Annotated in this window: 55 protein-coding genes (2 of these 55 only partly in view); 36 read left to right on the top strand and 19 right to left on the bottom strand. The window is 70.4% G+C overall.

Features of this window, described 5'->3' with window-relative positions; translation table 11 throughout:
- A protein-coding gene (locus ACFWSK_RS06320; RefSeq protein WP_383782581.1) for a cupin domain-containing protein crosses the window boundary here: on the bottom strand, nt 1 shows a 1-nt sliver of it. It extends 416 nt beyond the left edge of the window; a 1-nt sliver of its 417-nt coding sequence is all that appears in the window; its start codon straddles the left edge of the window (only 1 of its three bases is visible, at nt 1); its stop codon lies off the left edge, out of view.
- A 53-nt stretch (nt 2-54) separates the two neighbouring features.
- Between ACFWSK_RS06320 and ACFWSK_RS06315 the strand changes: the two genes are divergently transcribed.
- From ACFWSK_RS06315 to ACFWSK_RS06305, 3 genes are read left to right on the top strand one after another with little or no spacing between them, the layout of a single operon-like run.
- Nucleotides 55-1,044, top strand: coding sequence for a GlxA family transcriptional regulator (locus ACFWSK_RS06315; RefSeq protein ID WP_383782579.1), 990 nt, complete (start codon nt 55-57; stop codon nt 1,042-1,044).
- A 45-nt stretch (nt 1,045-1,089) separates the two neighbouring features.
- On the top strand, nt 1,090-1,536 hold the full coding sequence (locus ACFWSK_RS06310) for a YchJ family protein (RefSeq protein ID WP_383782577.1): 447 nt from the start codon (nt 1,090-1,092) through the stop codon (nt 1,534-1,536).
- 43 nt (nt 1,537-1,579) lie between these two features.
- The gene (locus ACFWSK_RS06305; protein WP_383782575.1) at nt 1,580-2,167 is read left to right on the top strand and encodes a GNAT family N-acetyltransferase; all 588 of its coding nucleotides are present in this window, start codon (nt 1,580-1,582) and stop codon (nt 2,165-2,167) included.
- Nucleotides 2,168-2,172: 5 nt separating this feature from the next.
- Here the strand turns inward: ACFWSK_RS06305 and ACFWSK_RS06300 are convergent, their stop codons facing one another.
- From ACFWSK_RS06300 to ACFWSK_RS06270, 7 genes are all read right to left on the bottom strand, one after another.
- A complete protein-coding gene (locus tag ACFWSK_RS06300; RefSeq protein ID WP_383782573.1) occupies nt 2,173-4,266 on the bottom strand; it encodes an MDR family MFS transporter in 2,094 nt (697 codons plus the stop codon).
- Nucleotides 4,267-4,321: 55 nt separating this feature from the next.
- Complete coding sequence (locus ACFWSK_RS06295) at nt 4,322-5,146, bottom strand: hypothetical protein (RefSeq protein WP_383782571.1); 825 nt, start codon at nt 5,144-5,146, stop codon at nt 4,322-4,324.
- A gap of 81 nt (nt 5,147-5,227) precedes the next feature.
- Nucleotides 5,228-6,442: an acyl-CoA dehydrogenase family protein gene (locus ACFWSK_RS06290; protein WP_383782569.1), complete on the bottom strand. Its 1,215-nt coding sequence runs from the start codon at nt 6,440-6,442 to the stop codon at nt 5,228-5,230.
- A gap of 4 nt (nt 6,443-6,446) precedes the next feature.
- The gene (locus ACFWSK_RS06285; RefSeq protein WP_383782567.1) at nt 6,447-6,920 is read right to left on the bottom strand and encodes an SCP2 sterol-binding domain-containing protein; all 474 of its coding nucleotides are present in this window, start codon (nt 6,918-6,920) and stop codon (nt 6,447-6,449) included.
- Nucleotides 6,921-7,015: 95 nt separating this feature from the next.
- Nucleotides 7,016-7,279, bottom strand: a complete 264-nt coding sequence (locus ACFWSK_RS06280; RefSeq protein WP_383782565.1) for a hypothetical protein — start codon at nt 7,277-7,279, stop codon at nt 7,016-7,018.
- A 276-nt stretch (nt 7,280-7,555) separates the two neighbouring features.
- Entirely contained in the window at nt 7,556-8,500 is a 945-nt protein-coding gene (locus tag ACFWSK_RS06275) for a superoxide dismutase (protein ID WP_383782563.1), read from the bottom strand.
- 353 nt (nt 8,501-8,853) lie between these two features.
- On the bottom strand, nt 8,854-10,068 hold the full coding sequence (locus ACFWSK_RS06270) for a helix-turn-helix domain-containing protein (protein WP_383782561.1): 1,215 nt from the start codon (nt 10,066-10,068) through the stop codon (nt 8,854-8,856).
- 880 nt (nt 10,069-10,948) lie between these two features.
- Between ACFWSK_RS06270 and ACFWSK_RS06265 the strand changes: the two genes are divergently transcribed.
- The 17 genes from ACFWSK_RS06265 (at nt 10,949) to ACFWSK_RS06185 (ending at nt 28,445) form a co-directional block, all read left to right on the top strand.
- Nucleotides 10,949-11,584, top strand: coding sequence for a hypothetical protein (locus ACFWSK_RS06265; protein WP_383782559.1), 636 nt, complete (start codon nt 10,949-10,951; stop codon nt 11,582-11,584).
- 288 nt (nt 11,585-11,872) lie between these two features.
- Nucleotides 11,873-13,363, top strand: a complete 1,491-nt coding sequence (locus tag ACFWSK_RS06260) for a DUF6801 domain-containing protein (RefSeq protein ID WP_383782557.1) — start codon at nt 11,873-11,875, stop codon at nt 13,361-13,363.
- Between the two features lie 71 nt (nt 13,364-13,434).
- Nucleotides 13,435-14,388: a hypothetical protein gene (locus ACFWSK_RS06255; RefSeq protein WP_383782555.1), complete on the top strand. Its 954-nt coding sequence runs from the start codon at nt 13,435-13,437 to the stop codon at nt 14,386-14,388.
- 709 nt (nt 14,389-15,097) lie between these two features.
- Nucleotides 15,098-16,081 (top strand): ABC transporter ATP-binding protein, encoded by a 984-nt coding sequence (locus ACFWSK_RS06250; RefSeq protein WP_383782553.1) that lies wholly within the window; start codon nt 15,098-15,100, stop codon nt 16,079-16,081.
- A complete protein-coding gene (locus tag ACFWSK_RS06245) occupies nt 16,078-16,923 on the top strand; it encodes an MlaE family ABC transporter permease (protein ID WP_383782551.1) in 846 nt (281 codons plus the stop codon). Before ACFWSK_RS06250 ends, ACFWSK_RS06245 begins: the two co-directional genes overlap by 4 nt.
- A 3-nt stretch (nt 16,924-16,926) precedes the next feature.
- On the top strand, nt 16,927-17,730 hold the full coding sequence (locus ACFWSK_RS06240) for an MlaE family ABC transporter permease (protein ID WP_383782549.1): 804 nt from the start codon (nt 16,927-16,929) through the stop codon (nt 17,728-17,730).
- Complete coding sequence (locus ACFWSK_RS06235) at nt 17,730-19,052, top strand: MCE family protein (protein WP_383782547.1); 1,323 nt, start codon at nt 17,730-17,732, stop codon at nt 19,050-19,052. Before ACFWSK_RS06240 ends, ACFWSK_RS06235 begins: the two co-directional genes overlap by 1 nt.
- Nucleotides 19,049-20,080, top strand: coding sequence for an MCE family protein (locus ACFWSK_RS06230; RefSeq protein ID WP_383782545.1), 1,032 nt, complete (start codon nt 19,049-19,051; stop codon nt 20,078-20,080). The genes ACFWSK_RS06235 and ACFWSK_RS06230 overlap by 4 nt, the downstream gene beginning before the upstream one ends.
- Nucleotides 20,077-21,093, top strand: a complete 1,017-nt coding sequence (locus ACFWSK_RS06225; protein ID WP_383782543.1) for an MCE family protein — start codon at nt 20,077-20,079, stop codon at nt 21,091-21,093. The genes ACFWSK_RS06230 and ACFWSK_RS06225 overlap by 4 nt, the downstream gene beginning before the upstream one ends.
- A 1-nt stretch (nt 21,094) precedes the next feature.
- Entirely contained in the window at nt 21,095-22,216 is a 1,122-nt protein-coding gene (locus ACFWSK_RS06220; protein ID WP_383782541.1) for an MCE family protein, read from the top strand.
- Nucleotides 22,213-23,367, top strand: coding sequence for an MCE family protein (locus ACFWSK_RS06215; protein WP_383782539.1), 1,155 nt, complete (start codon nt 22,213-22,215; stop codon nt 23,365-23,367). The genes ACFWSK_RS06220 and ACFWSK_RS06215 overlap by 4 nt, the downstream gene beginning before the upstream one ends.
- Complete coding sequence (locus tag ACFWSK_RS06210; protein ID WP_383782537.1) at nt 23,364-24,617, top strand: MCE family protein; 1,254 nt, start codon at nt 23,364-23,366, stop codon at nt 24,615-24,617. Before ACFWSK_RS06215 ends, ACFWSK_RS06210 begins: the two co-directional genes overlap by 4 nt.
- Nucleotides 24,614-25,135 carry a hypothetical protein gene (locus tag ACFWSK_RS06205; RefSeq protein WP_383782535.1) on the top strand — a complete coding sequence of 174 codons (522 nt, stop codon included), beginning with the start codon at nt 24,614-24,616 and terminating at the stop codon, nt 25,133-25,135. Before ACFWSK_RS06210 ends, ACFWSK_RS06205 begins: the two co-directional genes overlap by 4 nt.
- Nucleotides 25,132-25,761: a hypothetical protein gene (locus ACFWSK_RS06200; protein ID WP_383782533.1), complete on the top strand. Its 630-nt coding sequence runs from the start codon at nt 25,132-25,134 to the stop codon at nt 25,759-25,761. The genes ACFWSK_RS06205 and ACFWSK_RS06200 overlap by 4 nt, the downstream gene beginning before the upstream one ends.
- A 75-nt stretch (nt 25,762-25,836) precedes the next feature.
- Complete coding sequence (locus ACFWSK_RS06195) at nt 25,837-26,367, top strand: nuclear transport factor 2 family protein (RefSeq protein WP_383782531.1); 531 nt, start codon at nt 25,837-25,839, stop codon at nt 26,365-26,367.
- Between the two features lie 40 nt (nt 26,368-26,407).
- Nucleotides 26,408-27,169, top strand: a complete 762-nt coding sequence (locus ACFWSK_RS06190) for a hypothetical protein (protein ID WP_383782529.1) — start codon at nt 26,408-26,410, stop codon at nt 27,167-27,169.
- Nucleotides 27,170-27,191: 22 nt separating this feature from the next.
- On the top strand, nt 27,192-28,445 hold the full coding sequence (locus ACFWSK_RS06185) for a lytic transglycosylase domain-containing protein (RefSeq protein WP_383782527.1): 1,254 nt from the start codon (nt 27,192-27,194) through the stop codon (nt 28,443-28,445).
- On the opposite strand, the gene ACFWSK_RS06180 is transcribed toward ACFWSK_RS06185, so the two are convergent.
- On the bottom strand, nt 28,434-29,495 hold the full coding sequence (locus ACFWSK_RS06180) for an ATP-dependent DNA ligase (RefSeq protein ID WP_383782525.1): 1,062 nt from the start codon (nt 29,493-29,495) through the stop codon (nt 28,434-28,436). The genes ACFWSK_RS06185 and ACFWSK_RS06180 overlap by 12 nt on opposite strands.
- A gap of 89 nt (nt 29,496-29,584) precedes the next feature.
- Here ACFWSK_RS06180 and ligD point away from each other — a divergent pair, with 89 nt between their 5' ends.
- Complete coding sequence (gene ligD, locus ACFWSK_RS06175; RefSeq protein ID WP_383782615.1) at nt 29,585-30,598, top strand: non-homologous end-joining DNA ligase; 1,014 nt, start codon at nt 29,585-29,587, stop codon at nt 30,596-30,598.
- A complete protein-coding gene (locus tag ACFWSK_RS06170; protein WP_383782523.1) occupies nt 30,595-31,653 on the top strand; it encodes an ABC transporter permease in 1,059 nt (352 codons plus the stop codon). The genes ligD and ACFWSK_RS06170 overlap by 4 nt, the downstream gene beginning before the upstream one ends.
- 14 nt (nt 31,654-31,667) lie before the next feature.
- Here the strand turns inward: ACFWSK_RS06170 and ACFWSK_RS06165 are convergent, their stop codons facing one another.
- Nucleotides 31,668-33,899 carry an OmpL47-type beta-barrel domain-containing protein gene (locus ACFWSK_RS06165; RefSeq protein WP_383782521.1) on the bottom strand — a complete coding sequence of 744 codons (2,232 nt, stop codon included), beginning with the start codon at nt 33,897-33,899 and terminating at the stop codon, nt 31,668-31,670.
- The gene (locus ACFWSK_RS06160) at nt 33,896-36,382 is read right to left on the bottom strand and encodes a ThuA domain-containing protein (protein WP_383782519.1); all 2,487 of its coding nucleotides are present in this window, start codon (nt 36,380-36,382) and stop codon (nt 33,896-33,898) included. The genes ACFWSK_RS06165 and ACFWSK_RS06160 overlap by 4 nt, the downstream gene beginning before the upstream one ends.
- Before the next feature lie 216 nt (nt 36,383-36,598).
- On the opposite strand from ACFWSK_RS06160, the gene ACFWSK_RS06155 reads away from it, so the two are divergent.
- Nucleotides 36,599-37,627: a multicopper oxidase domain-containing protein gene (locus ACFWSK_RS06155; RefSeq protein ID WP_383782515.1), complete on the top strand. Its 1,029-nt coding sequence runs from the start codon at nt 36,599-36,601 to the stop codon at nt 37,625-37,627.
- 7 nt (nt 37,628-37,634) lie between these two features.
- Here ACFWSK_RS06155 and ACFWSK_RS06150 read toward each other — a convergent pair whose 3' ends face one another.
- Both ACFWSK_RS06150 and ACFWSK_RS06145 read right to left on the bottom strand, forming a co-directional pair.
- Nucleotides 37,635-39,818: a DEAD/DEAH box helicase gene (locus tag ACFWSK_RS06150; protein WP_383782513.1), complete on the bottom strand. Its 2,184-nt coding sequence runs from the start codon at nt 39,816-39,818 to the stop codon at nt 37,635-37,637.
- 95 nt (nt 39,819-39,913) lie between these two features.
- A complete protein-coding gene (locus tag ACFWSK_RS06145; RefSeq protein ID WP_383782511.1) occupies nt 39,914-40,696 on the bottom strand; it encodes an IclR family transcriptional regulator in 783 nt (260 codons plus the stop codon).
- Between the two features lie 193 nt (nt 40,697-40,889).
- On the opposite strand from ACFWSK_RS06145, the gene ACFWSK_RS06140 reads away from it, so the two are divergent.
- The 9 genes from ACFWSK_RS06140 (at nt 40,890) to ACFWSK_RS06100 (ending at nt 48,090) form a co-directional block, all read left to right on the top strand.
- On the top strand, nt 40,890-41,000 hold the full coding sequence (locus tag ACFWSK_RS06140) for a putative leader peptide (RefSeq protein WP_383782509.1): 111 nt from the start codon (nt 40,890-40,892) through the stop codon (nt 40,998-41,000).
- A gap of 232 nt (nt 41,001-41,232) precedes the next feature.
- Nucleotides 41,233-42,255 carry an ABC transporter substrate-binding protein gene (locus ACFWSK_RS06135; RefSeq protein ID WP_383782507.1) on the top strand — a complete coding sequence of 341 codons (1,023 nt, stop codon included), beginning with the start codon at nt 41,233-41,235 and terminating at the stop codon, nt 42,253-42,255.
- A 19-nt stretch (nt 42,256-42,274) separates the two neighbouring features.
- On the top strand, nt 42,275-43,291 hold the full coding sequence (locus tag ACFWSK_RS06130; protein WP_383782505.1) for an NrtA/SsuA/CpmA family ABC transporter substrate-binding protein: 1,017 nt from the start codon (nt 42,275-42,277) through the stop codon (nt 43,289-43,291).
- Nucleotides 43,288-44,115: an ABC transporter permease gene (locus ACFWSK_RS06125; protein WP_383782503.1), complete on the top strand. Its 828-nt coding sequence runs from the start codon at nt 43,288-43,290 to the stop codon at nt 44,113-44,115. The genes ACFWSK_RS06130 and ACFWSK_RS06125 overlap by 4 nt, the downstream gene beginning before the upstream one ends.
- On the top strand, nt 44,112-44,873 hold the full coding sequence (locus tag ACFWSK_RS06120) for an ABC transporter ATP-binding protein (protein WP_383782501.1): 762 nt from the start codon (nt 44,112-44,114) through the stop codon (nt 44,871-44,873). The genes ACFWSK_RS06125 and ACFWSK_RS06120 overlap by 4 nt, the downstream gene beginning before the upstream one ends.
- On the top strand, nt 44,874-45,752 hold the full coding sequence (locus tag ACFWSK_RS06115; protein WP_383782499.1) for an ABC transporter substrate-binding protein: 879 nt from the start codon (nt 44,874-44,876) through the stop codon (nt 45,750-45,752).
- Between the two features lie 4 nt (nt 45,753-45,756).
- On the top strand, nt 45,757-46,830 hold the full coding sequence (locus ACFWSK_RS06110; RefSeq protein WP_383782497.1) for an LLM class flavin-dependent oxidoreductase: 1,074 nt from the start codon (nt 45,757-45,759) through the stop codon (nt 46,828-46,830).
- 139 nt (nt 46,831-46,969) lie between these two features.
- A complete protein-coding gene (locus ACFWSK_RS06105) occupies nt 46,970-47,764 on the top strand; it encodes a VOC family protein (RefSeq protein ID WP_383782495.1) in 795 nt (264 codons plus the stop codon).
- A gap of 71 nt (nt 47,765-47,835) precedes the next feature.
- The gene (locus ACFWSK_RS06100) at nt 47,836-48,090 is read left to right on the top strand and encodes a WhiB family transcriptional regulator (protein WP_383782493.1); all 255 of its coding nucleotides are present in this window, start codon (nt 47,836-47,838) and stop codon (nt 48,088-48,090) included.
- A gap of 24 nt (nt 48,091-48,114) precedes the next feature.
- Here ACFWSK_RS06100 and ACFWSK_RS06095 read toward each other — a convergent pair whose 3' ends face one another.
- The 4 genes from ACFWSK_RS06095 to ACFWSK_RS06080 form a co-directional block, all read right to left on the bottom strand.
- Entirely contained in the window at nt 48,115-49,017 is a 903-nt protein-coding gene (locus tag ACFWSK_RS06095; protein ID WP_383782613.1) for a chitosanase, read from the bottom strand.
- A gap of 262 nt (nt 49,018-49,279) precedes the next feature.
- A complete protein-coding gene (locus ACFWSK_RS06090) occupies nt 49,280-50,254 on the bottom strand; it encodes an acyl-ACP desaturase (protein WP_383782491.1) in 975 nt (324 codons plus the stop codon).
- A 117-nt stretch (nt 50,255-50,371) separates the two neighbouring features.
- Nucleotides 50,372-51,148 carry a dimethylargininase gene (gene ddaH, locus ACFWSK_RS06085; protein ID WP_383782489.1) on the bottom strand — a complete coding sequence of 259 codons (777 nt, stop codon included), beginning with the start codon at nt 51,146-51,148 and terminating at the stop codon, nt 50,372-50,374.
- Between the two features lie 119 nt (nt 51,149-51,267).
- Nucleotides 51,268-51,684: an SsgA family sporulation/cell division regulator gene (locus tag ACFWSK_RS06080; RefSeq protein ID WP_383782487.1), complete on the bottom strand. Its 417-nt coding sequence runs from the start codon at nt 51,682-51,684 to the stop codon at nt 51,268-51,270.
- 180 nt (nt 51,685-51,864) lie between these two features.
- On the opposite strand from ACFWSK_RS06080, the gene ACFWSK_RS06075 reads away from it, so the two are divergent.
- Entirely contained in the window at nt 51,865-53,004 is a 1,140-nt protein-coding gene (locus tag ACFWSK_RS06075) for an oxidoreductase (RefSeq protein WP_383782485.1), read from the top strand.
- A gap of 29 nt (nt 53,005-53,033) precedes the next feature.
- Here the strand turns inward: ACFWSK_RS06075 and ACFWSK_RS06070 are convergent, their stop codons facing one another.
- Nucleotides 53,034-53,321 (bottom strand): YciI family protein, encoded by a 288-nt coding sequence (locus ACFWSK_RS06070; protein WP_383782483.1) that lies wholly within the window; start codon nt 53,319-53,321, stop codon nt 53,034-53,036.
- Nucleotides 53,322-53,352: 31 nt separating this feature from the next.
- On the opposite strand from ACFWSK_RS06070, the gene ACFWSK_RS06065 reads away from it, so the two are divergent.
- Nucleotides 53,353-54,030, top strand: a complete 678-nt coding sequence (locus ACFWSK_RS06065) for an endonuclease V (protein WP_383782481.1) — start codon at nt 53,353-53,355, stop codon at nt 54,028-54,030.
- 49 nt (nt 54,031-54,079) lie between these two features.
- Entirely contained in the window at nt 54,080-54,223 is a 144-nt protein-coding gene (gene mmpA / locus ACFWSK_RS06060; RefSeq protein ID WP_383782479.1) for a morphogenic membrane protein MmpA, read from the top strand.
- Between the two features lie 10 nt (nt 54,224-54,233).
- On the opposite strand, the gene ACFWSK_RS06055 is transcribed toward mmpA, so the two are convergent.
- Nucleotides 54,234-55,424, bottom strand: a complete 1,191-nt coding sequence (locus ACFWSK_RS06055; protein ID WP_383782477.1) for a saccharopine dehydrogenase family protein — start codon at nt 55,422-55,424, stop codon at nt 54,234-54,236.
- A 202-nt stretch (nt 55,425-55,626) separates the two neighbouring features.
- Between ACFWSK_RS06055 and ACFWSK_RS06050 the strand changes: the two genes are divergently transcribed.
- Nucleotides 55,627-56,211: the 5' portion of a CaiB/BaiF CoA transferase family protein gene (locus ACFWSK_RS06050; protein WP_383782475.1), read on the top strand. 570 nt of this gene lie beyond the right edge of the window; only the first 585 of its 1,155 coding nucleotides appear in the window; the start codon lies at nt 55,627-55,629; its stop codon lies beyond the right edge, outside the window.

Genomic DNA, 56,211 nt, shown 5'->3' with positions numbered 1-56,211 from the left:
TGTCCGCCATCCTCGGGCTTGGCCCCGCCGTCCGGGGAGTGCTAGGAATCGCACATGACGCAAGAATCCTCGCACGGTACGCCGCACCGTTCGCCGCATCGCGTCGCCATGATCGTCTCGGCCGGCTCCAACCCCTTCGAGCTGGGCGTGGCCACCGAGCTCTTCGGACTGCGACGCCCCGAACTGCCCGTCCCCTGGTACGCGTTCGAGCTCTGTGCCGCCACCCCTTCCGTACCCATGCACGCGGGCTTCTTCCAGCTCTCCGGAGTCGCCGGTCTCGACGCGGTCGACCGGGCCGACACCGTCATCGTGCCGAACCGCCCCGACCCCGAAGCCGCAGCCGACCCGGCCGTCCTCGACGCCGTCCGGCGCGCCGCCGCCCGGGGCGCCCGGCTGGTCAGCTTCTGCACCGGCACGTTCACACTCGCCGCGGCGGGCGTTCTGGACGGCCGGCGGGCCACCACCCACTGGCGCTGGGCCGACGCCTTCACCGCGCGCTTTCCGCGGGTGCACCTCGACCCCGGAGTCCTGTTCGTCGACGACGGCCGGGTCATCACCGCCGCCGGCAGCGCCGCCGCACTCGACACGGCCCTCCACATCGTCCGCAGCGACCACGGCGCGGAGATCGCCGCCGCCGTCAGCCGGCGCCTCGTCTTCCCCACGCAGCGCGACGGCGGCCAGCGCCAGTTCGTCGAGCACCCGCTGCCGGACACGGCCGACACCTCGCTCGGCCCGCTCCTGGCATGGGCACAGCAGCACCTCGGCACCGGCCTGAGCGTGACCGGACTCGCCGCCAGGGCCGCCGTCAGCCCCGCCACGCTCCACCGCCGCTTCCGCGCCCAGCTCGGCACCACCCCGCTCGGCTGGCTCACCGAACAGCGGGTCACCCTCGCCCGCCGCCTCATCGAGCGCGGCGAGGAACGACTCGACGTGGTCGCCAGGACCAGCGGTCTCGGCACGGCGACGAACCTGCGCTCCCAGCTCCGCCGCCGCACCGGCCTCACCCCCAGCGAGTACCGCAGCCGCTTCGGCCCTGCCCGCTGAGCGACCGCCCCCGCACGCCGCAATCCCGCAGGTCACAATGGAGGCATGTCACGACGCACCTCCCGCCCCCGCCGCTCCGCCGGAACCGGAGCCCCCGCACCGCGGATCACCCCGGAGTCCCCGTGCCCGTGCGGCCTGCCCGCGACGTACGCGACCTGCTGCGGACGCCTGCACGCCGGCGGCAACGCCCTGACCTGCGAGGCGCTGATGCGCTCGCGGTACACCGCCTTCGTCGTCCAGGACGCGGCGTACCTGCTCCGTACCTGGCACCCCGACACCCGGCCGCCCACCGTCGACTTCGACCCCGGCCTGCGCTGGGTGCGCCTGGAGATCCTGGAGACGACGGAGGGCAGCCCCTTCCACGCGACGGGCACGGTCACGTTCCGCGCCCACTACACGGACGACGGCCGCCCCGACTCCCTCCACGAGCAGAGCCGCTTCGTCCGCATCGAGGGCGACTGGGTCTACGCGGCTGCCGTCTTCGTCGAGTGAAAACCGGTGTCCCCGGCCACCCCTCGGACCGTACGATCCGCGCATGAGCGAGGACACGGCAGAGCCGGACACCGTACGCGAGCCCTGCTGGCGCGGCCGCGACATCGCGTTCACCCCGGTGGAGACCGACGACGCCGAACTGATCCGGCGCTGGCGCTTCGATCCGGTGACCGCCCATGAGACCGGAGTCTGGCCGGGTTCGCTGTACGAACTCCGCGAGCGTATCGAGCGCTATCACGACGACAGCAGCCGCGACGACTTCCTCGTCCTCCTCCCGGACGGCACTCCCATCGGGCACGCCGCCCTCACCGACCAGCAACTGGCCGAGGGATCCGCGGAGGCGTATCTGGTTCTGGCCCCCGAACACCGGGCCAAGGGCCACGGCGCCGACGCCCTCGACGCCCTGCTGGACCTCGCCTTCGGCGAACTGCCCCTCCAGCGCGTCGAGGCACAGACCCACACCGACAACGCCGCGGCCCTCCGCGTCCTCGCCGGATCGGGCTTCGTCCACGAGGGCGTACGCCGCTCCGCCTGCCTGCACCGCGGGCGCCGCTACGACATCTCGCTGCTGTCCCTGCTCCGCCCCGAATGGGAGGCACAGGACCGCCCCAGGTCCTGGGACCACGCCTGACCCGGTCAGGCCGGGGCGCCCACCCGCGTCGATCCCCGTACCGGGGCCGCGGGTGACAGTTCCTGGGCCAGATCCTCGGCGAGCAGCCGCTTGGCGATCACGTCGACGGCCGCCCGCAGCTGACCGTCGTCCGGCCGGGCGCCGTCCTCGGCGAGGCGCTCGTTGAGCCAGCCCGCCCAGGCGTCGGAGATCGTGGTGGCCTCCCGTCCGCCCGCGGCCGTGTGGGCGAATAGACGGCCGTCCCCGGTGAGATAGCCCTCCTCGATCATCCGGTCGAAGACCGGCACCAGGACCTCGGGCGGGATGCGGTGCCGGGTCGCGATCAGGCCGAGCCCCGCATGGCCGACCATCCTCGTGAACAGGTCGACCTGCATCACCGCCCAGGCCCCCGCCATGTCGAGCCGGGTGTCCGAGTCCGCGACGATCCGTCTCGCCGTGTCCGGTCCGGCGCTGTGCAGGATCTTGGCCACGGAGAATTCGAGCACCCTCGCGGAGTCTCCGGCGCTGGGCTGGGCGAAACCCTCACCCATGTCCGTCGAACCGGCCCGTGCGGAGTCCCGGAGCTTCACCTGCTTCAGGAAGAGCGCCACGACGAACCCGATCAGGGCCACCGGCACGGTCCACAGGAAGACCGTGTGCAGCGTGTCCGCGTATGCCTGCGCGAGGGGCGCGGACTGCTCGGGGGGCAGGGCATGCACGGCCTGGGGGTTCTGCGAGGCCGTCATCAGGACCGCGGGATCACCGCCGGCCCGCGCCGCCTGCGCCACGCCTTCGGCGAGGTTCGGCCGCAGCGCGTTGGCGTAGATCGTGCCGAACACCGCCGTACCGAAGGCACTGCCGAGTGTGCGGAAGAACGTCACGCCCGACGTCGCCGTGCCCAGGTCGGAGTAGTCGACGGTGTTCTGCACGGCGATCGTCAGCACCTGCATGGCCAGCCCGATGCCGAGTCCCAGCACCAGCATGTACACCGACTCCAGCCAGACACCGGTGTCCGGACCCATCCCGGAGAGCAGATACATCCCCAGCGCGATGACCAGGGTGCCCACGATGGGGAACACCCGGTAGTGGCCCGTCTTGCTCACCACGTTGCCGCTGAAGATGGAGGCGATCAGCAGGCCCACGATCATCGGCAGCGTGCGCACCCCCGACAGCGTGGCCGAGTCCCCGTCCACGTACTGGAGATACGTCGGGAGGAAGATCATGGAGCCGAGCATCGCGAAGCCCACGATGAAACTCAGGATCGAGCAGACCGTGAACACCGGGTTCAGGAACAGCCGCATCGGCAGCATCGGTTCCTTCGCGCGCCCCTCCACCACGCAGAAGAGCGCGAGCGCGACGAGGCCGACGACGAACAGACCGATGATGACCGGCGATCCCCACGCGTACTCGTTGCCGCCCCAGCTCGTCGCCAGGATCAGACCGCTGGCGCCGACCGCGACCAGCGCGATGCCGAGGTAGTCGATGACCGGCCGTCCGGCCGCCCTCACCGACGGAATGTTGCGCGCCGCCGCGATGACCACGACGATCGCGATCGGCACATTGATGTAGAACGCCCAGCGCCAGGTCAGATGGTCGGTGAACAGCCCGCCCAGCAGCGGCCCGATGACCGTCGAGATCCCGAAGACGGCGCCGATCGCGCCCTGGTACTTGCCGCGTTCGCGCAACGGGATCACATCGGCGATCAGTGCCATCGACGTGACCATGAGTCCGCCCGCGCCGATGCCCTGCATGCCCCGCCAGATGATCAGGAGCAGCATGTCCGAGGCGAGGCCGCACAGGAACGAACCGGTGATGAAGACGATCGCCGAGACCTGGAAGACCAGCTTGCGCCCGAAGAGGTCACCGAACTTGCCGACCAGGACCGTCGCCACGGTCTCGGCCAGCAGATACGCGGTGACCACCCACGACATGTGGGAGGCGCCCCCCAGGTCCGAGACGATCGTGGGCAGCGCGGTCCCCACGATCGTCTGGTCCAGCGCGGCCAGCAGCATGCCCAGCACGATGGTCGCGAACACGACGTTGCGGCGGCGCGGATCCAGCACGGGCGGCGGCGCGGCGGCACTCTGCGCGGCGGGGACGGTCTCGCTGGCAGTGGTCACGCTTGCACCCTCACACCCGCCCCGGGGCGTCGCATGCGGGGAAGGACCGGACGGGTCAGGCCAGCAGACCGCGTACGGAGGTCTTCATCCGGGCGACGAACGCCTCCCTGACCTCTTCGGGAACCCGGTCCAGCGAGAGGTACGGATTGAGGTCCTCCAGCTCGACGAGCAGCAGCTCGCCCTCCGGGGTCCGGCAGGCGTCGACCCGCTGTATTCCGTGCGCGAGGCTGTTCCACCGGATGAAGGTCCGCGCGAACTCCAGGTCCGCGGGGCTCGGACCGTACGGCTCCAGTACCCAGCGCCGTTCGGTGTCCGGCGCGTACAGGGCGTACTGGAAGTCGTCGTCGATGAAGTAGAAGGACACCTCGTAGCGGAAGTCGATCCTCGGCTGTACGAGGAGCGTGCCGTCCGATCCCTCCGGCAGTACGGGGGCCGGGATGAAGCGCAGTCCGACGGAGTCCGCCCCCGTCTTCGGCTTCACGGCGTACTCCGCCGCTTCCGGCAGGAGCCCCAGATCCGCGGCCCGGTCCACGGTCGGGATCACCGGAAGGCCGGCCCGGCTCATGTCCACGAGGTACTGCTTGCCCGCCATGTCCCCGCGGCCGTCCAAGGGGTTGTAGACGGGGACCTTCAGCTCGCGCGCCCGGGCACGGAACGCGTCGTACGCCTCCTGGTAGTGCAGTACGGGGCCGCTGTTGCGTACGACCACGGCGTCGTAGCCGTCCAGCATGGCGGCGGCGTCCCGGGGGTGACAGACCACGACGTCGAACTCCTCCCGCATCCGCCGGCTCAGGAAGATGTCCTCGTCGCAGTAGCGCCGGCCGCGCGCCTCGTAGGTGTAGTCGGTGACGTAGAGGACGGAGGGGCGTGCGGTGGACAAGGCGTTCTCCCTGGGAGGTGGGGGCGGACAGGAGGGCGCCGCCGCTGCCCGCCATTGTCCAGCCAGGGGGACCGGCACCGTTCAGCGGATGTGACGTCCGGAGATCGCCCGCGCGATGACGAGCCGCTGGATTTCGCTGGTCCCCTCGAAGATCGTGTAGATCTTGGCGTCGCGGTACATCCGCTCCACGGGATGCTCACGGCTGTATCCCGCGCCCCCGAGGACCTGGACGGCCTTCTCCGTGGCCGCCACGGCCAGCTCACCGGCGCGGAGCTTGGACATGGAGCCCTGGCCGGCGTCGAAGGAGCGGTCGTTGCGGGCCATCCAGGCGGCCTGCCAGATCAGCAGGCGTACGGCCTCGATCTCGGTCCGGATGTCGGCCAGGGCGAACGCGATCGACTGGTTCTCGATGATCGGCCGGCCGAAGACCTCACGCTGCCCCGCGTACTCCAGCGCGTACTCGTACGCGGCCCGCGCGATGCCGAGCGCCTGCGCGCCGACGGTGGGGCGGCTGACCTCGAAGGTGGCCATCGCCGCCTGGCCCTTGGTGTTCGTGCCCTCGCGGGCCCTTGCCAGCCGGGCGTCCAGCTTCTCCTTGCCGCCGAGCAGGCAGTGGCCGGGTATCCGGACGTCGTCCAGGAAGACATCCGCGGTGTGCGAGGCGCGCAGCCCGAGCTTCTTGACCGTGCGGCCCGCAGTGAGGCCCTTGGTGCGCGGCGGCACGACGAACGCGGCCTGGCCGCGGGCGCCGAGTGCCGGATCGACCGAGGCCACCACCACGTGGATCTCCGCGATGCCGCCGTTGGTGATCCACGCCTTCTGTCCGGAGAGCACCCACTCGTCGCGGGCCGCGTCGTAGCGGGCCCTGGTCGCCATCGCCGAGACGTCCGAGCCCGCCTGGGGCTCCGAGACGCAGAACGCCGCGACCTTGGGGCCGGCCTCGTCCCCGAAACACTGGGGCACCCACTCGGCGAGCTGGCCGGGAGTGCCGGAGGCGAAGATTCCGGCGACGGCGAGGGAGGTGCCGAAGAGCGCCATGCCGATCCCGGCGTCGCCCCAGAAGAGCTCCTCGTTGGCGATCTGGAGGGAGAGCCCGCTCGGGTCGCCGTACATGTCGGCGAGCGATTCGAATCCGTACAGGCCGATGCGCGCCGCCTCCTGGATGACAGGCCAGGGGGTCTCTTCCCGCTCGTCCCACTCGGCGGCCGCGGGGCGGACCACCTGGGCGGCGAAGCCGTGCACCCAGTTGCGCAGATCCTGCTGCTCCTCGGTGAGCGCGAGGGAGAAGTAGCTCACCGGCTCAGCCCTTCGGGATGTCGAAGTAGCGGGTCAGGCCCGAGGCCAGACCGACGTCACCGGCCACCTTCAGCTTGCGCAGCATGAACATCGTGACGGGACTGCCGTTGCCGGAGACGAGCTTGAGGAATTCGGTGTCGGCCATCACCAGCGTGGTGCGGGGTTCGGCCTCCGAGCGGCCCTCGCGGACGGAGCACCGGCCCCCGGCGATCGAGGTCTCGAAGACCTCGTCGCTCTCGCCGGTGATCTTCCAGCGGATCAGGGCCTGGAGCTGCCCTGCGGCCTCGGGGCGGAACTGCTGCTTCATCCTGCCGAACACCTCGCGGAGCACCCGGGCGCGGAACTCCCCGTGCATGACCTCGCTGAGCTGTTGGGCGGACAGCCCCTTGACGATGCGCGCGAACTCCTGGGGGGACACGGCCGCGAAGTCGAGTCCGGCCAGTTCTGCGGTGATGTCGCCGCTGCTCTTGTCGGCCACGCCAGTTCCTTACTCTCAAGTAAACTTACTTTTGAGTAAGGTAAGGGTCCCGCAGTCGCTCCGCAAGCACGGGGACATGGGGGCCGAGGCGGCGGTCACCAGATGGAATCGGCACTCACCATCAGGCGGGGGTGGTACGCCGCGAGGGCCTTGTTGGCCCGTGCCAGCTCGGCGAGGGCCTGCTCACGGTCGGCCTGGTCCTCGATGCCGAGGCGGGGTCCGCGGAACCTTCGGACCTCGCGGGCGGCGCACTCGGCGTCGAACTCCGCCTGGAGGATGTGCGGCGGAGTGCAGGCGCCGATCAGTGCCGCGACCCTGTCGGGGATCGGTACGGGGACGAGTAGGTGCGAGGCGGTCATGTGGGGTTCCCTCTCGGATGGTTGGCTAGGAGGCGGTGCGGCGCGGCCACCGGATGGGCGGCCGACTCCTCCATGTGTACGGGACGCGGTTCCGGGTTTCTCGTTGAGAACGTCTCCGTGTCGCAACCGTCTGGGACTGACCGTCTATTTCGCCTTACCTGCAAGTAAGTTGACTTGGTGTGAAGGTCGTGCTTCAGCCGGAACGCACACGTCGGGGCGCACGGTCCCGGCGGGCGCGTGACGCGCCGCCGGTCCCGTCTGCGGGCGCTCGGCGCTTCAGAGGGGGACAGCGACGCCATTGAAGGTCGTCTCGGGGGTCTGGGGGGTAGTGAAGCGGGCGTTGACGAGGTAGAGGCGGTCGCCGTAGCGGGCGGCCGTGGTGGGCACGTCGAACCGGGGGTCGGTGATCGTCCGGCGCAGACGGGCGGTCCTGGCCCCAGCGTCGAGGTCGAACACGCTGATGAGGTTCAGCCGGTTCTGCACGACGTACAGAGTGCGGCCGATACGGACGAGACCGTCGCCGTTGACGACGGTGTCCGCGCCGCTCAGCGCGATCCGGGTGGCGTGACCGGTGGTGAGGTTGACGTGATGGAGCTCGCCCGGCGTGCTCTTCACCAGGATGAGCCCCCGGCCGTCGGGGGTGGTCACGATGCCGTTGGCGTTGTTGGCGTCGGGCGTCTGCACCCAGTCGCCGGTGAGCGGCAGGCGCCTGACCCCTCCGCCGCGGCCGCGCGGGACTCCGTGGAGCACGGCGTCGCGCGAATCGGTGAACCAGGCCCGGTCGCCGAGGAATGCGACGTCGTTGATGAAGTGGCCCGTCGGGGCGGACAGCTGGTGGGTGGCTACCAGTGAGCCGGTGCGGGCGTCGATCGTCCGAGCCGTGCCCCCGCCGCCTCCGGCGACGTACAACAGGCCGTCACGGTCCAGCTTCAGGCCGATGGCGGCACTGCCGGCGGCGCCCTCATGGATGATCCCGCCCGTGCCGGTGCGCAGATCCGTACGGTGGATGGCGCCGTTGGCGCGCGAGCCCATGTAGGCGTACGGCCGGCGGCCGATGGTGATCCCCTCGGGAAGGAAACCGTCGGGGAGGGGGAATTCGGTGGGCCACGCGGCGGCCGGAGCGGCGCTCACCGCCTCCGCGCCGGTGGCCGTGGCGAGCGCGGCTACGAAGGCACCGCCGAGAACGGAACGCCGGGACGGCATCGGGTGGTTGCGTGTCATGGTTCCGGTGTCTCCATGAGGTAGGGGGTGGGGCCGTGCGCGCTCTGTACCTCACGAACCGGCGAACTCGGTGTCCGCCCGGCCTCGTTCGACTTCCAAGCGTCGAAACGAGCCGTCGCCCGGCGGAGTTCCCCTTCACCCCCCGTTCACCGAGCCGCCTCCGGACACGTAAGCGTCACGGCCCCGTCATGAGGGGCGCGCGGAAGGGGCGGAGCCGCCCCCTCGACGCCAAGGGCGCGTACACCGGCAGCCCCGCACCGCGTGGGCGTGATCGCGGCACGCACGGACCACACGGCCGGGCGATCGTTCGAGGGGCACCCGCCGTTGATCCGCGGGCCACGGACGAGAGGTCCCTAGAGGGCCGATTCCGCACTGCGGGCGCGCAACTGCAGCGCCCGCAGCACCGCCTCGGTGGCGAACCTGCTCTCGGGATCGACCAGCTGCTCACCGAAGATCGATTCCAGATTGCGCATGCGATAGCGGACCGTCTGGGGATGGACATCCAGGAGCTCGCCCATCTGGGCGGCGGTGCCGCGGGTATCGAGCCAGATGCGGAGCGTCTCGACCAGCCGTTCCCGCCGAGTGGCGCTGATCCCGGCGACGGGTGCGAGCTCACGCTCGGCGAGCTGGTCCAGGAGAGCTGGGTCGGAGAGCAGCCACAGGGTCGTGAGGTGGTCCTCGCAGTGCACGAAGGGCGCGTCGTCGATCACGCCCGAGTCGACGAGTTCGAGCACCCGGCGTGCCCAGCGGATCGAATCCGAGGCGAGGGCGGTCGGGACCGTCAGGCCGATCGCCGCACGCGTGGTGGGGAGGGACTGTTCGAGCATGAGTCTTCGGGCGTCGTCGAGCGGGCCCGGGATCAGTAAGTGCGGCTGCGGGTCGCTGAGATCGGCCAGGATGTCGCGGTCCGCGCTGAACCGGTCGAGCCCGGCGGGGGCGCGGACGGCGACCAGGGTGACCTGTTCGGGCAGGACCCATCCCGTCTGCTCGCAGAGTTCGGCGATGGCGCTACGGGGGACGGGGCTGCCGGCGAGTATCAGGTGCAGGAGACGGCGGCGCATCGCCTCGCTCTGCTCGCCGGACTGCGACTGCACTTCGAGAAAACCCTCGCGGGAAAGCGCTTCCAGTTCGTCGATGTACGCGAACACCGCGTCGGCGAAACTGAGCATGAGCATCGGCGAGAACTTATAACTGCGGCCGACTTTCTTCGCCCGCCGCAACGCCACGCGGGCGCCCAGTCGATAGGCGCCCTGAAGCGTGTCCATCGTGCGGCCCTCGTACGCTTCGAAACGGCCGAAGCGGCGGCACATGTCGTCCCGGAGGGTCGTCGAGGTGGACGGCTCCGCGACCAGGTCGACGAAGGAGGCGAGGCTCTGCTCCACGCCGACGCGAATGGCCTGGCCGTTGGGGCCGTTGAGCAGACGGGCGTATTCCGGGTAGGCGCGGGTGACTTCGACCCCGATCTCCTTGATCAGGCTCGGCAGTTCGGGCCGCATGATCGCGGCGAACTCCTGGGGGAGTGGCCCCAGCGGATCCCCCGTGTCCGACGGTGAAATTGCTCGCGGCATGACGTGTCCCCTTGCTCTCCGGCGCCCGGTGGGGGTGAGGCGGTGGGGGGAAAGCGCTCCCACGGACCGACAGGTGCGTACCAAGTTCGCGATGAAGATAGACCAAGTCAACGAGTGTGCCCACCACTTGCACAAGATCGAAGTGCATAGGCCACACACTGTGGCCTTGTCATGGGGTTCCTGTGCAGGTGAGGCGGGATTACTCACTTCCGGACAATGTTTTCAGCCGCGTGCTCCTCCCGGGAGTAAGGCTGAACGCGGGTGTCCGCCGTGGTGGCGCGCCCGGCGTGACCTGTCTCGAAGTGCTCGGGCCGGCGCGTCGGAGTATCGCGGGCGCGTGAATGCGGTGGCGCGTCAACCGGGCCGGTGAACCGACGATTGACCAATTCATCCGGTGGGATCGGATTCCGGGACGGAATGCGCGGTTCAGCAGAAGATTGTTCGTGCCCGGGCGGGGCGGCGGTTGTCCCGATGTACATCGTGGTGACACGGGCGTTGGCCGCGCCTGGGGTGTGGCCGGTCGTGCCGGTGGTGCGTTTTCGTGCGACAGGGCGTGGACACCGCCGCCCGGCACACAGTCCGGAGCCCGGCCGGTGCCGTGGGCCATCGCGATATTGCGCACCAAGTGACAACTACGCCGGGGGAATTAGTAAGTCAAGGACGAGAAATGAACTGGGCGAGAGTAATTTCGACGAGCAGGATTGTGCTCAAAGTTTCCCGCGAGTAACGTCACGGCCTGTCACAGAGTGTATGTGGCTGGAATGAGCAGCACGGCCCCCGCAACACGGTTCATAGCCGCACGTCCCGCCCCTGGTGCGGGCTCTCGTGCGATCCCCGCAACAGTGCACCCCACCCGCATTGTCGAATCGGAGGAACTACTGTGCGCAACACCCTCAAGAAGTTCGCGATGGCAACCGGCGCCGCCACGGCCGCTGTCGCCCTCGCCGCACCCGCCGCCATCGCCGGTGTCGCTGCCCCCCAGTGGACAGTCGGCCCCACCTCGCCCGCGTCGTTCTCGGCCACTGCCGGCACGGTCACACTCAACCTCAACGGCATCCCGATGACGTGTACGTCGTCCGCGGCGGGCGGCAACATGGCATCCGCCGCCGGCACCACGAACGTGCAGGTCGGCACCATCGCTCCGCTGACCTGGAGCGGGTGCACCAGCCCGTTCGGCCCCGTGTCGCCGACCGCCAACACCACCATCCCGTGGAAGCTGATGGCGAACACCTACAGCGCCGGTGTCACGAACGGGTACATCTCCGGGGTGAAGGCCAACCTGACGGTGCTCACCTGCACCTTCACCGTGGAGGGCCGGGTCGCCGCCACGTACACCAACTCCACCGGACGGCTGGCTGTCAGCAACAACAGCACGTACAAGCTGACGGTCACGGCCGCCAGCGCGGGCTGTGCGGGCATCGCGGCGGTCGGTAACAACCCGACGTACACCGCCAGTTACCTGGCGGTCACGCCGGCCGGCGGCACGGTCAAGCCGACCATCGTGTACACCCCCTGACCCAGACCGCCACCGGTCCCGGGTGATCAGAGATCGCACGGCGGGCTCACCCGCCGTGCGATCGTGTCCGGTCCGTCCTGACCAGCAGCCGTGGTGCGACCTCGTCGTCCGAGCGGCGGAACTCCGTGCGCGACGTCGGCGGCCTGGCCGGGCCGACCCTCGTACACACCCCCTGATCCGGCCCGTTCGCCGATCTCGGGTGCTCAGCAAGCGCGGTGCGGGCCGGCCCACCGCGCGCTTCACGTCCGGTCCGTACGAAGGGGGACATCGTCAGTGAGGGGACGTCGTATGACAGGAGCCCGGCGGCATACGGCGCGGGGCGCCGCGTTGGCCACCGCGGTGCTGCTGGGCGGGATGATTCCCGGCGCGCAGGCAGCATCCGGTGTGCAGGAGATCGACGTGGAGCTGGCTTACACCTGTGACTTCCCGCAGGGCGAGCAGCCGGTGAAGGTCGGGATCACCGCGACGATTCCCGAGTCGGCGCTGCCCGGACAGGCGATACAGCCCGAGGACGTGGTCCTGGACGTGACGCTCCCCGAGGGTGCGCTCACGGGATCCGCCGACTCGGCGGCGGCGACCGTGAGCGCCGAGATGCGGCTCGCGGTCGACGTCGCGCAGAAGGGACAGGAGGCCCGGGCGGAGTGGATCGGCACGACTGCCGATGCCTCGCCGATTCCCTCCGAGGGAGAGTTGCCGCTGAGCACCTCGGGGGGCGTTCCCTACGTCAGACCCGGGGCGCCGGGGGACCTCTCGCTCACGGCGGCCGGCCTGACCGGAGTGCTCACGACCAGGACGGCCGATGGTGCCCCGACCGAGCCGGCGACCACTGACCTGGCCTGTGTCCTGGATGCCGACCAGGACCCTGCCCTGGCCACGGTGGATGTCGCGGGTGAGCCCGAATCGTCCGCACCCGCACCGTCCCCTTCGGCCGACTGGCCGGGGGAGGACGAGGAGAAGCCCGCAGCGGACGCGCCGGAGGTCGGCGCGAGGGCGGAGGAACCGAGGCCCGCCGACGCGCCGCCGTGTGTCGGAGACCCGGACGACCAGCTCAACATGGTCGCGTACGTGACCGGCTATGCGAACGTGGCGAAACTGAATGGCGCAAGCAGGTTTCCCCTGGCCTGCGGGCAGATCACGCAGGGCCCGTCCAGGCTGGACCTCACCGAACCGGGATTCATGCACGTGTACCAGGACTCGACCGTGGACCTCGACTACCAGGGCAAAACACAGCTGCCACCGTCCCAGGGCACGTTTCTGACCTTCGGATTCATGCCGACCACCGCGACGCTGGAGATGACACAGATCCCCACGGAAACGCGCGCCGACGGAACGAGGGCTCCGAACATCAAGTCGGACCTGGCCATCAATCTCGCTGACTTCTCGAGCCGGAACGTCACGGCCATCACGCTGGAACTCATGCTGAGACTGCGCGACGTGGAGGTCAACGGAGTTCCGCTGGACGTCGGTGACAACTGCCGTACGAGCAGACCCTTCACGCTCACTCTGAACGGCCTGGGGACGTTCACGCCCGCGGAAGGCAGCAAGGGATACACCCTGGCGACGGGTGGCGAACTGACGGGGTCGGTGACGCTTCCCCCTTTCAGCGGATGCGGTGTCGATGAGGACCTCGACAACCTCTTCACCGCTTCGTTGTCCGGAGTGCCCGGCTATGTCAAGCAGGTCCAGGGCGCTCCCTGCGCGGCCGCGCAGGGCTCCGGCTCCGGCACTCCCTGTACGACCGGCTACGAACCGGTGGACGTGCCCAAAGCGGCACGCTGACCCCCGCGGCCGTACCCACCATCGCACCGAGCACCACACCTCCCAAGAGCCGCTAACGAATTGAGGGACCGATGAGACCTGCCACGAAGACCTGGACCAAGGGCGCCTTCGCCGTCGCCGCATCCGCCGCGCTGGTCATGCCCCTGGCCGCGACCCCGGCCGGCGCCGCCACGGCCGCCGCCCAGCTCAACGGCGGCTGGGCGCCCTTCGACCGTTGTCCGGTGGACGCCCCCGCCATGCTCGCCGCGGACGGTGACACCAACGTCCCGCTGTGCGTGACCTCCGTGTCGCCCAACGGGTCGATCAAGCTCGGCAACACCACCGCGACGACCGGCTCCACCAACATGCAGTTCGGCGTCATCCAGCACCCGGCCGAGGGCACGTACACCGTCGTGCCGCCGGCCGCCGGCTCCCTCGTCAGCGGCGAGACCACGATCCCCGGCGGTCTGCTCGGGATCATGTGCCCCAGTAACATTCCGGTCGTCTCCGCCGTCTGCGGGCAGATAACCAACGCCACGCTGAACAAGGTGACCGCCACAGTGGTGTCGGCCGGGGCACCGACCGAGTTCAGCCTGGTCGCGGGGATCACCTCCGGGCCCATCGTCCGGCTGCCCGTCAGGATCCACCTGGAGAACCCGCTGCTCGGGTCCAACTGCTACATCGGGACCAACAGCGCTCCGGTCGTCCTGCGCCCCGGGAACGCGAGCGCTCCGACCCTGGGCGTCAACAGGTTCGACGGTGACGGCACGGCCAACCAGGACGAGGGGTCGATGATCGGGTTCGCCCTGACCGGGGCCGCCCAGGGCGACAGCACGTTCGCCGTGCCGAAGGCCACCGGATGCGGTCTGGCCGGCCTGCTCAGCTGGGCGATCGACCTCAAGGTCGGCCTGCCCGCCGCTTCCGGGTCGAACAAGCTCGTCCTCAACGACGCCAAGACCTACACGGCGGGTCTCACCGCTCCCGGTCTGGTGACGCCCAACGCGGGCAAGGTGCTCTCCGACAACTGGCACTCCGCGGTCAACTAGCCCCCGTTACGCAGCAGCGGCACCGCGCTCCTCTCCTTGTCACTTCGTGCGTGCCGTCACCACCGCGCTTCTGAGCCCGCCCCGACCGGATGCCCCCTGGTCGGGGCGGGCTTCGGCGTGCCGGGAGGGCCTTTCCGGGCCCCGCGACACCGCATATGAAGCCTCACTATTCGATAGGTTTCGCGCGCCGATTACTCATTCGACTACAAGAAAACAGGGTGGCGCAATCGCGTCCGAGAAAGTTCGTGAACCGCTATTGCGGAGGGAGGTTACTCACCCGTAGCGTCCCGCATGAGCAGCTCGGAAACCCATCCGTACCTGCTCGTTCGACGCACACGGAGTCCTGGTCGCGCCCCCCTGGCCGGGATTCCCCCGGGAGTTCCCGACGCGCCCGGGTCAGCCGGCCGGGGCGGAGGTCTCCCTCGCTTCGGGGTCTCGTGGCTCCGGCCCCCGGGCCGCGGAACCCCGGCCGCACACGGAGAGCTTGCGCAGTTTTCGACAAAGCCGTCGTACGGATTTGTCACTCGGTGACAAGTGATCCAGACCGAGCCCCGTGTACGCCGATTTCCGCTGTTCAACGGCTTGTCCTGACGGTTTCGGCGGACATAGCGTGCGCCGTCCGGTGCATGTGCGACGAGCCGCCATTGGATTTCTCAGAGCCGGAGCGCTGACAGATGACCACGTTCACCACCACTTCGAGGGAGGGCCGATGGGAATCGAAGTAGTCGTCGAGGGCCTGACGAAGTCCTTCGGCAAGCAGAACATCTGGCAGGACGTCAGCCTCACCCTCCCGGCAGGAGAGGTGAGCGTGATGCTCGGCCCCTCCGGAACCGGAAAGACCGTCTTCCTGAAGTCCATCATCGGTCTTCTGAAGCCGGAGCAGGGCCGCGTCCTCATCAATGGCGTCGATATGGTCAACAGTCCCGAGCGGGACATCATGGAGACCCGGAAGCTTTTCGGTCTCATGTTCCAGGACGGCGCGCTTTTCGGCTCGATGTCGCTCTTCGACAACATCGCCTTCCCCTTGCGTGAACACACCCGCAAGAAGGAATCCGAGATCCGGCGGATCGTCATGGAGCGGATCGACATCGTCGGACTGCTGGGCGCCGAGGGCAAACTGCCCGGCGAGATATCCGGCGGCATGCGCAAGCGCGCCGGCCTGGCCCGCGCGCTCGTCCTGGACCCGCAGATCATCCTCTGCGACGAACCGGACTCCGGACTCGACCCGGTCCGTACCGCCTATCTCTCCCAGCTGCTCATCGATCTCAACGCGCAGATCGACGCGACGATGCTCATCGTCACCCACAACCTCGACATCGCGGCCACCGTCCCGGACAACATGGGCATGCTGTTCTGCCGCAACCTCGTCACCTTCGGGCCGCGTGAGGTGCTCCTCACCAGTGACGTGCCGGTCGTCTCGCAGTTCCTCGCCGGACGCCGCGAGGGCCCCATCGGCATGTCGGAGGAGAAGGACGCCGCCACGCTCGCCGCCGAGCAGGTGAACGGGAGCGGATACGGTGCGGGGCCCCGCACCGTCGTCCCGCAGCTGGAGCCCTCGCCCGGCATGCCCGTACGGCAGGCCGCACTCCGCCGCCGCGAGCGGGTCATCTCCATGATGGGCCAGCTGCCGGAGGCCGCCCGCACGGCGATCCTGAACAGCTACACGCCGACCGTGGGCGGTGCGCGCCCATGACCGCTCCGCTGCCGGTGCGGCCGCCCGAGCCGCCCGCCGAGAACGTACCGAAGCCGCCCCGGCAGACACCTCCGTCGCGGCTGCTCGCCCCGCTGCGCGAGACCGGGAAGCTGTTCGCGCTGACGGCAGCCGTGACCCGCGCGATCTTCCGCAGGCCGTTCCAGATGCGGGAGTTCATCGAGCAGTTCTGGTTCATCGCCAGCGTCACGATCCTGCCCGCCGCCCTCGTCTCCATCCCCTTCGGCGCGGTCATCGCCCTCCAGGTCGGCTCGCTCACCGAGCAGCTCGGCGCGCAGTCCTTCACCGGCGGCGCCAGCGTCCTCGCGGTGATCCAGCAGGCCAGCCCGCTCATCGTGGCGCTGCTGATCGCCGGAGCCGGCGGATCGGCGATCTGCGCCGACCTCGGCTCGCGGAAGATCCGTGAGGAACTGGACGCGATGGAGGTCATGGGCGTCTCGCCCGTCCAGCGCCTCGTCGTCCCCCGCGTCCTCGCCACGATGCTCGTCGCCGTCCTGCTCAACGGCCTGGTCTCGGTCGTCGGCACCCTGGGCGGCTACTTCTTCAACGTGATCATGCAGGACGGCACACCGGGCGCGTACCTCGCCAGCTTCTCCGCGCTCGCGCAGCTGCCCGACCTGTACATCAGCGAGTTCAAGGCGCTGATCTTCGGCTTCATCGCCGGCATCGTCGCCGCCTACCGCGGACTCAACCCGCGCGGCGGACCCAAGGGCGTCGGGGACGCGGTCAACCAGTCCGTCGTCATCACCTTCATGCTCCTGTTCTTCGTGAACATGGTCCTCACGGCGATCTACCTCCAGATCGTCCCCGCGAAGGGGAGCTGACCGATGGCGATGCTCAGCTGGCTCGACAAGTCGGGCGACCACCTCACCTTCTACGTACGGGCGTTGGTCTGGATTCCGCGGACGCTGCGCCGCTATCTGAAGGAGGTCCAGCGGCTCCTGGCCGAAGTGGCCTTCGGCAGCGGCGGCCTCGGAGTCATCGGCGGCACCGTCGGCGTGATGATCGCGATGACGCTGTTCACGGGCACGGTCGTCGGCCTCCAGGGATACGCGGCCCTCAACCAGATCGGCACCTCCGCCTTCACCGGCTTCATCTCCGCGTACTTCAACACCCGCGAGATCGCCCCGCTGGTGGCCGGCCTCGCCCTCTCCGCGACGGTCGGCGCGGGGTTCACGGCCCAGCTCGGCGCGATGCGGATCAACGAGGAGGTCGACGCCCTCGAAGCGATGGGCGTGCGCTCCATGCCCTACCTCGTCACCACCCGGATCATCGCCGGTGTCGTGGCGATCATCCCGCTGTACGCGATCGGGCTGCTCTCCTCGTACGTCGCGTCCCGCTACATCACGATCCTCTTCAACGGCCAGTCCGCGGGCACGTACGACCACTACTTCAATCTCTTCCTCTCCCCGGACGACGTGCTGCTGTCGGTGCTCAAGGTGCTGATCTTCAGCGTCCTGGTGATCCTCGCCCACTGCTACTACGGCTTCCACGCCACGGGCGGGCCCGCCGGAGTGGGTGTGGCCGTGGGCCGGTCGGTGCGTAACGCGATCGTGCTGATCAGCGTCACCGACTTCTTCCTCTCGCTCGCCATCTGGGGCGCAACGACGACGGTGAAGGTGGCCGGCTGATGAGTGCCCAGAACATCCGGACGGTCCGCCGCAGACTCGCAGGAGTCACGTTCCTGCTCGTGCCCGTCGTGCTCGTGTGGGTGTCCGTCTCGGTGTACGAGAAGGACTTCACCGACAGCGCGACCGTGACCGTGCGCACCGGGTCCGTCGGCAACGAGATGCACGACAACGCCGACGTGAAGCTGCGCGGCGTCGTCATCGGCCACGTCCGCGACATCGCGGCCGACGGCGACGGGGCCAGGCTCACCCTGGACATCGAGCCCGGCAGGCTCGGGCAGATCCCCGACGACGTCTCCGCCCAGATGCTGCCGACCACGCTCTTCGGCGAACGGTTCGTGGCGCTCGTACCGCCGCCCATCCCGTCCAGCCGGGCGCTGCGGGCCGGAGCCGTCATTCCGCAGGACCGCTCCAGCAACGCCATCGAGCTGGAACAGGTGCTCGACAACGTCCTTCCGATGCTGACCGCCGTGAAGCCGGAGAAGCTCTCCGCCACCCTCAACGCCGTCTCCCAGGCACTTGAGGGGCGCGGCGACAAGCTGGGCGACACCCTCGTCACGCTCGACGCGCATCTGGCCGAGTTCAACCCCCAACTGCCCACGCTCAACGCCGACATCAAGGAACTCGTCAAGGTGAGCAGGGTGTACGGGGACGCCGCGCCCGACGTCCTGGACGCACTGACCGACTTCACCACCACCAGCTCCACCGTCGCCGAACAGCAGGCGGAACTGGCGGACCTGTACGGGTCCACGACCGCCTCGGCGCAGGACATCACCGCCTTCCTCCGGAAGAACAAGGACAACCTCATCCGGCTCTCCGCGGCCGGCCGGCCGACCCTGGAACTCCTCGCGCGGTACTCGGACGAATTCCCCTGCACGCTGCGGACCATCGCCGGATTCATCCCGGCCATGGACAAGGCGCTCGGCAAGGGCACCAGGCAACCGGGACTCCACGTCACGGTCAAGTCCGTCCCGTCCAAGGGGAAGTACGTGCCGGGCAGGGACACCCCGGTCTACGACGCGACCGGCGGACCGCACTGCTACTCGGTCCCGTACGTCGGCAAGAGCGTGCCGACCGCCGACGCCCGCAGGGCGCACGAGGTCGGCGAGGTCACCGGCGAGGCCCCGAGCAGGGGTGAGCCCCCGGCCACCGGTGAACCCCCGGCCCCCGAGACCGCCCTCGGTATGCCCAACTCCCCGCAGGAGTCCCGGCTCGTCAACGAGCTGGTCGCTCCCTCACTGAAAGTCCAGCCGCAGACCCTGCCCGACTGGAGCAGCGTGCTCATCGGTCCGGCCTTCCGCGGTGCGGAGGTGAAGCTCAAGTGAAGCGCCGCTCCCTCGCGGGACCGCTCGCGAAATCGATCGTCTTCGTCCTGGTGACCGTCATGGCCACCGCCGTGCTCGCCCTGTCCATCGCCAACACGGGCGTCGGGGACACCACCACGTACAAGGCCAGGTTCACGGACGCCACCGGACTGATCGTCGGTGACAGCGTCCGGATCGCCGGAGTCGAGGTGGGACAGGTCGAGTCCATCGAGGTGGCCGACAAGCGGCTCGCCGAGGTCGGCTTCGCCGTCCGCAAGGGGCGCGAGCTCCCCGCCTCCGTGACGGCCTCCATCAAGTACCTGAACATGGTCGGCCAGCGGTACGTGGACCTCGACCAGGGTGCCGGCCCGGTCGGCGAGAGCTTCGCGGCAGGATCGACCATTCCGCTCTCCCGCACGACTCCGGCGCTGGACCTCACCCAGCTCTTCAACGGCTTCCAGCCGCTGTTCGAGGGGCTTTCCCCGCCGGACGTCAACCAGCTCGCCGGTTCCATCGTCCAGGTGCTCCAGGGCGAGGGCGGCACCGTCGACAGCATCCTCCAGCACGTCGGCTCGCTCACCAGCACCGTCGCGGCCAAGGACAAGGTGATCGGTCAGGTCATCAAGAACCTCAACACGGTCCTGAAGACGGTCAACGACCGCGAGGCCGGCTTCAACGACCTCGTCGTCACCCTGGAGAAGCTCGTCACGGGCTTCGCGGGGGACCGCAAGCCCCTGGGCGAAGCGGTCACGGCGATGGGCGCGCTCACCACCGTCACCGCCGACCTGATCAACGACGGCCGCAAGCCGCTCAAGGACGACATCAAGCAACTCGGACGCCTCTCCGGCCAGTTGGTGAAGGGCACACCGCAGATCGAGAACTTCCTCCAGAAGACCCCGGCCAAGATGGAAGCGATCGGCCGCCTCACCTCGTACGGCTCGTGGCTCAACCTCTACCTCTGCGAAGCCAAGGTCGGCGGGGTCACGACAGAGGACGGCAGCGCGCCGCCCACCGGCATCGAGATCACCCAACCGAGGTGCCTGGCATGAGAATCAAGCCCGTACGGGAACGCAATCCCGTCGCCGTCGGCATCGTCGGACTCCTCGTCCTCGCTCTCGTCGGACTCGGCGCCTACCGCGCCGACTCGCTGCCCTTCGTCGGCGGCGGCACCACCTACAGCGCGGACTTCACCGAATCGGCCGGGCTCGCCGACGGCGACGAGGTACGGATCGCCGGGGTGAAGGTCGGCGAGGTCACCGGAGTCTCGCTCGACGGCGACAAGGTGAAGGTCGATTTCCAGGTGAAGGACGCCTGGATCGGCAACTCCTCCACCGTCGGCATCGCCATCAAGACCCTCCTGGGAGAGAAGTACCTCGCCGTGGACCCGCTGGGCGACGCCCCGCAGGACCCGGACTCCCGCATCACGGCGAGCCGCACGACCTCCCCGTACGACGTCACGCAGGCGTTCAACGGACTCGGCGAGACCATCGGCGAGATCGACACCGACCAGCTCGCCAAGAGCTTCGAGACGATCTCCGCGACCTTCAAGGACTCACCGCCCGATGTACGCAGCGCCGCCGACGGGCTCTCCGCACTGTCCCGGACGGTCTCAGAGCGCGATGCCCAGCTCGTCACGCTCCTCAAGGGCAGCAAGCAGCTCACCAAGACCCTCGCCGGCAAGAAGAGCAGCTTCGAGACCCTCCTGGAGGACGGCAACCTCCTCCTCGGCGAGATCCAGGCGCGCCGCGACTCCATCCATCTGCTGCTCACCGGAACCCGTGACCTGGGCACCCAGCTCACCGGAGTCGTCGAGGACAACAACAAGCAGCTGAAGCCCACCCTCGACTCGCTCGGCCGGGTCACGGCCGTCCTCGTGAAGAACCGCAAGAGCCTGGACAAGGTGCTGTCGCTGACCGGTTCGTACAACCGGCTAATCGGCAACACCCTCGGCAGCGGCCGGTGGTTCGACAACTACGTCTGCGGGGTCGTCCCCAAGAGCTACCTGCCGCCCCAGAACCCCGAGGTGCCCGGATGCATGCCTCCGAAGCAAGGCGGCCGCTGACATGAGACTCACGCGCATCGTCTCCATCGGCGCCGGACTCGCCGTCGTCGCCGTCGTGGCCACCACCGGGGTGATGGCCCTGGACGACGAGGGGAAGACGACCATCACCGCCTACTTCGACCAGGCCACCGGTGTGTACGCAGGATCGGATCTGCGCATCCTCGGCGTGAAGGTCGGCACCGTCGAGTCGGTCACACCGCGGGGCGAGGAGGTCAAGGTCACCCTGCGGCTCGACGAGGGCATCAAGGTCCCCCAGGGAGCGCACGCCGTCGTCGTCGCCCCGAGCCTCGTCGCCGACCGGTACGTCCAGCTCGCACCCGCGTACGACGGGGGAGCGCAGCTCGCCGACAACGCGGTGCTGCCCGCCGCGAACAACGCCACCCCCGTCGAGGTCGACCAGCTGTACGCGTCCATCACCGAGCTCTCCACGGCGCTCGGCCCCGACGGGGCGAACGCCGACGGAGCGCTCGCCGGACTGCTCGACACGGGGGCGAAGAACCTCGACGGCAACGGAAAGGCCATCGGGGACTCCATCGAAGAGTTCGGCAAGGCGACGAAGACCCTGGACAGGAGCAGCGGCGACCTCTTCGACACGCTCTCCTACCTGCAGACGTTCACCACCATGCTCAAGGACAACGACGGCAACGTGCGGGCCGCCGAGCAACAGCTCAACTCCGTCACCGGCTTCCTCGCCGACGACAAGAAGAACCTCAGCGCGGCGCTCAGGGAACTCGGTACCGCGCTCGGCCAGGTCAAGACCTTCATCCAGGAGAACCGCGGCTCACTGAAGAAGAACGTGGACGCCCTGGTGCCGCTCACCCAGACCCTGGTCGACCAGCGGGCCTCGCTCGCCGAAGCCATGGACACCCTGCCGCTGGCGGCCGGCAACGCCCTGAACGCCTACGACCCGGCCAACCGCACACTCAACGGCCGGACCAACCTCAACGAGCTCTCCATGGGCGGCCCCCTCGTCGACTCCGCCGCCGGTACGACGGGCCTCACCGGTCTCCGGCCGGTGGACCCCGACCGCCGCGACGAACTGCCCGTGCTGCCGCTCCCCGAGATCGGCACCGTCTACGGCACTCCCGGGAAGACCACGACGCAGAAGGGGGGGAACCGATGAGCCGCGCCCTCCGCAGACCCGGGCCCCGTACGACCGGCGTCGCCGCCCTGCTCGCAGCGGGGGTCGCGGTGGCCCTGGTGGTGACGGCCGTCGACGTACCGACGTTCACCGTCGACCAGGTGCCGCTGCCCGGCGGCGCCGACCTGGGCGACCATCCGTACGAGATCACCGCCGAGTTCGGGGACGTCCTCAGCCTCGCCCCGCAGTCCTCGGTGAAGGTCAACGACGTCGCGGTCGGGCGGGTCACCAAGATCTCCCTGACCCCCGGCAGCTGGACCGCCGAGGTCACCATGCGTGTCAACGGGAAGATCGAGCTGCCCGAGAACGCGTACGCCCACCTGGAACAGTCCAGCCTCCTCGGCGAGAAGTTCATCCAGCTCTCACCGCCGGCCACCGGGACCGCCCGGGGAACGCTGGCCGACGGCGGCCGGATACCGCTCAACCGCACCAACCGGAACCCGGAGGTCGAAGAGGTCTTCGGCGCGCTGTCGATGCTCCTCAACGGGGGCGGGATCAACCAGCTCAAGACCATCACCACCGAACTGAACAAGGCACTCGCCGGGCGGGAACCACAGATCCGCTCGATGCTCGGACGCGTCGACACCCTGGTCACCAACCTGGACGACCACAAGGAGGACATCACCGAGGCACTCGACGGTGTCAACCGCCTCGCGGCCACCCTCGCGACCCGCGAACAGGACGTCGGGACGGTCCTGACCGGACTCAGCCCCGGCATGAAGGTCCTGGAGAAACAGCGAGGTTCCCTCCTCACCATGCTGCGCTCGCTGGACACGCTCTCCACCGTCGCCGTCGACACGATCAACAAGAGCAAGGCCGACATGATCGCCGACCTCAAGGCCATCGCGCCCACCCTCCAGGCACTCGCCGACTCCGGCCAGGACCTGCCCGACTCCCTCCAGGTGCTGTTCACCTATCCGTTCACCGACGAGGTGCTGCGCGGGGTGAAGGGCGACTACCTCAACGTCTACCTCGACGTGACGGCGATGCCCGGCACACAGATCATCCCGGCGCTCACCCCGTCCGGCCCGTCCGCCGAGCCCGGGGCATCCGCGTCCGGCACCCGGTCCGGCGCGGCGCTCCCACTGCCCCTCCCGTCCGTCCCGGCGACCTCGCAGGGGAGCGCACGATGATCACTCCCGCCATCCGGCTGAAGAACATCGCCTTCCTGCTCATCGCCGTCATCGTGCTCGGCTACCTGGGCGTGCGGTACGCGGACCTCGGCCACTACATCGGAGTGCGCGGCTACTACACCGTCACGGTCCAACTCCCGCAGACGGGCGGCCTGTACACGCACTCCAACGTCACCTACCGAGGGGTGTCCGTGGGCCGCGTCGGGCCCATCGAGCTCACCGGCGACGGTGTCGAGGCGGAGCTGCGCATCGAGGACGACGCGCCGCCCATCCCGGACAGTCTGCGGGCCGTCGTCGCCAACCTCTCGGCCGTAGGTGAGCAGTACATCGACCTTCGGCCCACCCGCAAGGAGGGCCCGTTCCTCGGGAACGGCTCGGTCATCGACCAGGCCGACACCACCATCCCGGCGCCTCCCACCGACGTCCTCACCAGCGTCAACGACCTGGCGAGCTCCGTCGACCCGGAGAATCTGCGCACGGTCGTCGACGAGTTCGGCGCCGCGTTCAACGGACGTGGTGACGACCTCCAGGTCCTCCTGGACACCGGAGGCGAGTTCGTCCAGGCGGCGGACGACGCCCTGCCCGTCACGACGAAGCTGATGACCGACGGCGAAACCGTCCTGCGCACCCAGGCCGAGGAGGGCGAGGCACTCAAGGGCTTCGCCTCGGGCGCCAAGGAACTGGCCGCCGAACTCAAGGGCTCCGACTCCGACCTGCGCAAGCTGATCGCCGCCGCGCCCGACGCCGCCGGACAGATCAGTGGTCTGCTGCGCGATCTCGACCCGAGCTTCGGTGTGGTGGTCGCCAATCTCCTCACCACCTCCGAAGTGGCCGTCACACGCCAGCGCGGACTGGAGGAACTGCTCGTGAAGCTCCCCGCCGTCGCGGCGGCCGGGGCCAGCGCGGTCGACGACGAAGGCGCCAGGTTCGGCATGTCGGTCACCTTCTTCGAGCCGCTGCCCTGCACCGCCGGATACGGCGGCACGGCCTACCGCAACGGCCTCGACACCAAGCCCCCCGCCTCGGTCAACACCAGGGCCCGCTGCGCCTCGTCGCCCGGCACCGGCATCAACGTCCGGGGCAGTGCGAACGCCCCCAGGGGCGGACCCGTGCCCGAGCCGGTCAGGCCGGGCTCGCTCCCGGGAGACGCAACGGGCAGCCCGCTTCCCGGCGCACTCGGCGCGACCGCCGGAACCGGGCCCGGGGCCGAGGGCATGGCCGGCCTGCTGGGACTCGGAGGAGGCCGATGACCAGGCGTACGAAGAACCCCGCCGGCTGGGCCGCACTGCTCGCCGCCGTACTGATCTGCGCACTCGGCGGCTGGTCCTATGCCCAGGCCCGGGGCGACGACACGCTCGCGTACGCCAAGGCCCGCGATGCCGCCCTGGCCGACGGGAAGCGTCACCTCGCCCGGCTGAACAGTCTGGACGGAAGCGACCCCGGGAAGGTGAGGACGGGTCTGGCGGCCTGGCTCGACTCCTCCACCGGCCCGCTCCACGAGCAACTGAGGCGGTCCCGGAGCAAGGACGCGAGCGAGCTGACGAAATCCGGAACCACGGCCCGCGGAAAGGTCACCGACGCGGCGCTCACCGCGCTCGACGAGCGGACCGGTACGGCGGCGCTGATCGCGACCGTCGACGTGGAGGTCAGCCCGCGCACCGGTGAGGGCGGCACCCAGCGCAAACGTTTCGAGGCGAGCCTCGCCCGCACAGGGGACGGCTGGAAGGTCAAGGCGCTGACTGCGATCCCGGTCGGCGGCGGCGCATGAACGAGAGAGCGGGGACGGCGACAGTGGGCACCGGAGTGGACACGGAGGACATCGAAGCGGCCGGCGCGGTCGGGGCCGACGCGCCGGACGACGACAGGGAGGACACGAGCGGGGCACGCGGGAGCGGCCGCCGGTGGCCCCGGATCGCCGGCGTGGTCTCGGCGGTCGCACTGCTCGTCGCCGGTGGTCTGCTCTTCGCCGAGGGCCGGCAGCTGAGGGACACTCCCGCGACGTCCAACCGGGCGCTGACGGACACGGAAGCGACCACCGAGGTCGCGGGGGACGTCAGCAACGCGCTCGGCAAGGTCTTCTCGTACAGCCCGCAGGCCACCGCCGCCACGAAGGCATCGGCGAAGCAGGTCCTCGCGGGGAAGGCGCTCGAACAGTACGCGGCGCTGTTCGGCCAGGTCGAGAAGCAGGCGGCCGACCAGAAGCTGACGCTCACCAGCCAGGTCGTACGGGCGGGAGTGACCCGGCTGACGGAGCGCAGCGCCCGTCTCCTGGTCTTCCTCGACCAGGTCTACGAGCGTCAGGGGAAGGCGCCGACCACGGCCGCGGCCCAGCTCTCCGTCTCGGCCGAACTCCGTGACGGGCGCTGGTACATCGTCGGCATCACCTCCCGGTAGCGGGCCGCCGGCCCGCACAGGCGTATGGCACGCGACTCGGAACGGACCAGATCCGCAGGCAGGGGAGAGACAGCAATGGCACGGGTACGGACGACGCGCAATCCGCTGCTGGTGGCGGCGATCGTGCTGACGGTCGCGGCGGCAGGCGCGGCAGGCTGGGGCGGCTTGTCCCGGTACGACGCGGCCCACGACGACTCGGCTGCGTACGCGCAGGCCCGCGACGACGTGCTGGCCGCCGGCGAGCAGGCCGTGCAGAACATGAACACCCTCGATCACCAGAAGGTGGAGCAGGGCCTGGACAGCTGGGAGGACTCCACCACGGGTGATCTGCACCAGCAACTGGTCGAGGGCCGGGAGGCGTTCGTGAAGCAGATCGAGTCGGCGAAGACGGTCAGCTCGGCCACGGTCCTGTCCGGAGCGGTGACCGAACTCGACGACCGGTCCGGCAAGGCGGCGGTGATGGTGGCGCTGCGGGTCACCGTGACCGCACCGAAGGGCGAGCCCGCGGTGAAGGAGAGCAGGATGCTCGGGCAGCTCACCCGGACGTCCGGGGGGTGGAAGCTCAGCGCACTCGGCCAGGCGCCCGTCGGCAACACGGCCGGCTGACGCACCCGACTCCCGCCCCGCCTCCGAGAGGACCCCGGACATGTCGACGACACGGCACCTCGTCAACCGTCAGCGCCGCCTGGCCACCGCGGCCGCCGAACGCACCACCACTCCCGCCACACCCACCACGGCCACCACGCCGGAGCCGAGCCCCGGACCGCCCGGCGAGCCGGCCGGACCGCAGAGCACGGAGGACGCCGGGGCCGAAGCCGACGCGGAGGACCGGGCGCGGACCGGGACGCAGGACGAAGCACCGTCCGAGCCCCGGCCGAAGCGGCGCCCACCCGTGATCCGTGTCCCGCTGCCCGCCGTCCTGTGCGCCCTCACGGTGCTGCTCGGCACCTTCGCCGCCTGGTCGTTCACCTCGGCCGGCCAACTGCGCGACGACCCGTCCCGGCAGAACACCGCGCTCACCGACATCGCCCGCACCAGCGAGGTGAAGGGCCGGATCACCGAGGCGGTCGGCGCCGTCTTCTCGTACAACTACGCCTCGCCCGCCACCTCTCAGCAGGCCGCGAAGAAGTACCTGGTCGGCAAGGCCGTGGGCCAGCACGAGGAGATGCTCGCCGAGGTACGGGCGCAGGCGCCGAAGCAGAAGCTCGTCCTCACCACGACCGTCACGGAGAGCGGTGTGGAACTGCTCGACGGCGACCGCGCCCGGCTGCTGGTCTTCGCCGACCAGAGCAACACGCGTACGGGCAAGGCGGACGAGACCACGTACGCGGCAGCCATGTTCGCCGTGGACGCCGTCCGCCGCGGGGACAACTGGCGGATCTCCGCCATCGATACGTTCACACAGTGATCCGGGGGAGAGGAGAGCACGTATGAGGTTCAACGGCACAATGCGCCGCGGACTCACCGGCACGGCCACCGCCGTCGCCGCGATGGCCGCCCTCACCGCGTCCCAGGCACCGGGATTCGCCGGACAGCCACTGAACGCGAAGAAGGCTGCCGCGGCCCGGGACGACGTGGTCTGGACCCAGGTGCCCAACGACGACTCGTACCACACCGAGTTGCCACCGCTGAAGACGCCGGAGCCACCCGAGGGCGGCCCGAAGCCCGGACCCGTGGACGTCCGGGCGCGTGCCGGGGCGGGCATCCCGGCAACGGTCCTGGCCGCCTACCGCAAGGCGGAGGGCGCGCTCGGACGCAGCGACCCCGGCTGCAACCTGCCGTGGCACCTGCTGGCCGCGATCGGCAAGGTGGAATCCGGGCAGGCGCGCGGAGGCAGGGTCGACTCCGGCGGCACCACGCTCGGCCGCATCCTCGGCCCGGTACTCAACGGCGTGGGGTTCGCGAACATCAGCGACACCGACGACGGCGCCTATGACGGTGACGCGCGGTACGACCGCGCCGTGGGACCCATGCAGTTCATCCCCTCCACCTGGGCGCGCTGGGGGACGGACGGCAACCGCGACGGCCGCCGCGACCCCAACAACATCTACGACGCCGCGCTCGCGGCGGGGCACTACCTCTGCGCCGGGACGCGGAACCTGAACACGCAGGGCGATCTGGACCGGGCGGTCCTCAGCTACAACCACTCGGAGACGTATCTGCGCACGGTGCTGTCCTGGCTGGAGTACTACCGCCAGGGCACCCACCCGGTCGCCGACGGCAGGGGCGTCATCCCGCAGAGCCCCGGCGCGGGCGGCCCGAGCGAGCCCGGGGCCCCGGTCGGCGGCCCCGGCAGGCCGGACAAACCCGGAAGCGGAGGCCCCTCCCGTCCCGGGACGGGAGGCGGCGGGATCGTGGTCGGACCGCAGCCCACCACCCCGCCGCCCCTGCCCACTCATCCCGGCCCCACCCGGCCGCCGCGCCCGAGCCCCGACCCCACGGACCCGGGGCCCGGCCCCGACCCGACGGACACCGGCTCCCCGAGCCCCGACCCCTCGCCCACGGACCCCACCACGCCGCCGACCACACCGCCGACGTCCCCGGACCCGGGCACCAGCGCACCGGGCTGCCCCACGGACCCCCCGTCCCCCGATCCCTCCGACACCACACCCCCCGCCACCGGCACGGAGACGGGGACGGAGGCACCGGACCCCTGCGCGGCAACGGCCGCCTCAGCCGCCTGACAACACCTCGGACAGGTCGTACCGCACCACTTCCTCCAGCTGCGCGTACGTGCAGCCGGCGGGTGTGCGGTCCGGCCGCCACCGGCGGAACTGGGTCGTGTGCCGGAACCGGTCGCCCTCCATGTGGTCGTAGGCCACTTCGAGGACCCGCTCCGGACGCAGCGGCACCCACGACTGGTCCTTCTTTCCCGACCAGCGGCTCGGCGTGCCCGGCAGCCGCGCCCCCTCGTGCGCCGCGGCGTCCGCCCACGCGGCCCACGGATGGCCCTCGACGCCGCCGCGCAGCGGCTCCAGCTCCTCCGCGAGCTCCGCGCGCCGCCGCATCGAGAAGGCGGCGCACGCTCCGACGTGCTGGAGGACGCCCCCGGAGTCGTACAGGCCCAGCAGCAGCGAGCCGACGACCGGGCCGCTCTTGTGGACGCGGTACCCCGCCACCACACAGTCGGCGGTCCGCTCGTGCTTGATCTTGTACATCGCGCGGGTGTCGGGCCGGTAGGGCAGATCGAGCGGTTTCGCGACGACGCCGTCGAGGCCCGCCCCTTCGAAGTGCTCGAACCACTCCTGCGCGGTGGCCAGGTCCGTGGTGGCGGGAGCGAGATACACCGGCGCCGAGGCGCCGGTGAGCGCCGCCTCCAGCACCGCCCGCCGGTCCGTCAGGGGGGTGGAGAGCACTGAAGCGTCGTCCACGGCCAGGACGTCGAAGGCGACGAAGGCCGCCGGGGTCTGCTCGGCCAGCATCCGCACCCGCGAGTCGGCCGGGTGGATGCGCTCGCTGAGCCGGTCGAAATCAAGCCGCCCGTCGTGGATGACGACGATCTCCCCGTCGATCACACAGCGGGACGGCAGATTGTCCCGCAGCGCGACGACCAGCTCGGGGAAGTAGCGGGTGAGCGGCTTGCCGGTCCGGCTGCCGATCACCACCTCGTCGCCGTCCCGGTGCACGATCGCCCGGAAGCCGTCCCATTTGGCCTCGTAGTGCATTCCGGGCGGGATCGCGGACACGGACTTGGCGAGCATCGGTTTCACGGGCGGCATCACCGGAAGGTCCATGCGCCCGATTGTTACCCATACCTCCCGGAACGGCTCCCGATGTGCGGCATAGGTGAGCCCGGCCTACGGTGGCCGACATGGGAGCAGCGGTGGAGCTGGACGCAGGCGGACGGCCGGTACGACTGTCCAACCCCGACAAGGTCTACTTTCCGGACAAGGGCTGTACGAAGCGGGACGTGGCCGAGTACTTCCTCGCGGTCGGGGACGGGATCACCCGCGCCCTGCGCGACAGGCCGACGACGCTTCAGCGCTTCGTGGACGGAGTCACCGGCGAGTTCTTCTACCAGAAGCGGGCGCCGAAGAACCTCCCCGACTGGATTCCGACCGCCCGCATCTCCTTCCCCAGCGGGCGGTTCGCCGACGAGATCTGCCCGACCGAGATCGCCGCGGTCATCTGGGCGGCCAACCTCGGCACCCTCACCTTCCACCCCTGGCCGGTGCGGAGCGCCGACACCGACCACCCCGACGAACTGCGCATCGACCTCGACCCGCAGCCCGGCACGGACTACGCCGACGCGGTCACCGCCGCCCACGAACTGCGTGCCGTCCTGGACGAGCACGGCCTGCGCGGCTGGCCCAAGACCTCCGGCGGGCGCGGCATCCACGTCTTCGTACCGATCGAACCCCGCTGGACGTTCACCGAGGTCCGCCGCGCCACCATCGCCATCGGCCGGGACCTGGCACGGCGCATGCCGGACCGCGTCACCACCGCCTGGTGGAAGGAGGAGCGCGGGAGCCGCATCTTCGTCGACTACAACCAGACGGCCCGTGACCGGACGATCGCCTCCGCCTACTCCGTACGCCCCTTCCCGCACGCCCCGGTCTCCGCACCGCTGCGCTGGGAGGAGATCGACGACGTCGAGCCGCGCGATTTCGACATCAGGACCATGCCCGCGCGCTACGCCGAAGTGGGCGACCTCCACGCCGACATGGACGACCACGCCTTCAGCCTGGAGAAGGTGCTGGAACTCGCGGCGCGGGACGAGCGCGACCGGAGCCTCGGCGACATGCCCTACCCGCCGGAGTACCCCAAGATGCCCGGCGAACCGAAGCGCGTCCAGCCCAGCCGGGCCCGGCACGACGAGGACGGCGACGAGGGGTGAGCGGCGGGCACGGCGCACACGGCAGGCCGCCGACGCGCGGCGAGAAATGGGAGGCGGTCAAGAAGTCGCCCCATCTGCCCGCGACCGTCCTGCTGTTCATCCTCGCCGCCGCTGCGGGGCTCTTCGCCGGGTCCTACACCTACACCATGGCGAATCCGACGCCCCGCGCGATCCCGGCCGCGCTGGCCGGCCCGGCCGAGGCGCCGCGCACGAAGACGTTCGTCGCCGGGATGGAGAAGGCCCTCGACGCCTCCCTGCGCCTGCACCGCTACGCCACAGTGGCGAAGGCCCGGGAAGCGATGGAGGACCAGAAGGTCTTCGCGGTCCTGCGCCCGGAAGGCGGCGGGGTCGCGCTCGACGTCGCCGGAGCGTCCGGAGCCTCCGTCGCCCAGCTGCTCGCCGAGTCCGCGGTGAAGGTGAGCGACGACGTGGGCGTCCCGGTGACGGTCACCGACGTCAAACCGCTCCAGAAGGGCGACCCGCGGGGCCTCGCCCTGTTCTACATCTCGCTGGCCGCCGTCATCATCGGCTTCGTCGGAGCCATCCAGCTGAGCGTCCACGCCCGTGGGCTCGCCCCGCTGGAGCGGATCGCGTTCACCCTCGGCTACGCCCTGCTCGGCGCCTTCGCCATCGCGGCCGTCGTGGACTGGCTGCTCGGCGCGCTGGATCTGCCGTTCGTCGAGTCCTGGCTGATCCTGGCGTTCACGATGTTCACCTCCGGCATGGTCTTCACCATGTTCAACACGATCATGGGCCGCTGGGCGATGATCCCCACCTGGGGCCTCATGGTGCTGCTGGGCAACCCGTCCTCCGGCGGCGCCGTCTCCTGGCCGCTCCTGCCGTCGGCACTCGGACACATCGGCCGCTGGCTGCCGCCGGGCGCTTCCGTCAGCGCCCAGCACACGGCCGTCTACTACCAGGGACACCAGTTCGCCATCCCGTACCTGGTGCTCGGCGGCTGGGCCCTGGTCTCCTGCACGGTGTTCTGGGTGTGGCGCCACCGGCACCCGGGAGGCCGCGACCACATGCCGGGGCATGCGGCCGCGGCCTCCTGACGCGGTGTCGCGGGTTACAGCTCCTTGATGCGGATGTCGCGGTACGAGACCACGTCCGTGGTGCCGTGCACCTGGAGCCCGACGTAACCGGAGGCGAACCGCCTGCCGTCGGTACCCGGGTCGTCGCCGCGCGGCGGCTCGAAGAGCTGTCCGCCGGTGTTCTCGAACTCGTTGATCAGGACACCGTTGCGGTAGACCGAGTAGTGCTGGTCCACCACGCGGATCTCGTAGTCGTTCCAGGCGCCCTTGGGGGTGACCCCGGCGCCGCCGAGACCCACCCGGTCGAACCCGTAGAGCGAGCCCGTCTTGTACATGTCGCCGTCCGGCCGGTCGTTGATCTGCACCTCATGGCCGTACTTGATGGCGACCCACTCCGGACGCGACTCCTCCGGGTTGTCGTGGACGTACGGGAACCGCACGAACACACCGCTGTTGGCGTTGCCCGTACCGGGTGCGTCGTCCCGCCACTGGAGCTTCAGCGAGAAGTCCCCGTACTGCCGTTCCGGGAACCACAGCATGCCCATGCCGGGGACCGTCGTGGAGCTGGTGAGGGTGCCGTCCGCGTTGAGCCCGAATTTGCCGCCGCCCACCTGCTCCCACTTGGCCAGCGAGGCGGCCGTGCCGTCGAACAGCTTCCGGTAGCCGTCGACCTGGCCCGGCCTGCCGATGCCGGACTGCTTCGCCGCCCGGTAGATCGTGCGGTGCTCGCGGGCGTCGATCACCCCCGCGGCCAGGAGTTTGTCGAGGACCGTGTCCACGTGCTTGAGGAACAGCGCGTGCGAGGACCAGTCCTTCTCGTCCTCGATCAGCTCGTTGATCGTGCACCGGTTGCCGGTGACACGGTTCGGGACCCCGCTGTCGACCGTGCCCACGATGACCGTCAGCCGCTCGTCGAACTCCGGGCAGTTCGGCGCAGGAACGCCGCCGCCCTCGGCGACCGTGAACGACACCTGCTTCGCCTGGGAGGTGTTGCCCGCCTTGTCCGTCGCCCGGTGGGCGAAGGTGTGGGAGCCGATCCGGTCGACGAGCACCGGCACGGAGTAGGCCAGGTACGGGCCGCCGTCGAGGGAGTACTCGATCCTGTCCACACCGGAGCCGGCGTCGGTCGCGGTGACCGTCGCCTTCGCGCTGGTGATGAAGGCGCCGTCCGAGTTCTTCTCGCCCGTCAGCGACACCGTCGTCTCCGGCGGTGTCGCGTCCTGGGTGGGCGGCTCGACGACGGTGAAGTCGACGGCCTTCTCCGCGGCCGCGTTGCCCGCCTTGTCGGTGGCGCGGTAGCGGACCTTGTGCGTGCCGGCCTCGTGCACCATCACCGGCGCGGTGTACGGCTGCCAGGCACCGGCCGCCCCGGTCGCGTACTCGATGGTGTTGACGCCGGACCCGGTGTCGGAGGCCGTGACGGTGACCGTGGCCATCCCCAGGTACGCGCCCTGGGCGTCCTTCTCGCCGGATACGGTCGCCGAGGTCTCCGGCGGGGTCGCGTCGTCGGTGGGCGGCGGGGCCACGCTGAAGTCGACGGCCTTCTCCGCCGCCACGTTGCCCGCCTTGTCGGTGGCCCGGTAGCGGACCTTGTGCGTGCCGACCTGGTTCACCACGACGGGCGTGGTGTACGGCTGCCAGGCACCGTCGGCGCCGACCGCGTATTCCACGGTGCCGACGCCCGAACCGGCGTCGGTCGCCGCCACACTGACGGCGGCCTGGCCGATGTACGCGCCGTCGGCGTTCCTGTCACCGTCCACCTTCGCCGAGGTCTCCGGCGCGGTGGTGTCCTCGCCGCTGCCCTCGGTCACGGTGAGAATGCCCTGCATCGATCCGTGGCCGGGAATGGTGCAGTGGTAGAAGTACCGGCCGGGGCTCAGCGTGACCTGCACGCTGTGCCTGCCGCCCTCGCTGTCGCTCGGGTTGGCGAGGATGTTCAGCTGGACGTCGTTGTTGAACTCCGGGTCCGAGACGCTGAACGTCAGCGTGTGCGGCATGCCCGTCGTGTTGCCGGTCGCCGCGCTGTTCTCGAACACGATGGTCGCGGCGCCGGCCACCGCCGTCGTGGGCGCGGACAGATAGCGGTCGATGGGGTCGCCGGCGGTCCAGGTGAGCACCTGGTCCGCTGCCGCTGCTTCCCGGTCGTCCTCCCGGCCGTACGCGGCCGTCGAGGTGAGTCCGAGGATCAGCAGGAACGAGGCCAGCAGAGCGGGCCACAGCCGGGCGGGCCGGTACCGGAGCCGTGCGGAGCGGGGACGGTGTCTCACTGAACTTCCGCCTTCCTGGCCAGGTCGGCGGCGGCCGGGGTCGGCCCTCCGCCCTTGTACGTCACGCGCCACAGCGCGGACTTGGAGTCCGAGGTGAAGAAGCCCCGCCCGTAGTCCAGGACGTAGAGCGAGCCGTCCGGGGCGAACTTCCAGTCCATGAGATTGCGGATGCCGTCGGCGCCCACCGGGATGATCTTCTTCAGGGACTCGGCGTGCGTGGGCAGGCCGCCCTGTCCGACCGTCCTGGGGTCGGTGAGCACCGCGTGCCGGGGCTGGTCGCCGTCGTAGAAGTCACCGACGAACCACTTGCCGTCCCAGTACGAGGGCCACTTGTCGGCGCTGGTGCTCGCCGCGTCGTACCGGTACACCGGGCCGTTCATCGTGGCCTGGCCGCCGCCCTTGAGCCACGGCAGGAGCTGCTTCTGCTCCTCGGGCTTGTAGCTCGGGATGCCGTTGGCGTCGCGCGGGTAGTCGATGCCACCGCCCTGCGGGGAGTACCAGATGGTGTTGGAGGTGACGGGCGGCAGTTTCACCAGGCCGTCGTTGTTCGGCGACTCGTTCCTGGGCGCGTCGCAGTCGTACCAGCCGAGAGGCACCGACGGGTCGGGCAGACCGCGGTCCCGGTAGGGCTGCTTGTTGCCCATGCAGTACGGCCAGCCGTGGTTGCCCGCCTTGGTGATCGCGGCGAAGGTGTCGTACTTGGCGGGTCCCCACGTGGTGCTGGGCGCGCCGGCGTCGGGACCGACCCAGCCCGCGTACAGCGTGTCGGTCGCCGGGTCGACGGAGATCCTGGCCGGGTTGCGCACCCCCATCACGTAGATCTCGCCGCGGGTCTTGCCGCCACCCTCGTCCGGCTCCCTGCCGGTGAAGAGGTTGCCTTCGGGCAGGGTGTACGTGCCGTCGGCCTCGGGGTGGATGCGCAGGATCTTCCCGTTGAGGTTGTTGGTGTTGCCCGAGGTGCGCCGGGCGTCGGCGTACGACACGCCCCTGTAGTTCGGCGCCGGATTGTTCCCGGAGTAACCACCGCTGGAACCGGACGAGTTGTTGTCACCCGTCGCGATGTACAGGTTGCCCTTGGAGTCCCAGGCCATGCCGCCGCCCGCGTGGCAGCAGCTGTGGATCTGGACCGGCCACTGGAGCAGCACCTTCTCGGATGCGGTGTCCAGCTTGTTCGTGGCCGGGTCGAAGGTGAAGCGGGAGACCTGGCGTACCGCCATCCGCTTGTCGCGGTCGATCTTCGCGTGCGGGGTGTAGTGCAGATACACCCAGCCGTTCTCCGCGAAGTCCGGGTCGAGTTCGATCCCGAGGAGACCTTCCTCGACCTTGACCGTCTCGTCGCCGCCGCCCTTGTTGCCGAAGACTGTCAGCGCTCCCGCGAGGGTGACCTTCCCGGTCTCGGGGTCGTAGACGTGGATCTCGCCCTGGCCCTTGCCGATGTCCGGGCTGTTCCAGTCGATGACGACCGGCCGGCTGCTGTCGGCGCCGCCGCGGCCGATGTAGAAGACCCGGCCGTCGGGGGCCGTGACCAGCCCGTGCGGCTCGCCGATCTGGTCGTTCCGGCCCGGCTGGTTGGGCCGGGTGACCCGCTCGGCCCGGTAGTTGCCGTTGATGGTGGCCTTGCAGTCCGCCTGCGAGATGCGGGAGGTCCAGGCGAGCGCGCCGCGCAGATGCTCACGGAAGTCCGTCTCGGCGAAGCTGTCGACGGTGCCGCCCATGCCCGTGTAGAAGGAACGGCCGCCGTCGTAGTCGCGGCACCAGGAGACCGGGTGGTCCCAGCCGTTGGCGCTCGCTCCCGGCTTGTAGGTGCTCTCGCGGACGCGGGCCACGGTGTGCACGTCACCGGAGGGATTCTTCGTCCAGTTCAGCCACTTGTCGGGCCGCTTCCACTCCAGCGGGAGGTTCTTGGCCGCCGGGTGCTGCCGGTCGCCGATCTCGACCGTCGCGCGCTGCGCGGTGGCCGGGCTGTCGGCGGCGGGCCGTGCCCCGACCAGTCCGGTGAACCAGTCCGAGTACGGTTCGGTGCGTGCCGCGTCATGGATGCCGAGGAACCCTCCGCCCGCCTCCATGTACGACTCCAGACCCGCCTCCTGCTCCGGGTCCAGGACGTCGCCGCGGGTCAGGAAGACGACCGCGTTGTACCGCCCGAGCTGCCGCTCGTCGGTGAAGACACCGGCGTCGTCGGTCGCGACGGTACGGAAGCGGCCGGCGGTCGGACCGCTCAGCCCGATCTTCTCGATCGCCGCGATACCCGCGTCCACCGTCGGTGACTCCTCGCCCGCCGAGGCGTGGAAGACGAGCACCCGGACGTTGCTGCCGCCGGGCGGTGACGGGAGAGACAACGTTGTCGCGCGGTCGGTCGGCTCCGGATAGGGCCCGGCGCTGGCGGCGCCGCCTCCGAGCAGGGAAGCGGTCAGCGCGCCGGCCGCTACGGCCGCCGCGATACCTCGTCGTGATCTGGACCTGTGATGTGGTGTGCGCTGCATGTGGTCACCCACCCCTCTTTGGTCACTGCAACAGCGGATGAAGCTAGACCTCTTTTCGTGACTCGCCAAGGGCTATGGCAGCAATGGCACGAACTTTGTCCTGGGTGTGGATAAACGGAGGGTCCACGGCTACCGTATGGGCCGTCCAGGGGGCACCTCTGCCCCCATGTGTCTCCGGAAGCCCGTCAGTTGCCCTTTCGCAGTGGGGAGTTCGACATGGACCGAAGGACCTTCAACCGGCGCATGCTTGCGGGCGGTGCGGCCGCCGCGGCAACGGGGGTGACATCGTTGTCGCTCGGTGCGGTCGAGGCCAGCTCGGCGGAGACCCCGCCCAGGACCGCCCCGGCGGGAGGCGAGGTGCGCCGGCTGAGGATGTACGCCGAGAAGATGCCGGACGGCTCCCTCGGGTACGGCTTCGAGAGGGGGAAGGCATCGGTCCCGGGGCCGCTCATCGAGCTCAACGAGGGCGACACCCTGCACATCGAGTTCGAGAACCTGACAGACGTCGACGCGAGCCTCCACGTCCACGGTGTCGACTACGACATCGCCAGCGACGGCACCCGGATGAACAAGAGCCATGTCGAACCGGGCGGCACCCGCACCTACACCTGGCGCACCCACGCCCCGGGCCGCCGGAAGGACGGCACCTGGCGGGCGGGCAGCGCCGGATACTGGCACTACCACGACCACGTCGTCGGTACGGACCACGGCACCGGCGGCATCCGCAAGGGGCTGTACGGGCCCCTGGTCGTCCGGCGCAGGGGCGACATCCTGCCGGACAGGACCTTCACGATCGTCTTCAACGACATGACGATCAACAACAAGGCGGGCCACCAGAGTCCGAACTTCGAGGCCACGGTCGGCGACCGGGTCGAAGTCGTGATGATCACGCACGGCGAGTACTACCACACGTTCCACATCCACGGTCACCGCTGGGCGGACAACAGAACCGGGCTGCTCACCGGGCCCGAAGATCCCAGCCGGGTGATCGACACGAAGATCTGCGGGCCCGCCGACTCCTTCGGCTTCCAGATCATCGCGGGCGAACAGGTGGGTGCGGGGGCCTGGATGTACCACTGTCACGTCCAGAGCCACTCCGACATGGGCATGGCCGGACTGCTGCTGGTCGCCAAGACGGACGGCACGGTCCCGGGCTACGAACCGCACCACGTGGCCGGGGCCGGGAAGACGGCCGGAGGAGATGCCGATGGGGCCGCCGGCAGCGGCGAGGCGCACCGGCACTGAGCCCCGGTCAGCCCTCGGCGGCCAGCCGGCGCTGTTCCTCCTCGACGATGCGCCGGGCGAGCGACCCGTCCGACACGTCGACGGCATCGGGCGTCGCCTCGGCGACATCGCTGCGCCGCGCGTACGCGTCGAAGAGCCGGTCCTTGCGCGCCAGGATGTCCAGCATCCGCTGGTCGACGCTGTCCGTCGCGAGGAGCCGGTGCACCTGGACGGTGCGTATCTGCCCCATGCGATGGGCGCGGGCCACGGCCTGGTGCTCCATCGTCGGTTTGATCTGCGGTTCGCACAGGATGACCACCGAAGCGGCCTGCATGTTCAGCCCGACGCCCCCGGCCTGGATCTGGCTGAGCAGGACCGCGTGCCCCTCCGCCGCGCCGAACCCGTCGACCAGCTCCTGACGGCGGGCGGCCGGCAGACTCCCGGAGACCGGCCCGAACGCACCCTCGCCCAGGGCCTCCTGGACCGTGGCGAGCACCTCGCGGAAGTACGAGAACACCACCACCTTGAGCCCGTTGCTCTCCGCCTCCGCGACCAGCTCGCACAGCCGGCTCAGCTTCGCGGAGGTCGCCGGCCGTGCGTACGCGGCGCGGCGCATCCGCATGAACTGCCCGGACTTCACGGCCTCGCGGTACGCGTCGAGATCGGCCTCGCTGAACTCCTCCCACTCGTCGACGTGGACCAGCGCGGGGAGTTCGCTCAGCACGTCCACCTGGTTGCGCCGCAGATAGGCGGGGGCGACGGCTCTGCGGAAGGCGTGCGAACCGGCGGCGCCGTGGGTCGTGGAGACGGCCGGGGCCAGTTCGGGCCGGAGCTGGCGGACGAGGCTGCGGAACTCCTCGACCCGGTTCTCCATCGGAGTGCCGGTCAGATACAGGACCCGCTCGGTGCGCTCCGCCCAGCCGGCCACGCTCCGGGCGCGGCGGGTCGCCGGATTCTTCACGAAGTGGGCCTCGTCCACCACGACCATGCCCGGTCGCACCGCCCCGGCCCAGGCGTCCGGCAGGGTGTGCAGCGCGTCGAAGGTGGTGAGGGCGACCCCGCCGCTCTCGCACCACTCGGTGAACGCCTCGCGCCGCTCCGGACCGTGCACCGGGAGTGCGCGCAGTGTGGAGCGGGCGCGGATCTCCCGCGTCCAGTTGATCAGCACGCTCGCCGGGCACACCACCAGGAAGTGCGTCTCGCCCCGCGCGGAGAGATGGGCGAGTGCCGCGATGGCCTGGACGGTCTTGCCGAGCCCCATCTCGTCGCCGAGGATCACCCGCTTCTGCGCCAGGGCGAACCGCGCGCCGAACGACTGGTAACCGCGCAACGAGACCCGCAGATGCGCGTCGTCGAGCCGCAGCCCGCGCACCCGGTCCGCGATCCCGGCCGGGAGGAAGCCCTCGGCGGCGTCCCGGTCGGGTCCGGTGCCCGACATCTCGGCCAGCAGGCTGTAGTACTCGGCGGACCTCAGCTCGAAGTCGACCCAGGCTCCGGGCGCGGACTCCGGTGCCCGCAGCAGATCGACCGACACCTGACCGAACAGCAGCGGCAGTCCGCGCTCCTCCGCCTCGGCCATCGCAGCCCGTACGGAGAGGGCGGCGGCCAGCGCCTGTTCCCGGGCGGCCCGGCCCGTGAACATCATCCGCAGCCGGCCCGCGGCAGGTCCCGCCGCGGTCAGCAGGGGTTCCAGGCGGGCGAGGAGCCCGCGCGCGGCGTCGCAGGCCCGCCGGACGTCAGGACCCGCCTCGACCAGCCGGTTCAGGGCCACCACCAGCGCGGTCGTCGGAGCGTCGGGGGCGTCCACGTCGATGCGTAGTGAGACGGTGTCACGGACCGCGTGCGCGATCTGCCGTGCCGCGGCCAGCGCCTGGTCGGCGGTCTGCGCCCCCACGCCGGGGATCTGCCGGAGCTCGTAACGGCTCGCCGCGTGCACCTGGCCGACCGTTCTGTAACCGGCTTCCTCGACCGCGCCGATCCGCAGCCTGCCCTCGGTCACGTCCTTGAGCCGCGCCACGGGGATGGCCGCCAGTTCCTGGCCGACCAGGGCGTCCAGGAGCGGATCGAGTGCGCCGCGTACGGCGTCGACGGCCCGGCCGTGATCGGCGAGCACCGCGCGGGCCGTCTCCAGCAACCGCTCCGCACGGCCGAGCAGCTCCCGGGCGGCCCGTCCCGTGGGCGCCTCGGTGCGCGTCGCCCCGGCCTCAGTCATGTACGTCCCTCTGTCCCCACAGCCTCGCCGTCGCCGTGGCACTCACCCGCCCCGGCCGGTGCTCATCGTCCCACGGAGCCGGTACGGCCGATCCGTCACGGCGCGGGGGGCCGTCGCTCGGCCGGGGACAGCAGCAGGACCTCCAGGGCCCTGGCGCAGGACCGTGCCTGGGCGACAAACCAGTCGGTGCGCTCCACTGTGATCACGGACGGGGTGGCCCGGACCGCGAGCGCGAAGCGCGCATACCCCGCGCCGTCCAGCACCGGGACGGCCAGCGTCCGCACCCCGTACGCCGACTCGCCGTCGTTGAGCGCGTAGGCATCGCCCCGGACCCGCGCCAACTCGGCCCGAAGGGCGTCTGCTTCGACGATCGTACGGTCGGTGAAGGCCCGCAGCGGAGGCAGCGAGGCCGGACCCGCCTCGCCCGGTCGCGCCCAGGCAAGCAGTACCTTGCCGAGCGCCGTGGAGTGGAGCGGTCTGCGCAGACCCACTTTCGGGGTGACCGAACCGCCCGCGACGATCACCGCGTGCGGGCCACTGCGCAGTGCCAGGTCGGCCGTCGCGCCGGTGCGCTCGGCGAGATCGGTCAGCTCGGGGGCGGCCAGGTGCAGCCCGCGCTGGTGGTAGGAGAGTCGGCCCAGCTCGGTCACGGCGGGCCCGAGCCGGTAGCGGGAGGTGCGGGGGTCCTGCTCCAGGAATCCCGCGCCGAGCAGCGTGCGGGCCAGCCGGTGGGCCGTGGAGACGGACAGCTCCAGCCGGCGGGCGAGTTCGGATGCGCTCAGATCGGGGCCGTTGTCGTGGAAACAGTGCAGGACGTCCAGAGCCCGCTGTACCGCCTGCGCGCCGCCCGGAGCACGCGCTGTCGCGGCCTCGGTCATATCGGTTCACTCTCCGCTCATGGGATGGGAGGTGGTCTCGTTGCCATATTACGGGAGCGTGGACACGCCGAGGTGGGACCCGGAAACACTCCGTTCATATTCAATCCCACATTATGGGAAGCGAGTTGTGGGCGAGTGCGGCTCCGTGGCAGGCTGCAGCCGTCACCACCGACGAGCAGGAAGGAGCAGTCCCATGGCCGGCCGCCGAACCGCGTCCCCCACCCCGTCCGCTCCGGTCCTGCTGACCCTCACGCTGCGCCGTCATATCGACCTGGCGCGCGTCTCCAGCGCCACCTGTCGCTGACCCTTCGCGCCCGGCGGCGTACCGCCGCTCACGCCGCGGATCTCGTGAGCTCCGCTCACCGCGACTCCTCCTGATCACCGCGGCTCACCGCGCACGCACTCGGCTCCCTCGTGCTCCGTCGCAGCCGGGCGGGCCCGCACGCACCGCTCCGTACGCCCGCGGCCGGGACCCCGTGTCCGGAGCCTCGCTCGCTTCACTCCTCTCCTCCCACCGACCCTTTCGGGAAGACTCCATGACGCATGCCGCCGTCCTGCCCGGGACGCTCTGGTACACCCGTTGTCCCGTACCCACCGCCACCGGCATCGCCGCCGACCGGGGGTGGCTCACCGGAGAGTTCGCCGCCGACGGCATCGCCGTGCGGTCCCTCCAGGACGCCGCCCCCGACACCGACCGGGGCGCGCACTACACCCATGCGCTGCCCGGACTGTTCCGCGAGGGCGGCAACGTGCCCGCGCTGTGGGCCCGTTCACGGGGGGAGCGGACCCGGCTCATCGGGCTGACCTGGATCGAGGAGCGCCAGGCGGTACTCGTCGCCCCCGGTTCCGGAATCCGGGGCGCGGACGCCCTGCGCGGTCTGCGGCTCGCCGTGCCCGCCCACTCCATCGACATCGACTTCTGGCGTGCCATGGCGCTGCGCGGCTTCGAGGGCGCGCTCGCCTCCGCCGGACTCACCCCGCACGACGCCACCCTCGTCGACGTGCCCGCCGACGGGTACCCCGAGCAGTGGGCCGCCGAACTGGCCGCGCTGCGGCGCGGGGACGTCGACGCCGTGTACGTGAAGGGCGCACTCGCCGTGGAAGCGGCGCGAAGGGCCGGGGCCGAGGTCGCCGTCGAACTCGACGAGCTGCCCGACCGCCGCTTCCGGGTCAACAACGGCACACCCCGCCCCATCACCGTCCATCAGCAACTCCTGGACGACCACCCGGACCTCGTCGACCGCTTCCTCGCCGTCCTGCTCAGGGCGGCCGACTGGGCCACCGGGCATCCCGGCGAGGTCGCTCGCATCCTGGGAGCCGAGACCGGTGCGGGCGCCGACGGAGTCGCGGGCGCCTACCGGCCCGGCACCCACCTCACGCTCCACCCCGATCTGTCCGCGGAGCGCCTCGCACTCCTCGCCCAGCAGGAATCCGCGCTGCGCGCCCACGGGTTCCTGTCCGAACCCGTGGATGTCACCACCTGGGCCGACCCCGAGCCGCTGCGCCGTGCCGCGCTGCTGACCCGGCAGGTGCCCGCCCCTCTGCCTTCCGCCCCCTGAGCCCCGAGGACCCACCACCATGAACGCGACCCGACCACTCCGTAAGCTCGTCGCCCCGGCCCTGCTCACCGCGACCGCGCTGCTCGCCCTCACCGCCTGCGGCACCTCGGAGGCGGACAGCGGCAACGGCGGCTCCGGGGCCACCATTGCCGTACGCATCCCCGACCCGGGCAACTCCGGTGTCCTCGCCCTCGGCAAGAAGGACGGAAGTCTCGACAAGGCACTCGCCGAGGTCGGCGCCAAGGTGCGGTGGACCGGCAGCGCCGGCCCCTTCGCCCCCGCCGCCCAGGCGATGAACGCCGATCAGCTCGACATCGCGACCGGCTCCATCACCTCCGGAATCACCTCGATCGCCCAGCGCCCCGGCTTCAAGTTCTTCGCCGCCGTCGACCCGGACGCCGCGGGCGAGGGAATCCTCGTCCGCAACGGCTCCGGAATCGAGAACGTCGCCGGACTCGTCGGCAAGAAGGTCGCGGTCAACCAGGGCGGAACCGGCGAGTACCTGCTCCTCAAGGCCCTGGCGAAGGAGGGCATCCCGGCCGACAAGGTCCAGCGGGTCTATCTGCGCCCCGACCAGACCGCCGCCGTCTTCAACGCGGGCAAGGTCGACGCCTGGGCCGTCTGGGCCACCTACGCCGTGGCCGAGATCGGCAGCGGCAAGGCGCACTTCGTGGCAGACGGGGCCGCCATCGGCTCCGACAACTACAGCCTCGACGCCGTGCGTACGGGCTTCGCCGAGCAGCACCCCGAGGTCGTCGAGGCGCTCTATCACTACCTCCACGACGCCAGTGCCCGGGAGAAGCAGAATCCGGCCGCCTATCTCAACGTCTTCACCGACGTCGGCCCGACCGCCGTCACGGGCAGGGCCAAGGAGATCCAGACGCACTTCAGCGCCAAGGGCGGCACGGTCGACCCGATCGGCCCGCAGGACATCGAGCGCTTCGAAGCCGTCGCGAGGTTCTACGCCGAACAGAAGGTGACGAAGACCGAGGTCGACGTCGCCGACCATCTCCTCGACATCGAGAAGCTGACATGAGCGGCGCGACGACCGGCGGACTCGTCACCCCGCGTCCCCAGCTCCGCAGGGCCCGCAGCCGCGGCTACGCCGTGACCGTCCGCGCACTCGGCCCCGTCGTCCTGCTCGTCCTGTGGTGGGGGGCCTCCGCCACGGGTCTCCTGACCGCCGACGTCCTGGCTTCGCCCGCCGAAGTGCTGCGAGCCGTGGGGGAGTTGTGGGGCAACGGCCAGCTGCCCGACGCGCTGACCACCTCCCTCACCCGCTCCGGGCTCGGGCTCCTCATCGGCCTCGCCGCCGGACTGACCCTCGGCATCACCACCGGATTCACCCGGCTCGGCGACGAACTGCTCGACTCCTCCATCCAGACACTGCGCACCATCCCGTTCCTCTCCCTCGTGCCGTTGTTCATGGTCTGGTTCGGGATCAACGAAACGGCCAAGATCCTGCTCATCGCCGTCGCCACCACCTTCCCGATGTACGTGTCGACATCGAGTGGTGTACGCAACACCGACCCCAAGCTCGTCGAGGCCATGCGCAGCTTCGGAATGGGCCGGCTCGGGATCATCCGCGAGGTCGTGCTGCCCGGCGCCCTGCCCTCGCTGCTCGCCGGACTGCGCCTGTCCATGACGCTCAGCGTCATCGCCCTCATCGCCGCCGAGGAGATCAACGCCACCGCGGGCATCGGCTATCTGATGTCCCAGGCGCAGAGCTACGCCCGCACCGACGTTCTCGCCGTCTGCATCCTCGTCTACGGCCTCCTCGGCCTGACCGCCGACATAGTCGTACGCCTGCTGGAGCGCGTCATCATGCCCTGGCGCACCCCGGTGGGAGCCTCCCGATGACCTCGACCCATAACGAAACCCAGGCCGTACGCGTACGGGGCCTGCGCCGGGCCTTCGGGAACCGTGCCGTCCTCGACGACCTCCGGCTCGACATCGCCCGCGGCGAGTTCGTGGCCCTGCTCGGTGCGAGCGGCAGCGGCAAGACCACGCTGCTGCGCATCCTGGGAGCCCTCGACGGGGCCGACGCGGGCGAGGTCCTCGTCCCGGAAGCACGCACCATCGTGTTCCAGGAACCCCGGCTCGTCCCGTCCAAGAAGGTGCTCGCCAACGTGACCGTGGCGCTGCCCCGCAACCGCTTTGACCGCGGTCTCCGGGCACTGGCCGAGGTCGGTCTCGAACGGCACGCCCAAGCCTGGCCCGCCACTCTCTCCGGCGGCGAGGCCCAGCGCGTCGCCCTGGCCAGAGCCCTGGTGCGCGAGCCTGAACTCCTGCTGCTCGACGAGCCGTTCGCCGCTCTCGACGCCCTCACCCGGCTCAGGATGCAGGACCTGGTCGAGGAACTCTGCCGCAAGCACCGCCCCGCCGTCCTGCTGGTCACGCACGACGTCGACGAGGCCGTACGGCTTGCCGACCGCGTCGCCGTCCTGCGTGACGGACGGCTCGTCACCGACGAGACCGTCACCGTCGACCGGCCCCGCGAGCCCGGCGACCCCGCGTTCGCAGCACTGCGCCGGCGCCTGTTGAACGACCTCGGCGTCGAGACCAGGACGCCCGCCCCCGTCAACCACCTCACCACAGCCGAAGCCGGAGCGATCTGAATGACCATCACCATCGGTGTACACAGCAGCAATCCGTCCCTCTACTACCTGTACCACCTCACCCGTCTCGGCTTCGCCCAGGAGGAGCTGGCTCCGCTCGGCGAGACCGTCGCCTTCCACCCGTACGCGAACGGCGTCCGGACCGGCGAGCTGCTCACCCAGGGAGTCATCGACTTCGGCGGCACCGGCTCCACCCCGCCCATCACCGCCCAGGCCGAGGGCCACGACCTCGTCTACACCGCCGTCTCCGCCGCACGCCCCGAACACGGGGCGTTGCTCGTCCTCGAGGACAGCCCGGCCCGCACGGTCGCCGATCTCAAGGGCACCACCGTCCATCTCGCGATCGGCTCCTGGCAGACCCATCTGGTCGCCAAGGCCCTCGACGACGCCGGGCTCTCGTACGCCGACGACATCACGCCCGTACGCGGCACGGAGGAGAGCGAACAGCTCCTGCGCTCCGGAGCCGTCGCCGCCTGGGTCGCCCAGGGCCCGCAGCTCGCCGCCGCCCGCCGGACCGGCGGACTGCGCACCCTCGTCCGTACCGCCGACGTCATCTCCGACCGCTCCGTGTTCTTCACTCGCCGCGAGCTCGCCGAGAGCCGCCCCGAGGTCATCGAGGCGCTCACCCGCGCCCTCCGCCGCGCCGACGACTGGGCGGCTGCCCATCCGCGCGCCGCCGCCGAGATCGCGGCGGCCGACCTGGGCGGCGGCGCCGACGACTGGGAGACCGCTCTGCGCGCCCTCCCGTGGCGGATCGAGGCCGTGAGCGAGGAGTTCATCGCCGAACAGCAGGAGGCGGCCGACATCTTCCACCGCACCGGCTTCATCGGAGGGCCCGTCACCGTCGCACGTGCCCTGGCCACGGCTCCGGTGGTGTGACCCCATGGCCACCGAAGTCCTCTGGTACATCATTCCGCGCGAAGGTGCCTTTCCCTGGGAACCCGAAGGGCGGCGCACGGCCGACCTCGGCTATCTGAGCCGGCTGGCCGCAACGGTCGAACACCTCGGCTACAGCGGGGCGTTGCTCGCCACCGACCTGTACGACGTGTGGCCGCTGGGCAGCGCGCTCGCAGCCTCCACCAGCACCCGCTTCAAACCGCTGCTCGCCGTCCACCCCGGACTGATCTCGCCCACCCTGCTGGCGAAGATGGCGCTCAGCTTCGACCAGCTCTTCGGCGGCCGGCTGCGCTTCAACGTCGTCAACGGTTCGACGAAGTCGCTCCAGGAGTACGGACTCCACGTCGAGCACGACGAGCGGTACGAGCTGAGCGCCGAGTACTGGTCGATCGTGAAGCGGCTCACCGCTGGTGAGGTCTTCGACCACAAGGGCCGCTTCTACGACCTGAAGAACGCGGGTGCCTCGTTCCGCGAGCTGAAACCCGTCCAGGACCCGCACATCCCGCTCTGGTTCGGCGGTTCGTCCGCCCCCGGTATCGAGATGGCGGCCGAGCACGTCGACGTCTTCCTCACCTGGGGCGAGCCTCCGCATCTGCTCAAGGAGAAGCTGGAGCGCGTACGGGCCAGGGCCGCCGCGTACGGCCGGACCCTCCGCATCGGTCTGCGGCTTCACCTCATCGTCCGTGACACGGAGGACGAGGCGTGGGCTGCGGCCGACCGGCTCCTCGACGTCACGAGCGAGGCCACGTACGCCCGGCAGCTGGGGGACCGGGCGGGCGAGGACGGGGTGGGCTGGCAGCGCCAGTTCCGCCAGCACGGCGGCAAGGTCCCCGCCCACGCACGTGAGCTGGAGGTCCACCCCAACATGTGGCCGGGGATGAGCCTGTTCCGGCCGGGGCCCGGCACCGCGGTCGTCGGTTCGACGGCCCAGGTCGTCGAGCGCCTCAAGGAGTTCGAGGACCTGGGAGTCGACACCTTCATCCTCTCCGGCAATCCCCTGCTGGAGGAGGCGTACCGAGTCGCGGAAAAGGTGCTTCCGGCGCTGGGCATCGGCCGCTGAGTCGGCACACCCACCAGCCGGTCGCGTACCCGCGCGCCGGACTGCGGTTGTCAGTGCCCGGTGCGAGACTCTGTCGTGCGGGGAATTCCCCCGCGCCACGAGACGAGCGAGACGGCCGGGCTCGCTGAAGGGGCACACCATGCTCAACCCCAGCTTTGTCACCGGAATCCCCAACTGGATCGACCTGGGCACGCCCGACATCGAGGCGGCCACCACGTTCTACCGCGGCCTCTTCGGTTGGGAGCTGCTGCCCGGCGGTCCCGAGACCGGCGAGTACGGGATGTACACGCTGAACGGGAATTCCGCCGCGGGCGTGATGACCGTGCCGGAGGACCAGGCGAAGTCCGCCTGGTCGGTCTACTTCCAGTCACCCGACGCGGACGCCACCGCCAAGAGCGTGGCGCAGGCCGGGGGCAATGTGCTCTTCGAGCCGATGGACGTCCGCGAATTCGGGCGGATGGCCGGCTTCACGGACAACCAAGGGGCGTACTTCGGCGTCTGGCAGCCCGGGACCAACGGCGGCCTGGGCGTCATCCAGGAGCCGGGCTCCCTGATCTGGTCGGAGCTGCACACCTCCGACGTCTCGGCGGCTGCCGGGTTCTTCCAGACGCTCTTCGGCTGGGAAACCGACGAGATGTCCTTCCCCGGCGGCTCGTACACCACGGTGAGACCGGCGGGCGGCAGCCCGGAGTCGTCCTTCGGCGGGCTCGTCCGCCTGAGTGATGTCCGGGCCGAGGCCGACCGGGGTCCGCACTGGCTGCCGTACTTCACGGTGGAGGACTGCGACGCCGCCTCGGCGCAGGCCGGGCGGCTGGGGGGCAGCGTGACGGTGGCTTCCCAGGACATCGAGGGCGTGGGCAGGATCGCCCATCTCGCCGACCCGTTCGGCGCGGCGTTCGCCCTGATCCGGCCCGCACCGATGCCGAGGGAGTGAGCGCGTCCCCGGTGCGCCCCATTGACGGGGCGTTGATCCGTTGTTTATCGGCACCCGGCACTGTGGTCACCATGCTGATCAACACCATGACCGACGACGCGCTCGCCTGGCGTGAGACGGCGCTCTGCGCACAGGCGGGACCCGAGTTCTTCTTCCCGGCTCCGGGCAGCTCGACGCGCGAGGCCAAGCAGTTGTGCAACGCCTGCGAGGGCCGGGTCGCCTGCCTGGAGTACGCACTCGCCAACGACGAGCGGTTCGGCGTCTGGGGCGGGCTCTCGGAGAAGGAACGGGACCGGATGCGCAGAGGAATGCGCGAGCAGGGCTGACCTCCGGGTGCCGTGCCCTTCGGTTCAGGACGGGATGCGGAAGGTCTCGCCGTACGTCTGCCACACCAGAGGCGCCTTCAGCTCCAGATTGCCGTTGCGCAGGAACACCCGCTGTGCGGTGTCGATCCGTGAGGTGTCCCGCTGGGTCTTCCGCGCCTGGATCACCGACTTTCCCGCGTCCAGGAAGGCATGGAGATACGCGGTCTCGTCGCCGCCCTCGGCCGCGGTGTCGGCCTCCGCCATCGCCGCGTCGCGGATTCCGTAGAAGCCCGTCGCCTCGATACCGGGGCCGTGCAGAACCATCGCGTCGTAGTAGACGAACTGCCCCAGCGTGCCGAGTCCGTCCTGCTTCGCCAGCCGGACCGCGGGCTCGAAGTAGAGCTTGTCCCGGAACTCCTCCTGGGCGTCGCGGAACGCCTTGTCCCCGGCCGCCGCCTTCCACGCGGCGGTGAAGCCGGGGTCCAGCCCCTCGTGGGAATCGGTGCCGTCCACCGCGCGCAGGGCGGGGAGGAACGGGGCGAGCGGATTGTCCGGATGCTCCTCGGTGAAGGATTCGACGAGCTGAAGCATGTCGTTCGTCCCGGAACAGAATCCGATGATGCCCGCCGTGTAGCCGGTGCCGTCCCCGACGTCCTCGATGGTGCCGTACTGGCTGCGCCAGTCCAGGGTGGAGCTCTCCGCGCTGGCCACCAGCTGCGAGGCGATCTCCTTCATCCGCGGCTCCGCCAGCCCGGCGGGCAGACCGGCGATCTCCGCGTCCTCCGCCTTCTGTTTGGCGGTGGCACGGGCGCCACCACCGGCAGGCGTGGCAGGTGCGGGCTCCGCCGCCTGCGGCGAACCCGTGGGCAGCGCCGGGTCGCCGCTGCTGCCGAACACGATGGATGCGGCGATGGCGATCGGTGCGCCGAAGAGGAAAAGACGCGTCACTGGCTTCACCCGGCACAGAGTACGGTCCGTAAACCTCTGGGGTCCGCCCACCCCCGCACGGCCTGGACGGGCCCATGGCGCACCCAGCTGAGGCTGTTGCGCCAGCACCCGGTCGCCGATGTGCGGGACGCGGCGTACGCACAGGTCACGGCAACGGAGTGAGGGCGCCGGGCAGCGGCCCGACGCCCTCACTCACAGGACCTGACTCATGCGGACCGCCTCATGCGGACCGCCTCATGCGGACCGCCTCACGCGGTCCGGCTCACGCCTTGCCTCGTGCGACCATCCGTGCCTTACGGGCGGCCAGCTTCTCGTCGAACTTCGACGCCTCGCTGTCCAGGCCGCTCATGTACATGCCGAGCTCTTCCTGGGCCTTGACACCCTCCGGGCCGAGCCCGTCGATGTCGAGCACCTTCAGGTAGCGCAGCACCGGCTGGATGACGTCGTCGTGGTGGATGCGCATGTTGTAGATCTCGCCGATCGCCATCTGCGCGGCGGCCCGCTCGAAGCCGGGCATACCGTGTCCGGGCATCCGGAAGTTGACCACGACGTCGCGCACGGACTGCATGGTCAGATCGGGGGCGAGCTCGAAGGCCGCGCCCAGCAGATTCCGGTAGAAGACCATGTGCAGGTTCTCGTCGGTCGCGATCCGCGCGAGCATCCGGTCACAGACCGGGTCGCCCGACTGGTGGCCGGTGTTGCGGTGCGAGACGCGCGTCGCCAGCTCCTGGAACGCGACGTACGCGACGGAGTGCAGCATCGAGTGGCGGTTGTCGGACTCGAAGCCCTCCGCCATGTGCATCATCCGGAACTGCTCCAGCTTGTCCGGGTCGACGGCACGCGAGGTGAGCAGGTAGTCGCGCATCACGATGCCGTGCCGGCCCTCTTCGGCGGTCCAGCGGTGCACCCAGGTGCCCCAGGCGCCGTCACGGCCGAAGAGGGACGCGATCTCGTGGTGGTAGCTGGGGAGGTTGTCCTCGGTCAGCAGGTTGACGACGAGGGCGATCTTGCCGATGTCGGTGACCTTGGACTGCTCGGCCTCCCACGCCTGGCCGTCTTCGAAGATGCCGGGGAAGTTGCGGCCGTCGGAGAACGGGACGTACTCGTGCGGCATCCAGTCCTTGGCGACCTTGAGATGGCGGTTGAGTTCCTTCTCCACCACCTCCTCCAGTGCGTACAGCAGCTGGGCGTCTGTCCACGCCTTCGAACTGCCGAGATGGGGAGAGGTGATCGTCACGGGGGGCTCCTGGGGACGGGAGAATTACCTACGGCCTCGTAGGTTACGTGACCGTAGGTTAAAGCGCGGGTAAGGCCCCGGCCAAGCCCATCCCGGGTGGCGCCCGATAACGCCCCGTTATGCGTGCAGGTCCCGGACGCGTACGGAGAGGCAAGTCACGCAGCCTTCGAGCTTCTCGTACTCGCTGATGTCCACCACAACGGGTTCGAAACCGAGCTCGGAGAACAGCTCGGCGGACTTGGGCGCGCTCGCCGCCATCAACAGTTTTCCACCGCCGAGCAGCACCACATGCGCGCCCGCCTCCTCCGGAACCGGCAGGAAACGGCCGAAGAGCGAGGGTTCGTCCACCAGGGGCGGATATCCGATGACCGTGCCGTCCGGCAGCGCCGTCACCGCGGACTTGAGGTGCAGCACCTTGCTGATCGGTACGGCCACGACTCGGGCTCCCAGCGGTTCGAAGACGGCCCGGAGCTGCCGCACCCCCTCCGCGTTCGTCCGGCCGCCCCGCCCGACGTAGATCGTGTCGCCGGACTTGAGGACATCGCCGCCGTCCAGCGTGCCCGGTTCGATGACCCGGTTCACCGAGCAGCCGAGCCGTGTCAGCGCCTCCTCGACGGCGGGGGTCTCGCCCCTGCGGGACTCCGCCCCGGACCGGGCGATCAGGGCGACGTTGCGGAACATCACCACCGTGTCCTCGACGAAGACGCCGTCCGGGAAGTCGTCGGCGGCGGCCACCTCGACCGTCTCCCAGCCGTGCTCGCGCAGGGCTGCCACGTAGAGATCCCACTGCCGGCCGGCGAGGGCGAGGTCGACCGGTGTGCGTGCGATGTGGGTGACGAGTCCCTCGGTGAGGCGCGGACTCGCACGGCGGACGAGAGCTTTTCTGCTGGGCATGGTGCGTGTTCCTCGTTCGTTGATTCACGGGTAGCGCTCCGCCGCCCCCGTCCCGCCGCCTGCGGGCCCGGCACGGCGGCGCGACCTCCCGCCACGTGCTGGGTGGTCGGGAGTGTGGGTCAGAGGGCCCCGCCCAGGAGATCGGTCAGGCTCCGGTCGAGGTCCAGGAAGCGGTGCTCGTCGCCGACCGGTACCAGCTCCTGTGCCCGCTCCAGGAACCGGCGCAGTTCCGAGGTGCGCACATGCACCATCGCCACGCCCTCGACGGCGTGGAACTCCAGGACCGTCCGCTCGTATCCGAAGGGCCGCACCCGTACGTCGCCGACACCGGCGGGGGCGTCCATGCCCGTCGCGAGCAGTTCCCGGGAGAACTCCCAGGAGACCTCCGTCCCCTCCAGCGTCGCAGGGGCCGGGAACGCCATGCGTACGGCGAACGGGTCCTTGCGGTCGTACTGCAGGGTGGCGGGCAGAGTCTCCATCCGCGGAGCGGATGCGACCATGCGGGCCTGGACGGCCTGCTCGATAACGCTGGACATGACCTGCTCCCTCTCGCGCGCGGTGAACGGTTCCCGGCATTGGAGTAGACGACGGAACTCCTCGTTTCGTGCACTGGGGTACGGCGTGAGCTGCGTCACCGCACGATTCCCTCCGCATCTGCCCGCTTCCGGGCGGCTCACGCTGGACGGCCCGCCGCCCGTGGGTTAGCTTCCAGCGCCATGAAGACCATGGGAAAGACGAGACGACTGATAGCAATGGGGCTGTGTGGGGCGGCAGTTACCGCCGCTCTGGCCGCGCCGACCGCGCAGGCCGCACCGGCACCGGCGGCACCGGCGGCACCGGCGGGACAGGCGGGACAGGCGGGACAGGACGCGCGGACCGCGAGCTGGTCCCTCACCGACACCGGCACGACGGCCCGCTTCCGTGGACTCGCCGCCGTCAGCCGCAGCTCCGCCTGGGTCGCCGGATCGAAGGGCACCGTCCTGCGCACCTCCGACGGTGGCAGGAACTGGCGCGACGTATCGCCGCCCGGAGCGGGCGAGCTGGAGTTCCGTGACGTCGAGGCGTTCGACAGCCGGCGCGCCGTGGTGCTCGCCATCGGTGAGGGCGAGGCATCCAGGGTCTTCCGTACGGGCGACGGCGGAGCGACCTGGACGGAATCCTTCCGCAACACCGACGCCCGAGCCTTCTACGACTGTCTGACCTTCTTCGACCACCGGCACGGGCTCGCGATGAGCGACCCGGTGGACGGCAGGTTCCGCATCCTGTCGACCGACGACGGCGGCCGGAGCTGGAAGGTGCTGCCGCCGGCCGGGATGCCGGCCGCCCAGCCGGGCGAGGCGGGCTTCGCCGCGAGCGGTCAGTGCCTGGTCAGCTCGGGGCCGAAGGACGTCTGGCTGGCCACCGGCGGCGCGGCCACGGCGCGGGTCCTGCACTCCGCGGACCGCGGCCTGACCTGGACCGCGAGCGAGTCGACGATCCCGGCGGGCGATCCGGCGCGGGGCGTCTTCGCTCTCGCGTTCCGCGACCGTACGCACGGCATCGCGGTCGGCGGGGACTACCGCGCCGACCAGCAGTCGCCCCAGAGTTCCGCGGTCACGTCCGACGGCGGCCGGGGCTGGCACCAGTCCGCCGCCACGCCCCCCGCCTACCGCTCGGGCGTCGCCTGGCTGCCGCACAGCCGGTCCGGCGCACTGGCGGTCGGGCCGACGGGTACGGACCTCACCCTGGACGGCGGGCGGACCTGGCGCACGGTCGACACCGGTTCGTACGACACGGTGGACTGCACGGCCGACTTCGGCTGCTGGGCGTCGGGGGAGAAGGGGCGGGTGGCGGTCCTCAGCCCCTCGCGCGGTTGAGCGGCCGGCGGGAATCCCGCCCCGGGCGGCTACTGCCGGTACGCCGCCAGCTCGGGTGACGTCCTGGTCGCGACGAACTCCGTGATCCGGTAGGCGCACACCCCCTCGGCCGCGAAGGGGTCGGCCGCCGCGATCTTCTCGATCTGCGCGCGGTCGTCCCCCACGGCCAGGATCACCCCGCCGTCGCGGGGGTTCTTGCGGCCCGACGCGAGGAACGCCCCGGCGGCGTACTGCTCGTCCAGCCAGGTGATGTGCTCCCGCATCAGCGCGTCGACGCGCTCGACGGGGGCGGTGTAGGTCAACTCGAGTACGAACATGATCGCCAGGCTACCTAAGCTGGGACCCACTATGACTACCTTCCACATGCCTGCCGACGAGGCCGAAGCCCGAGCCATCCAGGACACCCTGCGCGCCCGGGTGGTGCTCGACGAGCCCGGCCCGCCGCCCGGCACCGGCCGGGTGACCGGTGTCGACGTCGCCTACGACGACGAGCGGGACGTCGTCGTCGCGGCGGCCGTCGTCCTGGACGCCGAGACGCTCGACGTGGTGGACGAGGCCACCGCCGTCGGACGCGTCACCTTCCCCTACGTCCCCGGGCTCCTCGCCTTCCGGGAGATGCCCACCGTGCTGGAGGCGCTGGAGTCCCTGTCCGTCGACCCCGGACTCGTCGTCTGCGACGGCTACGGGCTGGCACATCCGCGCCGGTTCGGGCTGGCCAGCCATCTGGGCGTACTTACCGGGCTGCCGGTCATCGGCGTCGGGAAGAACCCGTTCACCTTCCACTACGAGGCGCCGGGGCCCGACCGCGGCGACTCCTCGCCGCTCCTCGACGGTGAGGAGGAGGTGGGCCGGGCCCTGCGGACCCAGGGGGGCACCAAGCCGGTGTTCGTCTCCGTCGGGCACCGGACGAGCCTGGACAACGCCTGTGCGCACACCCTCCGGCTGGCCCGCTCCTTCCGGCAGCCGGAGACCACCCGCAGGGCCGACGCGCTCTGCCGCCAGGTTCTGCGGGAGGCGACCGCCTGAGTATCCGTACGGATGGCGCCCGCCGTTCATGATCGGCAGGCTGGAACGCATGAACACGCATCGTACGAGCGTCCGAGTCGTCCCTGTTCAGCATGCCCAGCGCCGTGTCGCGGTGGGCATGCTCCTCGGCGCCGTCGCGGGGCTCGTCTGGGCCGGCGCGATGCTCTACACCGTGGCCGCCTGGGTCCTCTGACCCGCCGGCCTCAGCGGACCGCGGCCACCCGGAAGCCCATGCCTGCCGCCTTCAGCCGTTCCAGCAGCGCATCGCCCATCGCCACCGCGGTGGTGACCTGTCCCGAGGTCACCGGAAGGTCGTCCAGGGCGAGGCAGAGCGCCGACTCGGCCAGCATCTTCGCCGTCTCGTCATAGCCGGGATCGCCCCCCGACACCTCCGTGAAGACCCGGCGCCCGCCGCCCTCCCCTACGAAGCGGACCGTGAACCAGCTGTGCTGCCTGCGCTTCGCGTCGGGGCCCTGACCCGGCTCGTAGCGCTCCATCAGCCAGTCCCTGGCGGCGGGGAGCTGGGCGGCCGCCACGAGTGCCCCGATCGCCGCGGTGCCGCCGAGCGCCATCGGCAGCCGCTTCACGGAGGCGAAGTGCCGGTAACGGAAGTCGGGGCCGTACCGCTCCAGCGCCCGAGCCGAGCGTGCCACGACCTGCGGGTCCAGTGTCGGCAGCGGCAGTGCCCAGGTGCCGGTCTCCCCGCTGAAGTGCGGGGTCCCCAGCGGTGACCTGGCGCGGCGGCCGACGAGGCGGGGCTCGTGCAGCCGGCGCTCCTTCGCGGCCCTCATCAGCTGCCGGCCGCGGCCCATCGCGGTCAGGGCCGAGGCGAACGTACCGCCGGAGAAGGCGGCGTTGCTGCGGACGAAGCCGTCGACGGTCAGCGGCACGCCGGTCGGCAGCTGCTGGACGGTGAAGTACACCCCGAGGTCGTGCGGCACGGAGTCGAAGCCGCAGGCGTGCACGATCCGCGCCCCCGTCTCGCGGGCCCGTGCGTCGTGCTCCAGATACGTCCGGTCCACGAACTCCGCCTCGCCCGTGAGGTCGGCGCAGTCCGTCCCGGCCTCCGCGCAGGCGGCCACGAGTTTCTCCCCGTACCAGACGTACGGTCCCACCGTCGTGGCCACCACATGGGCGGACTCGGCCAGCGCGCGCAACGACGCCGCGTCGTCGGCGTCCGCGTGCAGCAGGGGAAGATCCGCGCAGCCAGGGTCGATGGCCGTGAGGCGGTCACGCAGTTGTTCCAGCTTGCTCCGGTTCCGGCCGGCCAGTGCCCAGCGGCACGTGTCGGGGGCGTGCGCGGCCAGATATGCGGCCGTCAGCTCCCCCACGAAGCCGGTGGCACCGAATAGGACGACGTCATAGGGGCGTTCTGCCCCGTTCTGCCTGTTCACGAGTGCCTCCGCAGGGGCCGGCGCCGATGTAGCAGGCAGAGGTTAGCGGAGGCCGACGTGGTGGCGCGCCCCGGGAGGCTTCCGTGCGGGACGATCCGTGGAGAGAGCTAAGCGCTTGCTCGGCCCAAGGGGTTGTGCGGAGGGCTGCGCCTTCTTAGCATCATTGATGTTACATCGGTTGTGTCACACCTCTGGGGGCTTGATGGCAAGGGCAGAGAGCGTTCCGCAGGGCCCGCTGACAGGGGTGCGTGTGGTCGAACTGGCCGGCATCGGACCGGGCCCGTTCGCCGCCATGCTCCTGGCCGACCTCGGCGCCGATGTGGTCCGGGTCGACCGGCCGGGCGGCGCGGGGCTCGGCATCGACCCCGCCCTCGACCTCACCAACCGCAACAAGCGCTCCGTTCTCGTCGACCTCAAGGCCGAGGACGGACCGGCCCGGGTGCTGGACCTCGTCGAGCGCGCCGACATCCTGATCGAGGGCTACCGGCCCGGCGTCGCCGAGCGTCTCGGGGTGGGCCCCGACGCCTGCCTGGCCCGCAACCCGCGCCTCGTCTACGGACGGATGACCGGCTGGGGCCAGGACGGCCCGCTGTCCCGGCGCGCCGGGCACGACGTCGCGTACATCGCCGTCACCGGCACCCTGTCCATGATCGGGAAACCCGGGGAGCCCCCGGCCCTCCCCGCCAACCTGGTCGGCGACTACGCGGGCGGCTCCCTCTACCTCGTCGTCGGAGTCCTCGCCGCCCTGCAGCACGCCCGGACGCCGGGCGGCGCGGGCCAGGTCGTG

This window comes from Streptomyces sp. NPDC058620 (genome assembly GCF_042717135.1).
GTDB lineage: Bacteria > Actinomycetota > Actinomycetes > Streptomycetales > Streptomycetaceae > Streptomyces.
Note: the sequence above shows the minus strand (reverse complement) of the source record. Positions and strands in the feature narration are given on the sequence as shown.

What these genes read in the sequence shown, in the direction of transcription:
- ACFWSK_RS06125 (WP_383782503.1), top strand. Translation starts at nt 43,288, where the DNA reads ATGAGCGGCGCGACGACCGGCGGACTCGTCACCCCGCGTCCCCAGCTC.
- ACFWSK_RS06225 (WP_383782543.1), top strand. Translation starts at nt 20,077, where the DNA reads ATGAGAATCAAGCCCGTACGGGAACGCAATCCCGTCGCCGTCGGCATC.
- ACFWSK_RS06130 (WP_383782505.1), top strand. Translation starts at nt 42,275, where the DNA reads ATGAACGCGACCCGACCACTCCGTAAGCTCGTCGCCCCGGCCCTGCTC.
- ACFWSK_RS06075 (WP_383782485.1), top strand. Translation starts at nt 51,865, where the DNA reads ATGAAGACCATGGGAAAGACGAGACGACTGATAGCAATGGGGCTGTGT.
- ACFWSK_RS06200 (WP_383782533.1), top strand. Translation starts at nt 25,132, where the DNA reads ATGAACGAGAGAGCGGGGACGGCGACAGTGGGCACCGGAGTGGACACG.
- ACFWSK_RS06065 (WP_383782481.1), top strand. Translation starts at nt 53,353, where the DNA reads ATGACTACCTTCCACATGCCTGCCGACGAGGCCGAAGCCCGAGCCATC.
- ACFWSK_RS06275 (WP_383782563.1), bottom strand. Translation starts at nt 8,500, where the DNA reads ATGACACGCAACCACCCGATGCCGTCCCGGCGTTCCGTTCTCGGCGGT.
- ACFWSK_RS06080 (WP_383782487.1), bottom strand. Translation starts at nt 51,684, where the DNA reads ATGTCCAGCGTTATCGAGCAGGCCGTCCAGGCCCGCATGGTCGCATCC.
- ACFWSK_RS06150 (WP_383782513.1), bottom strand. Translation starts at nt 39,818, where the DNA reads ATGACTGAGGCCGGGGCGACGCGCACCGAGGCGCCCACGGGACGGGCC.
- ACFWSK_RS06235 (WP_383782547.1), top strand. Translation starts at nt 17,730, where the DNA reads ATGAGTGCCCAGAACATCCGGACGGTCCGCCGCAGACTCGCAGGAGTC.
- ACFWSK_RS06110 (WP_383782497.1), top strand. Translation starts at nt 45,757, where the DNA reads ATGGCCACCGAAGTCCTCTGGTACATCATTCCGCGCGAAGGTGCCTTT.
- ACFWSK_RS06255 (WP_383782555.1), top strand. Translation starts at nt 13,435, where the DNA reads ATGAGACCTGCCACGAAGACCTGGACCAAGGGCGCCTTCGCCGTCGCC.
- ACFWSK_RS06315 (WP_383782579.1), top strand. Translation starts at nt 55, where the DNA reads ATGACGCAAGAATCCTCGCACGGTACGCCGCACCGTTCGCCGCATCGC.
- ACFWSK_RS06115 (WP_383782499.1), top strand. Translation starts at nt 44,874, where the DNA reads ATGACCATCACCATCGGTGTACACAGCAGCAATCCGTCCCTCTACTAC.
- ACFWSK_RS06210 (WP_383782537.1), top strand. Translation starts at nt 23,364, where the DNA reads ATGATCACTCCCGCCATCCGGCTGAAGAACATCGCCTTCCTGCTCATC.
- ACFWSK_RS06245 (WP_383782551.1), top strand. Translation starts at nt 16,078, where the DNA reads ATGACCGCTCCGCTGCCGGTGCGGCCGCCCGAGCCGCCCGCCGAGAAC.
- ACFWSK_RS06260 (WP_383782557.1), top strand. Translation starts at nt 11,873, where the DNA reads ATGACAGGAGCCCGGCGGCATACGGCGCGGGGCGCCGCGTTGGCCACC.
- ACFWSK_RS06145 (WP_383782511.1), bottom strand. Translation starts at nt 40,696, where the DNA reads ATGACCGAGGCCGCGACAGCGCGTGCTCCGGGCGGCGCGCAGGCGGTA.
- ACFWSK_RS06140 (WP_383782509.1), top strand. Translation starts at nt 40,890, where the DNA reads ATGGCCGGCCGCCGAACCGCGTCCCCCACCCCGTCCGCTCCGGTCCTG.
- ACFWSK_RS06160 (WP_383782519.1), bottom strand. Translation starts at nt 36,382, where the DNA reads ATGCAGCGCACACCACATCACAGGTCCAGATCACGACGAGGTATCGCG.
- ACFWSK_RS06190 (WP_383782529.1), top strand. Translation starts at nt 26,408, where the DNA reads ATGTCGACGACACGGCACCTCGTCAACCGTCAGCGCCGCCTGGCCACC.
- ACFWSK_RS06155 (WP_383782515.1), top strand. Translation starts at nt 36,599, where the DNA reads ATGGACCGAAGGACCTTCAACCGGCGCATGCTTGCGGGCGGTGCGGCC.
- ACFWSK_RS06135 (WP_383782507.1), top strand. Translation starts at nt 41,233, where the DNA reads ATGACGCATGCCGCCGTCCTGCCCGGGACGCTCTGGTACACCCGTTGT.
- ACFWSK_RS06105 (WP_383782495.1), top strand. Translation starts at nt 46,970, where the DNA reads ATGCTCAACCCCAGCTTTGTCACCGGAATCCCCAACTGGATCGACCTG.
- ACFWSK_RS06120 (WP_383782501.1), top strand. Translation starts at nt 44,112, where the DNA reads ATGACCTCGACCCATAACGAAACCCAGGCCGTACGCGTACGGGGCCTG.
- ACFWSK_RS06205 (WP_383782535.1), top strand. Translation starts at nt 24,614, where the DNA reads ATGACCAGGCGTACGAAGAACCCCGCCGGCTGGGCCGCACTGCTCGCC.
- ACFWSK_RS06180 (WP_383782525.1), bottom strand. Translation starts at nt 29,495, where the DNA reads ATGGACCTTCCGGTGATGCCGCCCGTGAAACCGATGCTCGCCAAGTCC.
- ACFWSK_RS06215 (WP_383782539.1), top strand. Translation starts at nt 22,213, where the DNA reads ATGAGCCGCGCCCTCCGCAGACCCGGGCCCCGTACGACCGGCGTCGCC.
- ACFWSK_RS06310 (WP_383782577.1), top strand. Translation starts at nt 1,090, where the DNA reads ATGTCACGACGCACCTCCCGCCCCCGCCGCTCCGCCGGAACCGGAGCC.
- ACFWSK_RS06280 (WP_383782565.1), bottom strand. Translation starts at nt 7,279, where the DNA reads ATGACCGCCTCGCACCTACTCGTCCCCGTACCGATCCCCGACAGGGTC.
- ddaH (WP_383782489.1), bottom strand. Translation starts at nt 51,148, where the DNA reads ATGCCCAGCAGAAAAGCTCTCGTCCGCCGTGCGAGTCCGCGCCTCACC.
- ACFWSK_RS06185 (WP_383782527.1), top strand. Translation starts at nt 27,192, where the DNA reads ATGAGGTTCAACGGCACAATGCGCCGCGGACTCACCGGCACGGCCACC.
- ACFWSK_RS06240 (WP_383782549.1), top strand. Translation starts at nt 16,927, where the DNA reads ATGGCGATGCTCAGCTGGCTCGACAAGTCGGGCGACCACCTCACCTTC.
- ACFWSK_RS06250 (WP_383782553.1), top strand. Translation starts at nt 15,098, where the DNA reads ATGGGAATCGAAGTAGTCGTCGAGGGCCTGACGAAGTCCTTCGGCAAG.
- ACFWSK_RS06195 (WP_383782531.1), top strand. Translation starts at nt 25,837, where the DNA reads ATGGCACGGGTACGGACGACGCGCAATCCGCTGCTGGTGGCGGCGATC.
- ACFWSK_RS06270 (WP_383782561.1), bottom strand. Translation starts at nt 10,068, where the DNA reads ATGCCGCGAGCAATTTCACCGTCGGACACGGGGGATCCGCTGGGGCCA.
- ACFWSK_RS06220 (WP_383782541.1), top strand. Translation starts at nt 21,095, where the DNA reads ATGAGACTCACGCGCATCGTCTCCATCGGCGCCGGACTCGCCGTCGTC.
- mmpA (WP_383782479.1), top strand. Translation starts at nt 54,080, where the DNA reads ATGAACACGCATCGTACGAGCGTCCGAGTCGTCCCTGTTCAGCATGCC.
- ACFWSK_RS06070 (WP_383782483.1), bottom strand. Translation starts at nt 53,321, where the DNA reads ATGTTCGTACTCGAGTTGACCTACACCGCCCCCGTCGAGCGCGTCGAC.
- ACFWSK_RS06100 (WP_383782493.1), top strand. Translation starts at nt 47,836, where the DNA reads ATGCTGATCAACACCATGACCGACGACGCGCTCGCCTGGCGTGAGACG.
- ACFWSK_RS06305 (WP_383782575.1), top strand. Translation starts at nt 1,580, where the DNA reads ATGAGCGAGGACACGGCAGAGCCGGACACCGTACGCGAGCCCTGCTGG.